Annotated in this window: 43 protein-coding genes, 7 tRNA genes and 1 pseudogene (1 of these 51 only partly in view); 42 read left to right on the forward strand and 9 right to left on the reverse strand. The window is 45.3% G+C overall.

Features of this window, described 5'->3' with window-relative positions; translation table 11 throughout:
- The 10 genes in view from V8Q34_RS07880 to V8Q34_RS07925 are tightly spaced (at most 54 nt apart) and all read left to right on the forward strand, a layout consistent with a single transcriptional unit that may run on beyond the window.
- Positions 1–599, forward strand: partial view of a carbohydrate ABC transporter permease gene (locus V8Q34_RS07880; protein ID WP_227211403.1) — the 3' portion only. Its footprint begins 235 nt before the window's first position; the window shows 599 of its 834 coding nt (coding positions 236–834); its start codon lies beyond the left edge, outside the window; the stop codon is at positions 597–599.
- A gap of 23 nt (positions 600–622) precedes the next feature.
- On the forward strand, positions 623–2,164 hold the full coding sequence (locus V8Q34_RS07885; RefSeq protein ID WP_227211401.1) for a response regulator transcription factor: 1,542 nt from the start codon (positions 623–625) through the stop codon (positions 2,162–2,164).
- A gap of 2 nt (positions 2,165–2,166) precedes the next feature.
- Positions 2,167–2,571, forward strand: coding sequence for a C-glycoside deglycosidase beta subunit domain-containing protein (locus V8Q34_RS07890; protein WP_227211399.1), 405 nt, complete (start codon positions 2,167–2,169; stop codon positions 2,569–2,571).
- 14 nt (positions 2,572–2,585) lie between these two features.
- A complete protein-coding gene (locus tag V8Q34_RS07895) occupies positions 2,586–3,554 on the forward strand; it encodes a sugar phosphate isomerase/epimerase family protein (RefSeq protein ID WP_256129918.1) in 969 nt (322 codons plus the stop codon).
- Positions 3,555–3,608: 54 nt separating this feature from the next.
- The gene (locus V8Q34_RS07900; RefSeq protein ID WP_227211395.1) at positions 3,609–4,256 is read left to right on the forward strand and encodes a YesL family protein; all 648 of its coding nucleotides are present in this window, start codon (positions 3,609–3,611) and stop codon (positions 4,254–4,256) included.
- Positions 4,237–4,653, forward strand: a complete 417-nt coding sequence (locus V8Q34_RS07905; RefSeq protein ID WP_227211393.1) for a C-glycoside deglycosidase beta subunit domain-containing protein — start codon at positions 4,237–4,239, stop codon at positions 4,651–4,653. The genes V8Q34_RS07900 and V8Q34_RS07905 overlap by 20 nt, the downstream gene beginning before the upstream one ends.
- A gap of 18 nt (positions 4,654–4,671) precedes the next feature.
- On the forward strand, positions 4,672–5,637 hold the full coding sequence (locus V8Q34_RS07910) for a sugar phosphate isomerase/epimerase family protein (RefSeq protein ID WP_335835192.1): 966 nt from the start codon (positions 4,672–4,674) through the stop codon (positions 5,635–5,637).
- Positions 5,638–5,652: 15 nt separating this feature from the next.
- Entirely contained in the window at positions 5,653–6,762 is a 1,110-nt protein-coding gene (locus tag V8Q34_RS07915; protein ID WP_227211390.1) for a Gfo/Idh/MocA family protein, read from the forward strand.
- 29 nt (positions 6,763–6,791) lie between these two features.
- Positions 6,792–7,712 (forward strand): sugar phosphate isomerase/epimerase family protein, encoded by a 921-nt coding sequence (locus tag V8Q34_RS07920; RefSeq protein WP_335835193.1) that lies wholly within the window; start codon positions 6,792–6,794, stop codon positions 7,710–7,712.
- A gap of 9 nt (positions 7,713–7,721) precedes the next feature.
- The gene (locus V8Q34_RS07925) at positions 7,722–8,891 is read left to right on the forward strand and encodes an MFS transporter (RefSeq protein WP_227211387.1); all 1,170 of its coding nucleotides are present in this window, start codon (positions 7,722–7,724) and stop codon (positions 8,889–8,891) included.
- On the opposite strand, the gene V8Q34_RS07930 is transcribed toward V8Q34_RS07925, so the two are convergent.
- Positions 8,881–10,377 carry a glycoside hydrolase family 28 protein gene (locus V8Q34_RS07930; protein ID WP_335835194.1) on the reverse strand — a complete coding sequence of 499 codons (1,497 nt, stop codon included), beginning with the start codon at positions 10,375–10,377 and terminating at the stop codon, positions 8,881–8,883. The two genes, V8Q34_RS07925 and V8Q34_RS07930, sit on opposite strands and share 11 nt — an antisense overlap.
- A gap of 276 nt (positions 10,378–10,653) precedes the next feature.
- On the opposite strand from V8Q34_RS07930, the gene V8Q34_RS07935 reads away from it, so the two are divergent.
- The 7 genes from V8Q34_RS07935 (at position 10,654) to V8Q34_RS07965 (ending at position 21,621) form a co-directional block, all read left to right on the forward strand.
- Entirely contained in the window at positions 10,654–12,732 is a 2,079-nt protein-coding gene (locus V8Q34_RS07935) for a hypothetical protein (protein WP_227211383.1), read from the forward strand.
- Between the two features lie 94 nt (positions 12,733–12,826).
- On the forward strand, positions 12,827–14,365 hold the full coding sequence (locus tag V8Q34_RS07940) for a response regulator (RefSeq protein WP_227211381.1): 1,539 nt from the start codon (positions 12,827–12,829) through the stop codon (positions 14,363–14,365).
- Positions 14,362–16,128, forward strand: a complete 1,767-nt coding sequence (locus tag V8Q34_RS07945) for a sensor histidine kinase (protein ID WP_227211380.1) — start codon at positions 14,362–14,364, stop codon at positions 16,126–16,128. Before V8Q34_RS07940 ends, V8Q34_RS07945 begins: the two co-directional genes overlap by 4 nt.
- Positions 16,129–16,332: 204 nt before the next feature.
- Positions 16,333–17,274: an ABC transporter permease gene (locus tag V8Q34_RS07950; RefSeq protein WP_227211378.1), complete on the forward strand. Its 942-nt coding sequence runs from the start codon at positions 16,333–16,335 to the stop codon at positions 17,272–17,274.
- A gap of 15 nt (positions 17,275–17,289) precedes the next feature.
- Complete coding sequence (locus V8Q34_RS07955; protein WP_227211376.1) at positions 17,290–18,207, forward strand: carbohydrate ABC transporter permease; 918 nt, start codon at positions 17,290–17,292, stop codon at positions 18,205–18,207.
- A 43-nt stretch (positions 18,208–18,250) separates the two neighbouring features.
- Complete coding sequence (locus V8Q34_RS07960; protein WP_335835195.1) at positions 18,251–20,038, forward strand: hypothetical protein; 1,788 nt, start codon at positions 18,251–18,253, stop codon at positions 20,036–20,038.
- Between the two features lie 95 nt (positions 20,039–20,133).
- On the forward strand, positions 20,134–21,621 hold the full coding sequence (locus V8Q34_RS07965; protein WP_335835196.1) for a glycoside hydrolase family 43 protein: 1,488 nt from the start codon (positions 20,134–20,136) through the stop codon (positions 21,619–21,621).
- Positions 21,622–21,859: 238 nt separating this feature from the next.
- On the opposite strand, the gene V8Q34_RS07970 is transcribed toward V8Q34_RS07965, so the two are convergent.
- Positions 21,860–22,072: a helix-turn-helix domain-containing protein gene (locus V8Q34_RS07970; protein ID WP_335835197.1), complete on the reverse strand. Its 213-nt coding sequence runs from the start codon at positions 22,070–22,072 to the stop codon at positions 21,860–21,862.
- 176 nt (positions 22,073–22,248) lie between these two features.
- Here V8Q34_RS07970 and V8Q34_RS27525 point away from each other — a divergent pair.
- The 13 genes and pseudogenes from V8Q34_RS27525 to V8Q34_RS08030 form a co-directional block, all read left to right on the forward strand.
- A pseudogene (locus V8Q34_RS27525) lies at positions 22,249–22,458 on the forward strand (tyrosine-type recombinase/integrase); the annotation flags it as partial.
- Positions 22,459–23,344: 886 nt separating this feature from the next.
- Positions 23,345–23,674, forward strand: a complete 330-nt coding sequence (locus tag V8Q34_RS07975) for a rhodanese-like domain-containing protein (protein ID WP_033141869.1) — start codon at positions 23,345–23,347, stop codon at positions 23,672–23,674.
- 38 nt (positions 23,675–23,712) lie between these two features.
- Positions 23,713–24,255 carry a phosphodiesterase gene (gene yfcE / locus V8Q34_RS07980; RefSeq protein ID WP_033141868.1) on the forward strand — a complete coding sequence of 181 codons (543 nt, stop codon included), beginning with the start codon at positions 23,713–23,715 and terminating at the stop codon, positions 24,253–24,255.
- Entirely contained in the window at positions 24,255–25,406 is a 1,152-nt protein-coding gene (locus V8Q34_RS07985) for a THUMP domain-containing protein (protein ID WP_033141867.1), read from the forward strand. Before yfcE ends, V8Q34_RS07985 begins: the two co-directional genes overlap by 1 nt.
- 6 nt (positions 25,407–25,412) lie before the next feature.
- Positions 25,413–26,012: an XTP/dITP diphosphatase gene (locus V8Q34_RS07990; RefSeq protein ID WP_033141866.1), complete on the forward strand. Its 600-nt coding sequence runs from the start codon at positions 25,413–25,415 to the stop codon at positions 26,010–26,012.
- 22 nt (positions 26,013–26,034) lie between these two features.
- Positions 26,035–26,517 carry a metallophosphoesterase gene (locus tag V8Q34_RS07995; RefSeq protein ID WP_033141865.1) on the forward strand — a complete coding sequence of 161 codons (483 nt, stop codon included), beginning with the start codon at positions 26,035–26,037 and terminating at the stop codon, positions 26,515–26,517.
- 227 nt (positions 26,518–26,744) lie between these two features.
- Positions 26,745–26,819: transfer RNA gene (locus tag V8Q34_RS08000), tRNA-Pro, on the forward strand.
- Positions 26,820–26,847: 28 nt separating this feature from the next.
- Positions 26,848–26,918 (forward strand) — tRNA-Gly (locus V8Q34_RS08005).
- 21 nt (positions 26,919–26,939) lie between these two features.
- Positions 26,940–27,013 (forward strand) — tRNA-Arg (locus tag V8Q34_RS08010).
- A 33-nt stretch (positions 27,014–27,046) separates the two neighbouring features.
- A tRNA-His gene (locus V8Q34_RS08015) sits at positions 27,047–27,120 on the forward strand.
- Between the two features lie 19 nt (positions 27,121–27,139).
- Positions 27,140–27,211, forward strand: a tRNA-Gln gene (locus V8Q34_RS08020).
- Positions 27,212–27,227: 16 nt separating this feature from the next.
- Positions 27,228–27,300 (forward strand) — tRNA-Lys (locus tag V8Q34_RS08025).
- Positions 27,301–27,341: 41 nt separating this feature from the next.
- Positions 27,342–27,422 (forward strand) — tRNA-Leu (locus V8Q34_RS08030).
- Between the two features lie 69 nt (positions 27,423–27,491).
- On the opposite strand, the gene V8Q34_RS08035 is transcribed toward V8Q34_RS08030, so the two are convergent.
- Complete coding sequence (locus V8Q34_RS08035) at positions 27,492–27,647, reverse strand: hypothetical protein (RefSeq protein ID WP_033143009.1); 156 nt, start codon at positions 27,645–27,647, stop codon at positions 27,492–27,494.
- 111 nt (positions 27,648–27,758) lie between these two features.
- Positions 27,759–28,961, reverse strand: a complete 1,203-nt coding sequence (locus tag V8Q34_RS08040) for a coenzyme F420-0:L-glutamate ligase (RefSeq protein WP_033143010.1) — start codon at positions 28,959–28,961, stop codon at positions 27,759–27,761.
- Between the two features lie 284 nt (positions 28,962–29,245).
- On the opposite strand from V8Q34_RS08040, the gene V8Q34_RS08045 reads away from it, so the two are divergent.
- Entirely contained in the window at positions 29,246–29,626 is a 381-nt protein-coding gene (locus tag V8Q34_RS08045) for a PadR family transcriptional regulator (RefSeq protein WP_052099652.1), read from the forward strand.
- Entirely contained in the window at positions 29,562–31,007 is a 1,446-nt protein-coding gene (locus V8Q34_RS08050; RefSeq protein WP_335835198.1) for a DUF2812 domain-containing protein, read from the forward strand. The genes V8Q34_RS08045 and V8Q34_RS08050 overlap by 65 nt, the downstream gene beginning before the upstream one ends.
- Positions 31,008–31,136: 129 nt before the next feature.
- Here V8Q34_RS08050 and V8Q34_RS08055 read toward each other — a convergent pair whose 3' ends face one another.
- From V8Q34_RS08055 to V8Q34_RS08075, 5 genes are all read right to left on the reverse strand, one after another.
- Positions 31,137–31,895: a polysaccharide deacetylase family protein gene (locus V8Q34_RS08055; RefSeq protein WP_335835199.1), complete on the reverse strand. Its 759-nt coding sequence runs from the start codon at positions 31,893–31,895 to the stop codon at positions 31,137–31,139.
- 120 nt (positions 31,896–32,015) lie between these two features.
- The gene (locus tag V8Q34_RS08060) at positions 32,016–33,020 is read right to left on the reverse strand and encodes a uroporphyrinogen decarboxylase family protein (RefSeq protein WP_052099651.1); all 1,005 of its coding nucleotides are present in this window, start codon (positions 33,018–33,020) and stop codon (positions 32,016–32,018) included.
- A 47-nt stretch (positions 33,021–33,067) separates the two neighbouring features.
- A complete protein-coding gene (locus V8Q34_RS08065; protein ID WP_033143014.1) occupies positions 33,068–34,258 on the reverse strand; it encodes an MFS transporter in 1,191 nt (396 codons plus the stop codon).
- A 20-nt stretch (positions 34,259–34,278) separates the two neighbouring features.
- Positions 34,279–34,725: a hypothetical protein gene (locus V8Q34_RS08070; RefSeq protein ID WP_033143015.1), complete on the reverse strand. Its 447-nt coding sequence runs from the start codon at positions 34,723–34,725 to the stop codon at positions 34,279–34,281.
- A complete protein-coding gene (locus V8Q34_RS08075) occupies positions 34,718–35,329 on the reverse strand; it encodes a GTP-binding protein (protein ID WP_227244918.1) in 612 nt (203 codons plus the stop codon). The genes V8Q34_RS08070 and V8Q34_RS08075 overlap by 8 nt, the downstream gene beginning before the upstream one ends.
- A gap of 256 nt (positions 35,330–35,585) precedes the next feature.
- Between V8Q34_RS08075 and V8Q34_RS08080 the strand changes: the two genes are divergently transcribed.
- From V8Q34_RS08080 to V8Q34_RS08125, 10 genes are all read left to right on the forward strand, one after another.
- Entirely contained in the window at positions 35,586–37,043 is a 1,458-nt protein-coding gene (locus V8Q34_RS08080) for a PucR family transcriptional regulator (RefSeq protein ID WP_227244920.1), read from the forward strand.
- Positions 37,044–37,167: 124 nt separating this feature from the next.
- Positions 37,168–38,205 carry a LacI family DNA-binding transcriptional regulator gene (locus tag V8Q34_RS08085; protein ID WP_033143018.1) on the forward strand — a complete coding sequence of 346 codons (1,038 nt, stop codon included), beginning with the start codon at positions 37,168–37,170 and terminating at the stop codon, positions 38,203–38,205.
- A 371-nt stretch (positions 38,206–38,576) separates the two neighbouring features.
- Positions 38,577–39,611 carry a 5-dehydro-2-deoxygluconokinase gene (gene iolC, locus V8Q34_RS08090; RefSeq protein WP_033143019.1) on the forward strand — a complete coding sequence of 345 codons (1,035 nt, stop codon included), beginning with the start codon at positions 38,577–38,579 and terminating at the stop codon, positions 39,609–39,611.
- Positions 39,612–39,791: 180 nt separating this feature from the next.
- A complete protein-coding gene (iolD, locus tag V8Q34_RS08095; RefSeq protein ID WP_103732583.1) occupies positions 39,792–41,723 on the forward strand; it encodes a 3D-(3,5/4)-trihydroxycyclohexane-1,2-dione acylhydrolase (decyclizing) in 1,932 nt (643 codons plus the stop codon).
- Positions 41,724–41,904: 181 nt separating this feature from the next.
- A complete protein-coding gene (locus tag V8Q34_RS08100) occupies positions 41,905–42,690 on the forward strand; it encodes a 5-deoxy-glucuronate isomerase (RefSeq protein ID WP_054353254.1) in 786 nt (261 codons plus the stop codon).
- Positions 42,691–42,742: 52 nt separating this feature from the next.
- Entirely contained in the window at positions 42,743–43,894 is a 1,152-nt protein-coding gene (locus V8Q34_RS08105; protein WP_033143022.1) for an iron-containing alcohol dehydrogenase, read from the forward strand.
- Between the two features lie 1,055 nt (positions 43,895–44,949).
- Positions 44,950–45,885, forward strand: a complete 936-nt coding sequence (locus V8Q34_RS08110; protein ID WP_118593861.1) for a substrate-binding domain-containing protein — start codon at positions 44,950–44,952, stop codon at positions 45,883–45,885.
- 199 nt (positions 45,886–46,084) lie between these two features.
- Positions 46,085–47,476: an MFS transporter gene (locus V8Q34_RS08115; protein ID WP_033144225.1), complete on the forward strand. Its 1,392-nt coding sequence runs from the start codon at positions 46,085–46,087 to the stop codon at positions 47,474–47,476.
- Between the two features lie 3 nt (positions 47,477–47,479).
- Complete coding sequence (locus V8Q34_RS08120) at positions 47,480–48,091, forward strand: cytidylate kinase-like family protein (protein WP_033144226.1); 612 nt, start codon at positions 47,480–47,482, stop codon at positions 48,089–48,091.
- Positions 48,092–48,157: 66 nt separating this feature from the next.
- Positions 48,158–49,177, forward strand: coding sequence for a Gfo/Idh/MocA family protein (locus V8Q34_RS08125; RefSeq protein WP_033144227.1), 1,020 nt, complete (start codon positions 48,158–48,160; stop codon positions 49,175–49,177).
- The last annotated feature ends 85 nt before the right edge of the window (positions 49,178–49,262 follow it).

Consider the following 49,262-nt stretch of genomic DNA (forward strand, 5'->3'; position numbering starts at 1 on the left):
TTGCGGTATGTTCGGTCTTTGGTAATATCTGTATTTCCTCAGCTGCTGCTTATGCGTTTGCGAGACTGGAATTCAAAGGAAGTAAGGGAATGTTTGCTCTGCTGATGGTTACCTTGATGATTCCATTGCAGGTACTGCTCCTTCCGAAGTTTATCATGTTTCAGAAAATAGGATTGTACGATTCCTATCTTGCTCTGATTCTGCCTGCAATGTTTTCGCCGTTTGCAATCTTTTTTTTGAGACAGACTTATATGTCGGTGCCAAAGGAGCTATCGGAAGCAGGATTGATTGACGGGGCAGGTCAATGGAGGATTTATTTACAGCTTATAATGCCGTTGGCAAAGGGGCCAATGGTAACCGTAGGGATTTTAGCCTTTATTGACAGCTGGAATGATTATATGCAGCCCTCCATTTTACTTAGGAGTGTTGAAAAGTTTACGATACCAATCGGCTTAGAGTGGTTTTCGACAAGTAATGGTTCTAACTATGCATTAATTATGGCGGCTACAGTTATTTCACTGGTGCCGATACTCCTTATTTTCATATTTACACAGCGTTTCTATATTGAGAGCATTGCAGCAGTCGGAATTAAGGGATAGATTAGTTTGAAGGGGGATTGACAGTGCTGAAAAATGTATTAATTATTGACGATGAAAAGATAATCAGACAAGGAATTCGTCTGTCAGTTCCCTGGGAAGAGCTGGGTTTTAAAGTAATAGGTGAAGCAGAAACTGCCATGGAGGCATTAGAAAAGTTGGACACCTGTGATATTGATCTTGTTTTAGTAGATGTTCAGATGCCCGGAATGGATGGGATTGAATTCATTCAGGAAATGCGGAAGAATTATCCACATCTAAAAGCGTTAATTATCAGTGGACACAGTAATTTTGAGTATATTGCATCGGCACTGAAATTACAGGTCAGTGATTATCTGCTGAAACCAATCAATATCCTGAAGCTTTTGGATACTCTGAAAAATATCAGGGCACAGATTGATAAAGAAGAACAGGAAATAAGTGTCAGCAGAGAGCAAAGAAATATAGCTGGCAAAATGCTTGCCATGCGGCTGATAGGACGTGATTTCAGGAACCGGGAAGAGATAGATTCTTACTGTAACCGCTGTGGGATTGCATATCCGTTGGAAAATTACTGTGTTGTGTCCATGAAGACAAACCAATTTATGTCGGTACTGGAAAATATATTTTCCGGTCAGGCCCAGGAATTTGAAAAAAGATTTGAAGATGCCATGAGAGCTGCTATAGATGAGGATATGCTTTTTGCATCACTAATAGGCAATTATTATGCCGTTGTAGTCAAAAAAGAGGCTGTAGAGACAGTGCAGAATACACTCTACAGAGAAGCGCAGAGGATTGGCATGCAGATAACAATAGGTACTGGCCAGGTATTTGAAAATATATATTTCATGAACATATCATATCTGCAGGCAAATGAAATGATTGACAAGAAGACCAGGGTTGTACAGAGCAAAGAGAAAGCATTGGAAAACAGAATGACGTATCTTTCGGAAGTGTTGATTCAGGAGCTGGAGGAACGGAATTTTGAAAAAGTAGAAGGAATCGTAAATGAGGTCTTTACAGATAACTTTTCAGTCGAACCGGGAAAAGTGCTGAATTGGTGTATTCGCTCACTATGTGATATCGTGGAATATTTTCAGCTTGCAAGCTATCCTGAGATGGAAGGCATTACAGTAGTAGAACTTCAGACAATATCCACTTTATACTTTTACGTGACCTTGCGTACTGTGTATATGAAGAAAATTCAAAAAATATGCAGGTTTTTGAAAGACCTTAAAGGAAACAGCAACGAGGCAATCGTGGACAAAATTTGCGGTATCGTAAAAAAAGAATACATGGATCCGGAACTGTCATTACAAGATATCGCACAGAGAATGAATATCAGTTATAACTATTTGAGTACAGTGTTTAAACAAATTAATGGAAAAAACTTTTCAGCATATCTTATCGATGTGAAAATGTCGCGGGCAAAGCAGATGGTCCTTGAGGGCAGTCTGAAAATGTATGAGATAGCGGAGAAGGTAGGCTACTCAAATGCAAAGTATTTTACGGAACAGTTCAAAAAGACAGTTGGAATGACACCCAGTGAATATAAAAGTTCACATAACAGGAGTCAAAAGGAGGTATAGCAGTGGCATCTGCATTTGATATCAACGTAATAGATGAAAATAGTATAGAAAACATTATTTATAACGGAATTGAAGCTGGGTTCCAGTTTGCGATCCGCTTTACCGCATATCGCGGTACGCAGTTATCCTGCATTGAAAGCTTCACTTTGAAGCTGGATGGTATTGAAGTTGAAAAGAAGGACATACGGTTCTGTATCAATGGAAAGGAGTTCCTGATTGACCAATTAAAAGATTTATATCAGGAATACTGGTTCATCCAGGATAGTGCAATCATAAAGGTTATGAACGGGTCTGCATTGAAAAGAGGGCAGGAGATTAAAATTAATTATTCCTACAGAATTCCATATACAGGTTATTTTGGAGATTATCTGGTACAGGAAGGCAATGGCTGCCAAGTGGCAGGTTGATAGGAGGATACATCATGATTGATATAAGTGTTAGTTTATATAGTTTTTCAGTCAAGTTCTTTGAACGCAGTTATGATTTGGAGGATTGCGTACGAAAAGCAAGTGAATTAGGTTTTAAAGGAGTAGAGATTGTTGCAGCCCAGATGATAGAGAACTATCCAAACCCCACAGATGAATGGTGTGAATGGTTCAAGGGAATTCTGAAAAAATACAACATGGAACCATTGAGCTACAGTGCATACATAGATATGGGACAGCATACAGGAAGGGATCTCACAGAAGAAGAGATATTTCAATGTACATTAAATGATATTATTTATGCAAACAGGCTTGGGTTCCATATCGTTCGGACACAGCATGCAATTTCACCTGCTATTCTTGAGAAAATGATTCCATATGCAAAAAAATGGAATGTATGGATTGGAGTAGAACTTCACGCTCCACACAATTGCAGAGTTGGTGTGTGGAAAGAGTATTTTGAGCTGTTCGATAGAGTCGGAAGCGACTATATTGGAGTGGTACCAGATATGGGCATATTCCAGGAGCATCCCCACGAATTATTTAAACATACCGCAGTGGAAAGCGGAATCGATAAAGTGCAGTTGGAAAGCATGATTGAAGACTTTGAAAATGGTATGTCAAAGGCCTCAATGGAAAAGAAATACAGTATATCAGAAGCTGAACAAATAGCTGTTTTGGATAATATGTATAGCACATTTCATCCAGCTACGCTTGAGGACTTTGAGAGAATGGTTCCACATAGTAAGTACATGCACGGTAAATTCTATTATATTAATGAAAATGAGGAAGATACCTGCATTCCTTACAGGAGTATCGTACAAAAAATCAGCGATCTTGGTTTTCATGGACATATTGCTGCTGAATATGAAGGCCATTTTTCAGATGGGACCATTGACTGCGTAGAGCAGCTCAGAAGATATTCCAATATGATGCATAGACTGGTAAAGGAAATTACGCCTTAAAAGATACAGAGATTTTTGAACTGTAAGCACTTGATGAAAGGAAGGGCAAAATATATGAAAGCTATTTTCAGTTATGACAATCGCTTTTTTAGATTCATGTCTTGTCTGTTCGACTTGATGGTATTGAATCTGTTATGGGTCATAACCAGCCTGCCCCTTATTACAATTGGAGCATCAACCTGTGCAATGTTCAGAGTGATATTAAACAGACAGCAGTGTATTGAGGGATTTTTAATAAAGGATTATTTCAGGGCATTCGCAAGAGATTTTAAAAGAGCATTCATAGCTGGAATTCTTATTTTGTTCTGTTCCGTAATTCTTTTATTTGAAATCACATTCTGGAGTTATCAGACCGGGACAACAGCGGTGTTATGCGTAATATTCTGTATTGCAGCCATAGTTTATTTCACAGCTCTTTGTATTTATTTATTTCCGGTTCTTATTCTGAGAGGGGAATCTGTTATACACAGCTGCATATCTGCATTTTTAATAGCTGTGCAGAATTTACCAAAGACGCTTCTGTTATTGAGTATGATTATATCTACCGTGTATGTTGCTGTTCATAACGAAGCGGCAGCGATGATATTTTTATGTGTCGGAGGATCGGGATTTTGCTATATAATCTGCTTGTTTGTACTGCAGATGCATAGAAAATATGAAACAGGGGAAAAGGAGCAGGAAAATGGATTTTCAAGCATATAATAAGATTTTAATTTGTAATGACAAAATAAAAAACGTCAAGATTGGCGATACAGTAATCGGATATGTGTTTCAGATTAAATATCCGTCCTATAGAGGTGCATTTTTAAGCTGCATAGAAGATTTGTGTTTTTATATAGACGGAAGTTTAGCAGAAAGAGAAGATATCCGGTTTAAATTAAATGGAAAGGATTTCTTGCTGGATGAGTTACCTGAGTGCTATAAAGAATATTGGTATGTGAGAGAAAAAGCATCTATATTTATTAGAAGACCGGGCGGTCTCACTGCAGGGAAACATGAAGTGCGGGTATATATGAAGCACCGGGTTCCATACACGGGATATTTTGGAGAATATCTGGTATTGGAAAGTGATGTAACCAAGTATCTATCAGCAGAGTAGAAAAAAAGGAGACTTAAAATGGAACAGGATATAAAGCTGGGAATTTCACTATATAGTTTTTCTACAGAGTTTATCCACGAAAAAATGGATTTGGAAGGCGTTATAAAAAAGGCGCACGATATGGGATATAAAGGGGTAGAAATTGTAGCTGCGCAGATGGTGCCGGATTATCCATATCCGACAGATGAATGGCTGGAGAACTTAAGAAATCTTTTAGAGAAATATGAACTGGAGCCGGTTTGCTGGAGTGCATATATAGATATGGGTATCCGTACAGACCGTGATCTTACTGAGGAAGAAATCATTCAGTTTACAGAAAATGATTTAGTCTATGCAAAAAAAGCTGGTTTTCCCATGGTGCGGACACAGCATGCGATTTCTCCCGCAATTTTTAAGAAGATGATACCTGCTTGTAAAAGACTGAATATGAAGCTTACTATTGAGATGCACCATCCGCATCATCCGGATATTCCTGTCTGGAAAGAATATTTCGAAATCATGAGGAAAGAAGGAAAAGGCATTTTGGGATTTGTGCCAGACTTCAGTATCTTCCAAACTATGCCTCACAGACTTTATTTAGAACAGGCAGTATCGTTTGGCTGCAGACCGGAAAAACTTGAGGAAATCATCGAGATACATAAAAATTCAAAAGATTTAGACGCTGTAATGCAAGGGGATTTCAATGATATAGAAAAACATACTGCAGAAGAAATGTTCAGTAAATTTTCGGCTCCTGCAGATATTTCACAGATTAAGGATTTTATAGACTGTGCATTCTATATTCACGGAAAATTTTATTATCTGGACAATGATGAACATGATCCCTGCATTCCATATGAAGCGATTATTGCGGAAATTAGGGCTGCCGGGTATCAGGGATATATCGCCAGTGAGTATGAAGGACATCACTTTGATGAGACTGTAGATTCAGAAGAGCAATTGAGACGTTTTGTGGCAATGAATCAGAAGCTATTAAACAAATAAAGGAGGATTATCAGAATGAGAGATGGAAAATTGCAGATAGGATTAGTTGGATGTGGAGGTATTGCTAATAACAAGCATCTGCCGGCACTTTCAAAGATGAAAGAACTGTGCGAGATAATTGGGTTCTGCGATATTATAGAAGAACGTGCAGCAAAAGCCGCAAAAGAGTACGGGACTGAAGACGCAAAAGTATACACGGATTACAAAGAAATGTATAAGGATGGGAATATTGACGTGATTCATGTTCTGACTCCTAATGTACTGCATTGTGCTGCAACAACGGCAGCATTTGAAGCGGGTAAGCATGTAATGTGTGAAAAACCCATGGCACATAATACGGAAGATGCTGAAAAAATGTTGGATGCCTGGAAAAAGTCAGGAAAGAAATTCACCATTGGTTATCAGAATCGTTTCCGCCCTGAGGTGCAGAATCTGAAAAAGGCATGCGAAGCCGGTGATCTTGGGGATATCTATTATGGAAAGGCACATGCTGTCAGACGAAGAGCTGTCCCTACATGGGGAGTTTTCCCGAATAAGGCATTGCAGGGCGGCGGACCGCTTATAGATATAGGGACACATGCCCTGGATCTTACATTATGGATGATGGATAATTATGAGCCGGTGTCAGTTTCGGGTCAGGTTTTTTATAAACTGGGTCATCTGCCACAGGCTGTTGAAGGAAATATGTTCGGGCCATGGGATCCGGAGACTTATGAAGTGGAAGACTCTGCAATGGGATTCATCAAGATGAAAAATGGTGCACTGATCAATCTGGAGGCTGCATGGGCAATCAACATGATGGAATCGAGAGAAGCGTCAACGACACTTTGCGGAACTGTTGCTGGTGCAGAGATTCATTCTGGAATGAGTTACAAAGAAGATGAATTGTATTATAATCGCGGAAGAAATGGGCAGCTAATGAATGAATTGATTGCACCGGGTGGAAATATTGCTTACTTTGAAGGCGGATCGGGAGAACCGGGTGAAATGGAGGCAAAGCAATGGCTGGAAGCAATCATAAATGACACAGAGCCATTAGTGAAACCAGAGCAGGCATTTAAAGTAACGCAGATTCTGGAGGCAATTTACAGATCGGCAGAAACTGGTGAGGAAGTCATCCTGTAAAAGCAGGATACATAACAGGGGGTAGGAAAATGAAACTGGGATTTATAACTGCAATATTAGAAAATTATACTTATGAACAGATGATGGAATTTGCGTCAGTGGAAGGCTTTGAGTGTGTAGAAGTGGCATGTTGGCCTGCAGGAGATGCAGAACGCCGATATGCAGGAGTGAGCCATATCGATATAGGAAAAGTTCTTGAAGATAATACCTATGCGGAATATATTGGGAATCTAAGCAGGGCTAAAGGTGTCGAAATCTCTTCGTTGGCATATTATCCCAATATATTGGATGCCGATCAGGCGAAGGCATTAGCATGCAGAGAACACTTGAGAAAAGTCATTATGGCCAGTGCAAAATTGGGTGTGGGCATGGTGACAACCTTTATCGGAAGGGACCAGACGAAGACAGTAGAAGAAAATCTGAAGATTGTCAGAATGGTGTGGCCGGAACTGCTGGAACTTGCCGGGGCGAACGGAGTCAAAATTGCAATTGAAAATTGTCCCATGCTTTTTGGAGCGGACCAGTGGCCGGGCGGACAAAATTTAATGACGACACCGAGCAATTGGAGAAAGATATTTGAGATTCTTCCATATGACAACCTTGGGATAAACTATGACCCATCCCATTTTGTATGGCAGATGATTGATTATATCAAACCTCTGTATGAATTTAAGGATAAGATTTTCCATGTTCATTATAAAGATATAAAAGTATACAGAGACAAGCTTGAAGACTGTGGAACCATGGCTTATCCGCTGCAATATATGCAGCCAAAGCTTCCGGGACTTGGAGACATAGACTGGGGTAAATATGTGTCTGCTTTAACTGATATTGGGTATGATGGTTATACTTGTATCGAGGTTGAGGATAAAGCTTTTGAAAACAATGAAAAGAAAGTCCTCGATTCACTTAGGTTGAGCAAACACTATTTGAAGCAGTTTGTAATTTAGTGTGTCTGTATGGAAAAGAGATTACCACCAGTTTTTTTATTATTAATGATGCTGATGTCTATGACCGCAGGAGCTATGGCGTTAAACAAGGTATCGCCAATAATATCTATTATTATCCCGGAGCTGAATTTGTCAGGCAGTGCACAGGGCGGGCTGTTGATTTCGGTTTTTGCCGTATCGGGCGTATTCCTGGCAGTGCCAATTGGGGTGATCATGCAGAAGTTTGGCTGTTATAAGGCTGGTATTTTTGCACTGTCTGCACTGGTCATTGGTCCGTTCATTGGTATGCTATATATGAATTTTGCTGTTCTTTTAATAAGCAGAGTAATTGAGGGAGTTGGCTTAATCATATTAACGACCATAGGACCGGCTGTTATAGCTCATGAATACAAAGATAGAAATCTTGGTGCTGCTATGGGGATTTTAATGTGTTTTATGATATTGGGTCAAATTATTATGCTGAATGCTGCCCCGAGGATAGCAGCTTTTAGTAGTTGGAAAATAGTATGGATGGGGACTGCTGCTTATGCTCTTATATTTTTGTTATTGTGGATATTCATGCTAAAAAAACTGGATTGGTGTATGAAGGACGAGATGATGGACGGGGAAAATAGGATTCAGATGTTTCCAAAAGAAGTATTTTTGAATTGGAAGCTTTGGTGTCTTGGGCTGACCTTTATGCTGGCACTCATTGCACAGCAGGGAGTTGTCGCTTTCCTGCCATCATACTTAACAGATGTAAAGGGTATGCCTGCATCTGCGGCAGGAAGTATGGTCAGTGCTGCGGCGTTTGTCGGAATCCCTACAGCAATATTATCTGGTATCATTTCAGATAGACTGGGTTCAAGAAAAAGACTTATTGTTATATTTATGGTGATGTCATCCATTGTGTATGCAGTAATGCCAATTTTTCCATCATCTCAATATATCCTGATTATATTATTATTTGGAATATCTGTTTATGGAATTGTGGGACTATGCATTTCCACTGCATCAGAACTTGTGGGCTCACAGAATGCAGGCATGGCTGTTGCATTTATGAATATGATGCAGTGGGGTGGTATAGTCATGAGTTCAGCAGTATTTGGCTCATTGATTGATGGGATTGGCTATACAGGTGCATTTTACTGCCTGGTTCCAATTACTATAGCGGGAGCGCTGCTGACGTTTATAGTGTAGAAATGGCACCTTGGTCCATAGAAAGAGAGCAGTATTCTATCTGTTCAGCCAGTTCCTGGCGTATTCCAAGACCGCCGGTGATATGCAGGTCACAAAACCGGACATCTCTGATGTGGTGTCCGGGCTCTGCAAAGCCGCACAATTCAATGGCATGGCAGTCAGACCAGGTTTCGTCGAGACTCCTGCCGGTGATGTGAATGCGCTCATATCGCAGATTTTCAAATATCGGAGGATACGGCGCAGGGATGCCGTCATTATTATAAGGTACAGAATGAACAAGCAGGCATGGGACCGTACAATCGAGCACTTCAACATTTCGGACATAACCGCCGCGCTTGGAGGTCCCTTTAATTTCAATACCAACCATGGAATTTTTCAAATCACAGTCCCATATCTTGACATCTTCAATTCCACCGGATATTTCACTTCCCATACAAAGTCCATGACCGAATGCACAGTGACAATCAAAAATCCGAATATGACGGCAGGGGCGGCCAATCAGATTTCCTTCCGGATTTTTCCCGGATTTTATCGCTACGGAGTCGTCACCAGTGTAGAAGAGACAGGAAAAGATTGTGCAGTCTTCCGAGGAATCGGGGTCCCAGCCGTCTCCATTCCAGATACCGGTGCTTTTAAATGTGCAGTGATCGGTGACGATGTTGCGGGAGTAGATCATATGGACATTCCAGGAGGCACCGTCAGACAGAGTGAGGCCGCTGATACGGACATCAGAGCAGTTGCTGATATTGATCAGGCGGCCCCGTACCCGGCCGGGAATGGTATTGCTGTTTTCACAGGTGGAGACTAAATCGGCGTTGGCAGCCATAAAGTCCTTCAGGCGTTCCCGCTCTGATGCAATGACTGCCTGTGCCAATTCTTTTCCTCCGCCCCGGATAGTGCCTTTTCCCTGAATGACAATGTTATGGCAGGTTGGTTCACAGGTATGGTCCAGTTCTCCCATATTCAGAAGACTCTGGTAACACTCCATTTCAATCCCTTCAAAGCGGCTGTGTATACGGGGAAGATAATGGGCAGGATTGCTGCTGCCCTGTAAAACAGCACCTTCATCCAGATACAGCTCCATATCGCTGTGCAGACGGAGTGCACCGGTAAGGTAGGTACCTGCCGGCAGATAGACGATATCTCCGGGACCACAGTCATCAATGGCCTTCTGCAGAGCACGGGTGGTCAGAGTCTTGCCGTCTGGGCAGGCATGGTAGGGAGCAGCTGTTACATCTATGCGATGTTTGCAGATCCCTGTGCAGAAGCGGCTGGTCCCAATGAAGTGACCGTCAGGTAAAAAGACGGAGACAGTGTATTTTGTTTGCGGCTGCAGTGGCCTGAGCGTGTAGTGGCTTTTATGAGAAACGGCAATCTGACAGTCATCCAGATAAATGAGATAAGTTTGGTCTGCTGCGGTTTGAGCCGTTTTTTCCCACCATATTTCGGCGGAATCAGCCTGTACATAGTATGATAGAGTTTGCATCTTAGAAAATTCCTTTTATATTTGTTGAAGTATATTTTAGTTACTGTCAAAGTCATTATATAACAAACAAGATAACCGGAACAATGATACTAATCATAGAATATAAGAAATATTACAGTAATTAGTATAACTTTCCTGGATTTTTATTATAGCCGCAGGGCTGCCTGAAATTTATAATAAAATTATAACACTGCTGTAAGACGGAGAGTCTATGGAAAATACAGGATATAAAAAAGGGCAGTGTGATGATAATACAGGAAAAATGAGGTGTAAAAGATGAAATTAATACAGAGGCTTAATCAGCCAGAGCGGGAATTTACACCGATTCCGTTTTGGTTTCTAAACGGTGATTTGAGGGATGAGGAAATCAGGCGGCAGCTGCAGGATTTTTCGGAACATGGGGTATATGGTGTTGTCCTTCATCCCCGAATGGGACTTCCAAAGCGAATCGGCTATTTATCACAAACTTTTTTTCACTATATAAAAACAGCGGTAAAAGAGGCACATCGGCTGGATATGAAGATTGTGCTGTATGACGAAGGAATGTATCCTTCCGGCTCTGCATGTGGCCTGGTAACAGAAGGACACCCGGAGCTTGCCAGTGAGGGTCTGGTGCTTACGCAGAAACTGCTTGACGGGGATGAACTTCTGGCGGACACCTCAGAAGGAAAACTTGTGGTCCGCAAAAGCGGAGGAACCATCCGAGGTATTCACTGGGGAGAAGATGACGGAGAGGAAAATGCACCAAAAAGTGCAGATATTTTGAACCAGAAGGCCGTGGACAGATTTATTTCCTTAACACATGAGCAATATTATCGGGAGTTAAAGGAATATTTCGGCAGTACCATCATCGGTTTTTTTACGGATGAACCCAGTATTCTGGGACGTAACACAAAAGATATGTTTGCATGGACACATGGATTTGCAGAAGAATTTGCAAAGGCAGGCGGAAAAGCGGAAGACCTTGCAGCATTATTTTCGGGGAAGGAAAATGCATCCGTCAGGATATATCATGAATTGCTTCTGGAACGGGAAAGCAGGGTTTATTACGGCAGTCTCAGTCTGTGGTGTGAGGCTCACGGTATTGCGCTTATGGGACATCCCCATGAGAGCGATGACATAGAGGTGGAAAAGTATTTTCATATTCCCGGTCAGGACCTGGTGCTGCGCCGGGTAGCACCGGAAAAGGATGCAGTCGCAGGCATAGATTCCACCATGGCAAAATGCAGTGCAGATGCAGCCAGACTGATGAAAAGAAGAAGAAATGCAAATGAATGTTTTGGTGCATGCAACAAAGACGATAACTTGTGGCAGCTGTCCGGTGGAGATATCAAGTGGTATCTGGACTGGCTGGCAGTCAGAGGCGTAAATATGTTCATTCCTCATGCATTTTACTATAGTATTGCAGGAAAACGAAAGGAGGAGCGGCCGCCGGATGTGGGACCAAACAGTATCTGGTGGCCATGGTATCAAAAATGGGCAGTTTATATGAGCCGTCTCTCCTGCCTGATGACAGATGCTGAACTGTATGCATCTGCCGCTGTACTCTGCCGCAACAGGGAATTGAAACCAGAGCTGACAGCAGAGCTGTACAGACGCCAGGCGGGTTTTCAGTATCTTCCCGAGAGTGTGTGGTCAGCGTGCAGCGTGGAAAATGGTATGCTGATATATCAGGGGAAAAGCTACAGTGTGGTGCTGGGGGATGAGGAAAATAGATTCCCGGGTGTGACAGATGATATAGAGAAGGTAACCTGTGACTGCAGCTGTAACCCGCCGGTACCCTGGCTTCGCTGTGCACATGTGCGCAGAGAAGATACGGAATGTTGGTTTTTGGTCAATGAAGGGGAGGAAGCGGTTGATACACTGCTCACACTTCCGACAAACAGCAGACTGGGAAGTTATGATCTGTGGACAGGCCGCAGCCATGCAGTGACAGCAAATAGGAACGGGCAGGAGGTTTCAACAGAGCTCTTTCTTCCGCGCAGGGGAAGTATTCTGCTGTTTGGCTGTTCAGAAGAGGAGTACAGGAATCTGGAACAGCCGGTAAAAGCAAGAGAAGTTGCACAGCCTGTATTCATTCTCCAAAATGAGGATACAGAGCAGATCAAAAAGGAGTATAGGGCGGAGCTCGTGTGCAGTGCAGAAGAAATATCAGAAAAGGTGCTTACGCTGACAATAGATACCCAGGAAATGACAGAGTTGAAAGTAAACGGTGTTTCTGCGGGGGTATCTTTCTGGTCACCACATTGTTTTGAAGTGCAGGAAATGGTGCATGAGGGGAAAAATCAACTGGAACTGACTGTATATGGAAGCCTGGCAAACCGATATGGAAAAAAGGTGCCTTATGGATTTTGAATTTAAGCCCTGATTATGATAAAATAAAGCTCGAGGAATCGGACGTCCGATTTTAATAGGATGCTGCAGGAAGATTATGAAGGGGGAGAATATCATGTATACCATTTTACTTGCAGATGACGAGGAGAGTGTGATTGAGGTGCTGAGGAGCAGCATAGGCTGGCAGGAGCTGGGAGTGGGTACGCTGCTGTCGGTGATGGATGGCATGGCGGCACTGGAGGAATTTGAAAAGCATAGGATCGATCTGCTGATTGCAGATATTCGTATGCCTCGGATGGACGGCATGGAACTGATTCGCAGAGTAAAGAAAATCTCTCCCTGGACCCGCTGTATTCTTTTGACAGCATATGGGGAATTTGAATACGCACAAATGGCAATCCGGCTGGGCGTTGAAAATTATCTGTTAAAGCCCATTGTCAAAAATGAGATTGAGCAGACTGTCCGCAGCGCACTTGACAATATCTACCAGAAGCGCGGCAGTACAGATAACCTTTTGAAAGAGAATACGCTGCGCCGCTGGATGGCTGGCACCATTGGGGAGGAGGAATTGGCGGAGAGGGCTTCTGTTCTGGAAATCAATCTGTACCGGCCGGCTTATTGTGTCATATGCATAGCAAAGAAACATGATGTTTCAACAGCCCTGTTTCGGGCGGCCTGTATGGAAGCTTTGGAAACACAGTATGATATCTATACCTTTTGGGATGACAAGGGACGGTTTATGATGATCTTGGGCGGCAGGGCAATCGAACTGGATATGCTGGAAAAGACAGTAATGGAGGCAGCAAAAAAGGCAGATACAACAGAAAATGTGGCAGTATCCTTCGGAGTTGTTGTAAATGAAGCAGATTCTCTGCATGTCAGCTATCAGACTGCAATGGATACCCTGGAACAGGCAGATTTGCGGACAGCAGAAATTGTTCTGCCTGTCAGAAAACCGGGGACGAGTTATCTGTCAGATCTGCTGGCAGGTGAAGTCCGTACTCTATATTATGAACAGAAACGGGAATCACGGATGAACGGATACCGGCACATAGCAGGGAAACTCTGCGGAAAGCAGCATTGGAATACAGAATACGGAATCTGGCTGGTCAGAGCATGCATCCAGGTGTTGGTGGAAGAATTCCCTCAGCGGGACGGGCTGCAGGAACAGGTTTACAGAGCGGCGCCATCGGGGATGTGGCCGGAAGAACCGGAAAAGGCAGGAAAGAAGGTCATAGATTTTCTGGACAGGGTATATCCGATTTTTGAAGAATGCCTGAACAGCTATAGTCCTATGGTACAGAGGACAATCCGCTATATACGGGATATGGTACTGGAAGGGGAATTGATCTCACTGAAAGAGTACTGCAGCAAAATCGGGATGAATTCTGCTTATCTGGGCCATGTCTTCAAGACGGAAACAGGATTATTTTTCAATGATTATCTGAACCAATGCAGAGTGGAGCGTTCCATTGTGCTTATGCGCAATCCTGACCGAAAACTGGGAGAAATTGCGGAACTCGTTGGTTTTTCCTATGCCAGTTATTATATCAAATGTTTTCGCAACTGCAAGGGTGTTTCTCCTTCTGTTTACCGGCAGGGACTTCTGCGAACGCAGGACGCTGAGAAGATGACAGGAAGAGGGGTAGGATGACACGTAAATATTTGTTTCAAAATAAAGTAATTCTGACGTTGATATGCTGTTACCTGGTGATTATTGCGGCAGTTACAGGGGTGGCAAGCCGTATTTCATACAGTCAGAAGCAGGGAGAACTGCTTTCCAGTCTGAATATGACTCTGGTACGGGCAGTGAATGAATTTGAGGATTTGACGGATGATTTTTGGAATCTTTATATTCCCATGTTTGACAGAGATACGAATGCACAGAACATTTTGAGCGATTATTTTATTGCGGACGATATGACGGATTTGACAGCCCCCCAGAAAATGGAACTTGCTGAAGCCCTTCATCAGATGTCGGCAAGGGATAATAATGTGCGCTGGATTGCACTTATCTCCAAACATCGGCCAGTCAACTATGCGTGGTTCACAGAACAGAACACCATACAGCCGCTGGGGGAAGAATTCCCTTATTGGGAGGAAGTATCCGCCAAGAAAGATGCCATGGAGATTTATGGAAAGAAAACCATTACAATATTGGGAAAGAGCACGGAGAGCATTGCAATAGCAGGAGGTCTGCCCGGCAGTGTGGGGGATGGTACACTGGTAGTAGGGTTTGATACGGGTGTGTTGGACAGTATATGTAAAAGCGAGAGCGATTTTTCCACCCTGCAGTTTGATGTGACACTTGACGGGAAGAGCCTTTTTACGACTGGGGAAGAACCATATCTTCCGGAAAATCTGCCGGATAAAGGAGAAAGTAAAATTCTCAGTTCAGAGAAAGAAGGAAAACGGTTTGTGAAGGTTTCTGCAGATACAACCCGGTGGGTGAGAATTTATTATTCAGTGGAATGGGAAGAACTCTTCAGGCTGTCGAATCAGGCAACCGGGTTTATGCTGCTGGGTGTGGCTGCATTAGTGGCTCTTTCGCTGATTCTTTATATGGTGATGCAGCATATGCTGAACCGGGAGATGAATACAATCCGTGAGGGTCTGGCCCAGATGGGGGAAAATCATCTGGAGTGCCGGATTGAAGGAGAATTTCATCAGGTGGGATTTTCTGAGATTGCGGCATCCATCAACGCAATGGCTGCCAGCCTGAAGGAGAATATAGACAGGGCTTATTACTATGAACTGAAGCAGAAAGAGGCAGAGCTGCAGGAACTGCAGGCCAAATTCAACCCTCATTTTCTGTACAATTCCCTGGAATTATTCTGTGCACGCTGTTACCAGAACGGGGATGAGGATACGGCAGAATTGATTGCACAGACATCAGCTATTTTCAGAGGATTTATCGGTTCTGCCACGTTTATTCCTATCCGGGAGGAGCTGGCCTTCAGTAAGCGTTATCTGAAGCTGTTCAGTGCCAGATATGGAGATGCCGTGCATATTCTGTATGACTTTGACAGTGAGGTCCTGGAGTACGGAATTGTACGCAATGTCTTTCAGCCGCTGGTAGAGAATTATTTTGTGCATGGTATTGATCCGTCACGAGAAGACAATCATCTTTGTTTTCATGGATATATCCTGGACGAAAATCTGATATGCATTACAGTAGAAGATAATGGCCTGGGGATGCAGAAAGAGAAGCTGGAAGAGCTGAATCAGCGTTTGCAGGAGCCTATCCAGACAGAGACAGAGAGCTATGGCCTGAAGAACCTGCACCAGAGATTAAGGCTTTTTTATGGACCACCCTGTGGTCTGGAACTTTTAGCAAATGAAGAAGGGGGAATTGTGATTCGGATTCTGATCAGGCGGATGACATGCGCAGAAAAAGATTCACATTCTCAATCATAAACTCTATAGCAGAGCAGACTCCGAATGGTTTCGGGGTCTGTTTTTTTGGCTTTTGATTCGTGAAATTAGTATAATTTTCAAAAATTATTCTTATATACGCAGAGCATTTCTTTTTTTATAATATAAATATAACAACTGCTTAACAAATTTACATAAAAAGCATTTGGAATAGCCGGCGAAAAAAATATAAGGAGAAACATGAATATGGCAAAAAATAAAAATCCTGCTGTGAGCAAAAATCGTCTGCACAGCAAAAAATGGGAAAGCTACAAATTATTTCTGTATGTACTTCCATGCCTGATATTTATATTTATTTTTAATTATCTTCCTCTTTGGGGCTGGGCTTACTCATTCTTTCAGTATAAGCCGGGACTGGCACTTTCGGACTGTAAGTTTGTAGGGCTGCAGAATTTTCAGGCATTGTTCGGAAATGCGATTATGCGTGAAAACCTGTTCAGGGTACTGCGCAATACATTTGGTATCCAGCTGCTCAACTATCTGCTGATGCCGGTGCCCATGCTGTTCGCAATTTTTTTGAGTGAAGTGGCCAACACAAAATTTCAGAAGGTTGTACAGACCCTGACTACGCTGCCGCACTTTATCAGCTGGGTCATCATGTTTTCCCTTGCCGGATGTATTTTCGGTTCACAGGGAGTCCTTAATTCCTTACTGAGCAATGCGGGATTTGGAACCATTGACATCCTTACTACTGAAAAACATGTGTGGATCATACAGGCTCTGCTGAACTTGTGGAAGAATATGGGCTGGAACGCAATCATCTACTTCGCAGCTATTGCCGGGCTGGACCAGGAGGTATACGAGGCCGCTATGGTAGATGGGGCCACACGCTGGCAGAAAATCCGTTATATCACGATTCCTCTTTTGATTCCTACTTTCTTTGTACTGCTGATTATGGGAATCGGAAACTTCCTGAATTCCGGTATTGACCAGTTCCTGACCTTTGGCAATGCCATGAATAAAGAGTTCATCGAAGTGCTTGATCTGTATGTTTACAATCTGGGTATCGGAAATGGTCAGATATCCTTCAGTGTGGCGGTAGGTATCATGAAATCCCTGGTGGCATTGGTCCTCTTTGCCGGTGCGAATTTCGCATCGAAAAAGATTCGCGGGACCAGCGTATTTTAGGAAAGGAGGACAGTTATGAGCATTTACGGAAAAAAAGCAGTTGCAAAAACAGGGAATAAGAAGCCGATGAGCCGCTCAGATAAAATATTTAATGTGGTCGCAATCCTGGTTTTTTTGGTTCTTACCTTTATCTGTGTCTATCCCTTTTACTATCTGATGATATGTACCATCAGTGACCAGAAAATGGTGGATTTAAACCAGATTATCATGATACCTCATGGAATTAATTTCCGCAATTACGTAGAGATTCTGGGCGTTCAGAATCTGGCAAACTCCGCATTGATTTCTGTGCTGCGAACAGTAGGCACCACTGCACTGAGCATGGTCTGTACCAGCTATATGGCATATTTTTTCACGAAACAGAATATGTGGGGACGGAAGTTCTGGTATCGTTTTACCATCATCACCATGTACTTTACAGCAGGATTGATTCCGGTTTATTTAAATAATCAGATGCTGGGGTTAAATAATACTTTTTGGATTTACATTATCCCGGCAGCTATTTCGGTATATAACATGGTACTCGTCAAAACCAATATTGAAAGCATGGGACCTGAACTGGAAGAATCTGCTTATCTGGACGGAGCCGGTTATATGACCTGTTTCTTTAAGATTGTGCTTCCGCTTCAGACACCTATACTGGCAACGGTCAGCCTGTTTACAGCAGTCAATCAGTGGAACGATTTCTTTACAACAAAGATGTATATAACAAACACAAAGCTTTATACTCTGCAGTTCCTGTTATACGAACTGCTGAATCAGGTAGCCGCAGCGGCGGAACAGATTGACGTGAGCGGACCGGGAGCTGCGATTACCCCTACAGGTATCCGTTTGACACTGACGGCAGTGGTAATAATCCCCATTTTATGTGTTTATCCGTTTGTACAGCGCTTTTATGTCAAGGGCTTAATGGTAGGCGCGGTCAAAGGATGAGCGGGGATATATAAAAATATAAAAGAAGAGAGAGGGAAAGAACATGAAACGAAAATCTTTGAAAAAGCAGATGGCCGCTGTTCTTGCGGGAACGATGATGCTGTCACTGACAGCCTGCGGTGGCTCTTCGGATTCTGAAGCAGCCAGTAAAACAGGCAAAGATACTGCGGACAAAGGTGCCAAGGAGGAGTACAACATTGGAGAAATTGGCACAACAACATCGGATGAGGTACCGACCATCACCTTTTATCCCAAGGATGCCAACCTGACCAGCGGTATGGTGGATGGATTCAAAGGCGAGTATTTTGCCAAGAGAGGCTTTAACGTGGAGGTCTGGGCTTACTCAGAGGAAAAGACCAATGCCATCATGGCCAGCGGTGAGCTGCCGGATATTATGGTAATCCCTACAGATAACCTGGATGCCATGATTCAGTCCGGTATGCTGCTGAACCTGGATGATTATCTGGACCAGATGCCTCATGTACAGTCCTTCGAGGGACTGGATGTAGCGCTTAATTATGTGCGGAAATTCCGGAGCAACGATACCGGAAGCGTATACTGCATGCCGTTAAATGTAGGCGGCAAGACATCCCGCTATCAGTTGGATGATTCTACAGACAGACGTGGCGTAAAACTCCAGTGGGAGGCATATGAAAAAGCCGGCTGCCCGGAAATCAAGGATATGGACGGCCTGCTGGATGCAGCACAGGCAATGATGGAAGCAATGCCTCAGGCAGATGATGGAAACAGTATGTATGGTACCGTGCTCAATTCTGGTTCTGATGAGGACTACTGGGCATGTATGAACGGCTGGTATCAGTACCAGGGCTATGAAGTGACAGAACTGCCGTATCTCCTGGAAGCCAATATGGCAGAGGGAACCGTATCCCCCATCCTCACCAAAGACAGTAAATATTATGAAGGGCTTAAATGGTATAACAAGGCATATAAACGCGGACTGATTGATCCGGAAAGTATCAGCAATGACCGCGCGACACAGAAGCCAAAAGTAGACAACGGATATGCAATGGTGCCGTCAGGTTTTCTGCCTGGCTGGGCAACGAACTATATGCCTTATCTGATTCCCGGAACCAAGATTTACTTCAATTATGAAAATACGTACGGCCTCTACGATTATGTTATCGGTGTAAATGCAAAAACAGAGAACCTGGAAGCCTGCCTGAACTTTATTGATATGATGTCAGACCCGGATGCTTATCTCTGGTTACGTTCCGGCCCGGCAGGAGAAATCTGGGATGTGGATGAAAATGGCGTGGCAACCTTTACAGAAAAAGGAATGAATTTTGCTAAAGAAAAGAAAAGCGGAGATATGACTGGCTACAAACTGGATTCAGGGGAAGAGCTTACTCTGTGGAATACTCCTTGGATTGTAAATGAAGGTGGTGTACCGACTACTTATACCGATGAAAACGGAGAAAAACGTCCGGGTATCACTACGGCATGGAAAGAAATGCAAGAACTTGTTGCTAATGATGAAGTACATACTTCCTGGAAGGAAGTTTCGGGCTATGAATCCTGGGCAGACTGGCTGAAAGCTGAGAATGCATTGGTAGAAGAGAGCGATTTGACGAATGTAGAGCTGTTTGAAAGCATGCCGGATGATGTGATGCGGCTTACCATTGACTCTATCAGTGACAAGGTCACAACAGCAAGCTGGAAAATGGTTTATGCAGAAACAGACGAAGAGTTTGATAAACTGTGGGACCAGATGGTAAGTGACTGCGAAGGCCTGGGTGCACAGGAACTGATTGAATGGAAACTGGCAGATATCGAAAACGCAAAGAAAGTACGTGATTCCCTGGAAAAATAATAGAGAAAATTTTCCAGAAACAGAAGAAGGAAGGAGGCGGGCAACAGCAAGGCGCTGTTGTCCGTCTCTTATGATTAAGATAAGGAATGTGAAAAATGATGAAATATAACAATCCCATTATTAAAGGCTTTCATCCGGACCCCAGTATATGTCGTGTGGGGAAGGATTATTATCTGGTTACAAGTACTTTTGAATATTTTCCCGGGATTCCAGTATATCACAGTGTGGATCTGATCAACTGGGAACTGATTGGACACTGTATAGACAGGCCGGAACAGCTGCCTATGGAGATTTCAAAGGCATCCGGAGGTATCTGGGCACCCACGATCCGGTACCACGATGGTACTTTTTATGTTACGGCGACATTCAGCGAAAAAGGGAATTTTATTGTCCATTCCAAATCTCCCGCAGGGGGGTATTCTGCTCCGGTGTGGACGGAGATGAATGGGATTGACCCGTCTATGTTTTTTGAAGACGGTGAAATGTACTATTGCGCAAATGACTGGGGCAGGGAAAACGAGGATCCGGAAGGGATTTCCGTTGCCAGAATGGACCCTTTGACAGGAAAGGTAAAGGGCGATATCAAGAGAATATGGACAGGAACCGGTAATGGCTGGCTGGAAGCGCCGCATATATATCATATCGGGGAATACTACTACCTGTTTGCAGCAGAGGGGGGCAGCGGATGGGGACATATGGTGACCACCGCGCGAAGCAGGAGTATATGGGGGAGATATGAGCCGTGTCCTCACAATCCGATTTTGACAAACCGAAATGATACTTCAAAGCAGGTACTGGAGAGTGGACATGCGGATTTGATTCAAGATGCAGAAGGCAATTATTACATTGTACATCTCGCTATAAGACCTTGTATTGGCAGCAAGACAAATCTGGGAAGAGAAACCTTCTTAACACCACTGAAAAAAGAAGACGGATGGTTTTATATAGAAGGAGGAAAGGCAAAGCTGCAGGAGGAAATCTGCAAAACAGTAGAACAGAGAAAGACGAATGCAGTTGAGGCGGATTTTTGTAAAAAAGAGTGGGAAAAAGAATGGCTCTTTATCGGAACACTGGTTCAGGAAAATTACAGCAGGGGGAAAGGTGAGCTGACTTTAAGACCATCTGGGGAAAAACTGCAGGACGGTCAAATGGGAGTGACCTTTGCGGCCATGCGCCAGCCAGACTTTGAGTGTGAGATACAGACAAGTCTGGAATGTCATGGGGACGGCATTGCGTCCGGCCTTGCCGCTTATCTTGCACCGGGATATCTGTACCGAATCTATCTGAGCTGTGAAGCGGGAGAGAGATACGTTGTTGTGGAAAAATTTGCAGAGGATTTTCACCAGATAGTATACAGGGAAAAAGTTGTGTGTAAAGAAATAGGATTTACAATGCGGGCAGACAAAAACAAATACATGTTTTCTTATACCATAAACGGAAATACCATAAATGCGGCGGAATGTTCTGTGCGTTTTTTGTGTACCGGAATACCGAACCGGTGCTTTACAGGCACCGTAGTCGGGGTGTTCGCAGAGGGAGATAAGAGGGAGAGTGCTAGTATTCGGAAGTTTGTGGTGCGGTAAAACACAAACTTCCGATGTTAGGGGTATGATATGCCCCTTGTCAAGTAGACAAATAAAATATCTAAAGTCAAGTACTGATGAATGGCCACACAGTTTCAAGTGTGGTCATTCTCTGGAAATCCCAAGCTGCTTACACATCCAGTTTATACTCCACGCCTTATCTTCATAAAAGTGCTTCACTGGCAGATATTTTGATTCGTAAAGTAATTTTCCAATCCTCACATCTCTTCAAATTCTTTCATTTTTTTAACAATTCGAACACCATATCTTTTTCTTCAAGCTGGCGTTTCAGACGTAGATTTTCACGCTGTAAACGCTCTAACTCATTGACTTCACCGTTTGTTTTGTGATGACCACGCTTGTCTGACAGTCCTTCTTCACCGTCAGCATCATATTTCTTTACCCAGGAATAGACCTGGCTGTATCCTTGTGCCTGTATTTGGCAATCCATTCTCTTAATTGTGTGCTGCCGATTTGATATTTAGCTGCCAAAGAGTCATATGATCCTAAACCGTCAAGATACTTGTGAGAAACCATTACTCTGAACTCTGGCGTATGCGGTGATTTGGACATGAAAACACCTCTTAAGTAGACTTTAGTTATTTACTTTGTCTACTTAAGAGGTATCATATCAAAGTAAAGGACTTTGAACATATTTATCCTCATATGCTCAGATATACCTTTGCTGCCAGAGGTCTGGAGAATGGAATCCCGCCTAAAGTTATGCAGGAACTGTTAAGACATACAAGCAAAACTATGACGCTGGATATATACAGCCATGTGATTACAAATATGAAAGCTGAAAAGATCAAGAAAATAGGGAACTTGTTTGTATAATCTTGTCTATAGGTATAAAAATTTTGTTATCACTGTTCACATTCCAAGGACGTAAATCGCAGAAATCCCCCAACCCCTTATAAATAGACAGAGAAACACCCTGTAGGGGAGCTACAGGGTGTTTCGAGGGGAGTATAAATAATTAAATAAGGGGTTATAATGTAAAAAAAATTTTTGAAGGGTAAATTCTTTTTACAATCCATATTATAATATAAAAGGAAAAAAAATGCAATCCTTTTTTGACGAGATACGCATGACAAAAAGGAATATTATTACTTTTTTACGGATATATTGACGAAAACAAGAAGAATTGAACTGCGGCGAATATTTTGAGGCAGAAAAGACATAATAAGACTGTAAATAAAAAATGTACAACCAGGAGGTAAAGTCATGGCTAAAAATTATAGCAATGAATCAGGCAGCAACAAATCCACTAATGCAAACAACTCTCAGAATTCTCAGAATTCACAGAACTCCCAGAATTCACAGAACTCCCAGAATTCACAGAACTCCCAGAATTCTCAGAACTCTCAGAACTCCCAGAACTCCCAGAATTCTCAGAACTCCCAGAATTCCCAGAACTCACAGAAGAATTCCTATTCAGGAAGTAAAAACGGAACAGAGAACTGTGGAACAAGAAACTCTCAGAATGCATCTTCTTCCAACAGCAAAAATTCACAGAACTCCAACAGCAAAAATTCTTCTAAAAACAACACATCTTCTGAGTACGGCTATTAATTAGTATAAAAGAGGATACAGCCAGGGAGATTCCGGACACCAATCCGGAATCTCCCTGATTCATGTTAGGGAAACCACGCTCTGCGTGGTTTCTGTTATTTACGTCCTGGATTTGGAATGCATATAATAGAAGAAAAAGGTATTTCTTATGACTGGTATTGAAACAATTTCAGCCCATGATTTAGACAGATATCATGGTGACAGAAATGTTATGATTATAGATCTGCGTGACAGAGAAGAATATGAAGCGGGACATTTTGACGGAGCTGTAAATATTCCCTATGAAGAGCTGGATATTTATGAGGAGCTGCCTGCTGACAAGATCCTTGTGCTCTACTGCGATAGAGGAAGCGCCAGCCTTCTGGCAGCCAGAGAACTGATGCAGAGAGGCTTCCGTGTAAAATCTGTTGTGGGTGGATTCCACGCATATAAAGGAACGAACTTGTATTTTCCTTCAGAGCATAGTAAAATAAAATAGATTAGACAGTTTAAGGAAAAACAGAGGAGAATATACTTATGAAATACATGTTTGCATCAGACATCCACGGTTCAGCTTATTACTGTAAAAAGATGTTGGAGGCATATAAGGCGGAGAAGGCAGACCGTCTGATTCTGTTAGGTGATCTGCTGTACCACGGCCCAAGAAACGATCTTCCAAAAGATTACGCACCGAAAGAAGTCATTGCCATGCTCAATGAACATAGAGATGATTTGTATGTGGTACGCGGCAACTGTGATGCGGAAGTGGACCAGATGGTGCTTCATTTTCCGATTATGGCGGATTACTGTATTATCATGGATGGTGAGCGCACTATTTATGCCAGCCATGGACACGTATATCATGAAGAGAATCTGCCGCCGCTGAAAAATGGAGATATTTTTATTCACGGCCACACACATGTGCTGCGTGCGGAAAAGAAAGAAAATTATACCATTCTGAATCCGGGTTCTGTTTCCATTCCAAAGGAAGGAAATATTCCCACCTATGCGGTACTGGAGGACGGTCTGTTCTCAATCCGCGGATTTGGCGGGGAGATTGTTAAGGAGTTAAAATTATAATGGAAAAATTTGAATTGATCGCACCATGCCATTTTGGTCTGGAGGCAGTGTTAAAAAGGGAAATACAGGATTTGGGATATGAGATCAGCGAGGTGGAGGACGGGAAAGTAACGTTTTTAGGTGATGCCGGGGCAATTGTTCGGGCAAATATGTTTCTGCGCACCACAGAACGGGTACTTTTAAAGGTGGCGAAAGTCAAAGCAGTCACTTTTGAAGAGTTATTTGAGAAGACAAAAGCCCTTCCCTGGGAAAAATATATTCCGCAGGACGGAAAATTCTGGGTTGCCAAAGCCAACTCTGTCAAAAGCAGGCTCTTCAGCCCCTCCGATATCCAGTCCATTATGAAAAAAGCTATGGTAGAGCGCCTGAAATCGGTGTATCATGTGGACTGGTTTGAGGAGGATGGTGCCAGTTTTCCTATCCGTGTCGCTTTTATGAAGGATGTTGCCACCATTGGTATTGACACGTCAGGGATTTCCCTGCACAAAAGAGGATACAGGCAGATGACAAGTAAGGCTCCCATAACAGAGACTCTGGCGGCAGCCCTGCTGATGCTGACTCCATGGAACAGGGACCGCATTTTAGTGGATCCCTTCTGCGGCAGCGGAACATTTCCTATTGAGGCAGCCATGATCGCCGCCAATATCGCACCGGGAATGAACCGGAATTTCCTCTGTGAGGACTGGAAACATCTCATATCAAGAAAGCATTGGTATGAGGTCAGGGAGGAAGCACAGGGGATGATAGATCTGTCCGTAGATACAGATATCCAGGGATACGACCTGGACCCCGAGATGGTGAAGGGAGCCAGGGAAAATGCGGAGCGGGCCGGCGTTGACAAGCTGATACATTTTCAGCAGAGGGATATCAAAGATTTGAGCCATCCTAAGAAATACGGTTTTATTGTCACGAATCCTCCTTATGGGGAGCGTCTGGAAGACAAAGAAAATCTGCCGTCTCTCTATGAAACGATTGGGGAGCGCTATCAGGCACTGGATTCCTGGTCCATGTATCTGATCACCGCTTATGAGGATGCAGAGCGATATATAGGAAGAAAAGCGGATAAAAACAGGAAGATATACAATGGTATGATCAAGACGTACTTTTATCAGTTCCTGGGTCCAAAGCCCCCGAAAAAGAAGAGGAGTTAACAAAAGATGAAAAGATTGATCTTTGCAACCGGCAATGAAAATAAAATGAAAGAGATACGGGAGATCATGGAAGGTCTGCCGGTTGAAATCCTGTCCATGAAAGAAGCCGGCATTGAGGCCGATATTGTGGAGGATGGACTGAGCTTTGAGGAGAATGCGCTGATCAAGGCGCGTGCAGTCTGCAGACTGGCGGGTGAGATGGTACTTGCTGATGATTCCGGGCTGGAGGTGGACTACCTCAACAAAGAGCCGGGAATCTATTCCGCACGCTACATGGGCGAGGATACTTCTTACAGGATCAAGAACCAAAATATCATGGACCGCCTGGAGGGTGTACCGGATGAAAAGCGTACCGCCAGGTTTGTGTGCGCCATAGCCGCCGTATTTCCGGACGGCAGGGAACTGGTGACGCGCGGTACGATAGAGGGTATCATCGGCTATGAGGAGAGAGGGGAAAATGGATTTGGATATGATCCCATCTTTTTCCTTCCTGAGAGGGGCTGCAGCACTGCAGAACTTCCGCCTGAGGAGAAAAACAACGTGAGCCACAGGGGAAATGCGCTGCGCAGTATGAAAGCTTTGCTGGAAAAGGAACATTTATTATAATAAATGGAAAGGACTTTCAAATATGAAGGTATTAATTGTCAGCGACACCCATGGTCACGAGGAGAATTTTGAAAAGGTTCTGGAAAAGGTGGGAAATATACAGCATCTGATCCATCTGGGAGATGTGGAAGGGCATGAGGATTATATAGAAGCGATCTCAGGCTGTCCGGTACATATTGTGGCGGGAAATAATGATTTCTTTTCAGACCTTCCCAGAGAGGAGGAACTGTGGCTGGAGGACTACCACGTACTGCTCACACATGGGCATTACTATGGCGTTTCCATGGGAACCAGCCGCCTTGAGGAGGAGGCGCGGGCCAGGGGCTTTGATATAGCCATGTATGGACATACCCACAGACCTGAACTGAAGATAGAAGATGACTTGACGGTATTAAATCCGGGGAGTATTTCTTATCCCAGACAGTGGGGACACGAGCCGAGTTTTATCCTCATGGAAATCGACAGGGATGGAGAAGCTCACTATACAATTAATTATCTGAAATAATGAAAAATGCTGGGATGGCAGTTTCAGTTCCGCTGAAGGATGCCATCCCGCAGTCATATATGATTTGACGGGAATTGCTAATGGATGAAGGGGAAACCGGGGCATTTTGTAAAAAAATGGAATAGAAATAAATATTCTAAAAAAAAGTGTTGACTTTTCACTTTCCCTATGGTATATTTTATCTTGCGTCAGGCAAGAGCACTTGCACAGGACGGTAAGATACCTTTCGGGGTGTGGCTCAGCTTGGCTAGAGCGCCTGGTTTGGGACCAGGAGGTCGCAGGTTCGAATCCTGTCACCCCGATGTTTCAACAAGTGCATGAAATGCCCGTGCGGGTGTAGTTCAGTGGTAGAACACCAGCCTTCCAAGCTGGATATGTGGGTTCGATTCCCATCACCCGCTTTCGGTTGCAAAACCGAGGATGTGTTTGTAGCTCAGCTGGATAGAGCAACGGCCTTCTAAGCCGTGGGTCGGGGGTTCGAATCCCTTCAAGCACGCTTGTGTGTATTTATGACGCACAATGGATTATGGTGGGTATAGCGCAGTTGGTTAGCGCGCCAGATTGTGGCTCTGGAGGCCGTGGGTTCGAATCCCACTATCCACCCTTGCCGTTACGGCGCTCTTGGGCTATCGCCAAGCGGTAAGGCACAGCACTTTGACTGCTGCATTCGCTGGTTCGAATCCAGCTAGCCCAGTTCAAAGTCTAATTATGGAGCATTAGCTCAGTTGGTAGAGCACTTGACTTTTAATCAAGTTGTCCGGGGTTCGAATCCCCGATGCTTCACTGGAACAAGCAAGTGCTTGTTCCTATTTTTTTTCTGATATGCGGATATGGCGGAATTGGCAGACGCGCCAGATTTAGGTTCTGGTGTCTACGACGTGCAGGTTCAAGTCCTGTTATCCGCAGGAATAAAATAAAAAAGGATTCCCTTCTCATTTTTACTGAGAGGAGAATCCTTTTTGTGTTCAGGCCTTTTATCTGCCTTCTGACTCTGCCACAATATCTTCCAGAACTTTGATCAAATCAGGCAGTGATTCTAATTGGACATTTCGTTCCAGAATACAGTTTTTCAGATCAATGGACAGAGTTTCAAATTTGTCCCGGATTGCCGGGGATATATAGGATGCCATAAAATCACCTCAGCAATAGGATGTGTATGCTTAGAATAAAATATGCGGGATATTGGAAAAACACCAGGATTCTGTCTGATAGAAGACTATAATCCTGGTGTTTCATTCCCGCTATTCTTTTGTATAATTGTCAAAATACCCCTGGATATAGATAATAGGCGTACCTTTATCTCCCGAACCGGAGGTCAGATCAGCCAGGGAGCCCAGCAAATCTGTCAGGCGTCTTGGTGTAGTACCCTGGGTTACCATGGTGCCTTTCAGGTTTTCTGCCTTCTCGTCCTTTTCCTGGATGTAATTCTTGATGGCAGCCTTTAACTCGTCTCCTGATAAGTCGGCGAAATCATTGTCCGCCAGGTATTTCAGCTTCACCTCATTGGGTGTTCCGTTCAGGCCGTCTGTGTAGGCCGGAGAGACTACCGGGTCAGCCAGCTCCCAGATTTTGCCCACCGGATCTTTGAATGCGCCGTCGCCGTAGATCATGACTTCCACATGTTTTCCTGTTTTTTCCAGAATGGAGCTGTGTATGGAATCAACCATTTCCTGGCAGTGGATCGGGAAAAGCTTTACCGTGTCTTCAGTGGCTTTGTTGGAGCCGAGAAGTCCGTATGTATCATTGTATCCGCTTCCGTCAATGCTCTGTGTCATGATATCATCCAGAGCGTATACTTTTTCCGCTCCGTTGGCATTCAGGATGCGCTTGGTGCGCTCTCTGCTGTGAATATCGCAGGTGAGTATGCTTTTTGTGTAGTCCAGGATCGCTTTGGGATTGTTGGCGAAAATGATCTCCACTTCTGCACCGCACTCACGGATCACATTTTTATAATAGTCCACATAGTCAACACCGGTAAATACGTGTTTTTCGTATCCGAACAATTCTCTGTATTTTTCTTCTGACAGTACGTCTGTCCATGGATTGACGCCTTTTTCGTCCATGACATCCAGATCCACAAGATGATTGCCTACTTCATCAGAAGGATAACTCAGCATGAGGACGATCTTTCTGCAGCCTTTTGCGATTCCCTTCAGACAGATGGAAAAGCGGTTACGGCTGAGAATCGGGAAGAGGACACCAACGGTGTCATCGCCGAATTTTTCATGTACATCTTTGGCAATCTGTTCCACACTGGCATAGTTGCCCTGGGCTCTGGCAACCACCGCCTCTGTGACAGCGATTACATCTTTATCGCGAATCTCAAAAGGTTCGCTCTTTGCGGCTTCCAGCACGCAGTCCACTACGATTTCGGACAGGTTGTCACCTTCACGGATGATCGGAGCGCGGACGCCGCGGGATATGGTACCTACCATTTTAGACATTATGATATTCCCCCATTTTTAAATTTGTGGACATTGCCACCATTACTATTCTACGGTTTGTTGCCGAAATAAGCAAGTAATTCCTGACATAAAGCGACAAAAAAATTGTATCTGGCCGGAATCGTTTTGAATTGACAATATTGTTATACGATATTATAATAAAAATAAGAAATATCGAGTATCGATATCAGGGGCTCAGGAATTCGGATGTAATGGAATCCAAACCAGGGAAAAGTCAGGAAAAACCATCAAAGAGAAAAACATTTAAAAAGGAGGAAACGGGTATGCCCAGAGAACAGTTTCAGAGTTTGACGGAGCCCATGTACTATATTCTGATGTCGCTTCAGGATGAGTGCTGCGGAGTGGATATTATGGAAAAAGTAAGAGGTTTATCGGGCGGGCGTGTGCAGGTTGGTCCCGGAACTCTGTATGCGCTTCTGGCAAAATTCCAGGAGGGGGATATGATCGAAGAGACAAGGCAGGAAGGACGGAAAAAGTGGTATAGGATTACGGAGAAAGGAAATGACTCCCTGAAAAAGGAGTACCGCCGCATTTTAGCCATGGCCAGGGACGGGGCCGCCGGATTGGAGGGGGATAGGGATGCTGTATTGGAGATGGAAAAACTTTGGGATTTTGGACGTTCCGGCAATGGAGTGCTTCTTTGAAAAAATGGCAGCGCGGGGATGGATGCTGAGAGACGCCCGGGGGAGTTTCTGGGGATTTGAGCGGCAGACTCCAAAGGATGTGAAATTTTCAGTTGCCATCCTGAAGGATGTTTCCATGTGGGAAGGCAGTGAGAATGAGGAATCGAGAAATTTTCAGTTCTATTGTGAGAGTGCAGGGTGGCATTTTGTGTGTGCTGAGAAGTGCAGGCAGATTTTGTGGAGCGATGACAGGGATATCGTTCCCATAGAGACAGATGAGGAAATGAAAATGGAAGCGGTGAAGACCCAGTATCGAAAACAGGCGGCATTTACGATGTTTGTGGGTGTGCTTTGGACCTTGATTTATTTTTGGCCTGTACTGGCAGGAGGTGCGGAACTGGGTGGGTATTTAATGAAGTCACTTCTGGAAAGTAATGCGGGAATTTTGGTGCTGTTCTGTATACTGTACCTGCTTTTGGGCGGTTTGGCCGGTATCGTTTCCTATCTGGTTTGGTGTCAGATGGCAAAGAGAAATTTATCACGGAAAATGCCGGTGCTGTACAGACCTTATTCTGTCTTTATGGTAAAAGACATTGCTGAGAAAGTTTTTTGCCTGCTGTTGGTTGTACTTTTCTATATCGCTGTGGTGCGTGTGACTGTTCAGGAACGTGACTGGAGGACACTGACGAACCTGTTAGTATTTTTTATTGTCTTTTGGAGTGTGAGTCTTTTTTCACAGAGCAGAAGGAAAAAGGGTTTTCGCTGGAGGTACCTTGCAGCCGGTATGGCTGCCGTAATGATTATGATGTTTGGGATGTATAAAATAGATACAATTTTCGATATGGAGCCGTCCGGGGAGGATACATGGATGACCGGAAATGGTCCGTTCCTGAAATGTTCTGAACTTTTTGCGGGGAATAAGAATGCGGAAGGTGAGGAAACGGAAAAGAAAGAAGCAGAAGATAGAGAGGAAGGGAGGTCAGTTCATACGAGAAACGCCAGTATTTTGCTGGAAAGTGAAAGCTACAACACATTCCCGAGTGAAATCTGCAGGGAGGACTTTTCCTATACTTTATACAAATCCAGATATAAAGCAGTCTTGAATTATATACGGAAATTGTCAGAGAACCGACGCGGTTATGAGGAAGACGGTGATTATTGGGACGGTTCTATCTATATCCGGCGCTACAGTGATCAGAGAGGTATTCCTACGGAACAGGAAACAGCAGACGGAGCTGCGGCAGGCGATGTGCCGGCTGAGGTGATTTACCGGATATCTGTTTTACGAAACGGTCCCTATATACTGGTGATCCGATACAAGGACCAGGGCCCGGGGTTAAGCAAGGAAATCGTTGACAGCCGTGCAGCTGATAAAATGAAGAGATTGCCGGGGATTTTATAAAGTGTCTGCATGGAGAATCGGGGACCCGGAGGACGGTGGAGCAGAGATAAAAAAACGGCGTATAGGGAATAGAATGTATTTTGGCTGTCTGCCGGGAGAACATTTCTATGACTATACGCCGTCTTTCTTTCAGTCCGGTATCTGCCGTCCTTCATGGTCCATATGGTAATTTTCTTTGTAGATAAGCTGTGAGACAGGGACAAATTCATAGCCTTTGTCCTGCAGTGTGGTGATGAGAGTATCCAGCGCGTCTTTGGTATATTTGGCACCGTTATGGCAGAGGATAATGCTGCCGTTGCTCAGGTGGGAATCTTCGGTGACCCTTTTGATGATATCATCAGCGCCGTAATCCTTCCAGTCGAGAGAATCCACATCCCACTGTATGGGGTAGTAATGATTGGCACGGGCATTTTTTACCACATCATTGTCATAGTCTCCGTAAGGAGGGCGGAACAGGAACATGTCATAGCCGGTCAGCTCTTTGACCTTGTTGTGTACGGACATGAGTTCCTGCGTCTTCTCCTCATCGCTGAGCTTTGTCATATATTTGTGGTTTTCGCTGTGGTTGCCCAGATCATGTCCTGCCTCGTAAATCTTTTTTACATCATCAGGATAACTGGAAACCCAACCGCCGGTCATGAAAAAGGTGGCCTTTACCTGGTGTTTGGCCAGGATATCCAGAAGAGCGGCTGTATCCTGATTGCCCCAGGCAGCATCAAAACTGATGGCTATCTGAGGCTTGTCAGTTTGTACACAGTAGATGGGGAGCTCACGGCTTCCCACTGTGCTGCTGACAGAGATGACACCGGGCAGATATGTGACGGCACAGAGGACGAGGGCACCGCAGAAGAGCAGTGTTATGGCTGTGTTGAGAAGTTTCTTTAACATGGCAGACCTCCGCAATAGATGTTGTTTACATCATATGCCGTCCGGGATAGAAAAAGAACGCGGCAGACAGGGAAAGGGCTGTGCGCAGCCTGAACCGCGCACAGCCCTGAAAGCAGGGGGTTATTTCCGGTAGAAGTTTCTTCCGTAGGAATCATATTCCTCAGTGATCCAGCGTGCTTTTGCTTTGATCGCCTCGTCATCCGGTGCGCCGTATGTGCTGGCCCAGAATACAAAGCCGCCTCCCGGCGCAAAGTTATCAATACATTTGCGGACTTCAGCTCTGACAACCTCCTCGGAGGTGTCCGGCCAGCCTGCAGGGCCTGAGGAATCCCAGCAGCCTTCCAGTACCAGGCTGTTTCCGTATTTTTTCTTGATACCTGCCAGGTCATTCATGGTCTGGGCGGGATTCCAGGCACATACGCCGAAGTCACGCCAGTCTTCTATGAAATCCTCACATCGGCCGCAGTCGTGCATATCAATGGGGATTCCGGCCTCCTGCGCGAATTTTGCTTCGCTTGCATGGAAGGGTTTTATCATCTCCCGGTACATCTCCACAGAGATAAACGGATTGGTTGCAGTTGCCGTATCGTCTGTGATCGCCCATACATCCGGTTTGTAATAGTCCCTGACTTTGCTGCATATCTGGAGATAGAACTGATTCATATACTCAAACAGCGCCATGACTTCATCCGGTTCCTCCAGCATGGCGCAGAGGCCTTCTGTAAATCCCATAAAATTCATGAGCTGCTGGAAGTATCCAACATGTATGGTGGCAGTCACGGATGTCTGTGTTCTGTCAACACGCTCCAGATCCTTTTTCGCCATGGTTTCCCAGTCAATATGTGAAATATCAGGAGCCTTGATGACATCACGCCAGTGGCAGATGTCGTCCAGTATGAAGCGGCCCGGTTTAGGCAGGGACATATAGCCGGTTTCCTTTGTGGCAACGTATTCCACACCCCAGATATCAAAGCCGCCCATAGGCGTCTTGCGGGCGTTCAGGAATCCGGGCCCAACCCAGGCGGTAGCCGGAGCATGTCCCGGGGACGGAATCAGAAGCCTTGGTATCCATTCTGGGGTTTCACCGCGCAGAGTCATCAGATAGTTATCTTTTTCAGTTAACATAATATTACCTCCTTCTTATAGATGAAGCACAGAGAGTATCCGTTTGTTCAGGCCCGGGAAGTCTTCTTGTTGCCGCCGGTGACTACGATATAGATGGTGGCGCCAAGCACCAGGCAAAGTGTGGAGACTGCGGTAATCCGCCATTCAGCCCTCAATACATTCAGGTTCAGCAGATTTTTCACACCGTTGATGAGATAAGGGGAGAGGAACTGTCCGAGCCCCACACAGCTTGTATACACAGCGATCGCCTGGGAACCGAATTTGGGTTTTGCTGCTGTCCCTGCAATGAGCAGGTTGTAAGTGGGGTTGTAAAAGCCAAATCCCAGGCCGAAGATTGCTCCGCACATAATAAACAGGGCGAAATTCTGGGCAAAACAAAGAATCGCCAGCGCCAGTCCCACAAGCCCTGTGGAAATGACAGCCATATACCGCTGTGTCCTTTTGTGCAGACTTCCGAAGATCAGACCGGCTATAAATGCAAATATAGTATTGGTAGATGCAACCATAGAAACCTGGCCGGCACCTCCAATGCTCTCTCCGGTTATGACAAGTGACAGTTCCACATTAAATGACATCATACATGCGTTAAAAAATATGGCAAACAGGAGAACATAGAAGGTCTTTCTGGTATACTTTTTTTCTCCGGCATTTGCCGCGGTGCGTTCCTTTTTGATCGGTTCATTGGAGGGGCAGAAAAAGAGTACCAGGAGTGCAACCGGGATTGCAAACAGATAGCCCCAGAAGGCATGCCGCCATCCAAAGGAGGTCAGCCAGCCGCCCACCATAGTGACGGCAGCACCGAACAATGCACCGAACCCCGCTCGAAACCCCAGAAGCCGGGCCTTTTCCTCGCCCTCATACAACTGCTGAATGATCGCGTTGGCCAGCGGGAAAACCGTTCCTGACCCCATGCCGTAGATAACCCTCATAACAAGGATAGCCGGCAGATTAAATACGAAATAAGTTCCGAAACCTGCAGCAAACATAATACAGGCACAGCCGATCACAATTTTCTTAATAGGAAAAATCTGTATCAGCTTACCGGACATCAGAGAGCAGACGATCATCATAAGGGACGGGATGGTGGAGAACAGCTTTACGGTAGTGACATCATACTGCGGAAATTCCTTGACCATGTAGGCCAGAGATGACGCGTTGATGGTTGCCAGATATAACAGGGTACTGACAGACAACACGGCCACAGTATTCATTAAAGTGTATTTTTTCTTTTCTGCCATAGTGATTTCCTCCCTTGTGGTCAGATGGAGAATAAGGGGCTGCTGTCAATTGCAGACTCTACGATCTGTGTCAGGATCTTTTTATCTATGCAGAGGGCAATGACTGCAGCATGTATTTTTATGGTTGGAGACAGAGCCTCCTTTTTCATTGCTTCCGTATCCGTGAGGGATATCATAATGACCTCACTGCGCTCCATGGATGCTTTGATATGGCCTATGATACCGTTTTGTTCGGTGATATTCCGGGCAATGTTTTTAAAGAGCTGTTTCAGCAGGATCTCCGTCTGTTTTACATCCTCGCAGGAGCTCCATTCCAGGGAAATAACACTGGCCTCATCCTGTGTATAGGCGTTCAGAGTGATGATCGTGTTATTCCTGCGCAGAGATTGGGAGGCGTGTTCGTGATGCTCATGGGTGTGGCTGTGGTGGTCATGTCCGTGTGTAGCTTCGTGGGATATTTCATTCATAAGAATCACCCTCCAGTATAAAATCCCAAATACAGTGGGAAACAGGCTGGTTTGCAGAAGTCCGGAAAATCTTTGGAACCCTGCCCATACCCTGTATCTGCCGTTCGACTGCTTTCAGCGTATCCGGTGTGACCAGGTCCATCTTGTTGATCAGTACGGTATCCGCGTTTATAAGCTGGCCTGTGATCAGTTCATGAAGCGGTACAAGGAGACGTTCCCAGCGTGAAGCGTCAGCCACAATACAGATTCTGGAGGAGAGGGCCATGCTGTCAGCCAGGTTTTTTTGGATCAGATGGGGATAGGCCAGGCCGGTGGTCTCCAGGATCAGCCAGTCCGGCTGAAGTTCTTTTTCAATCTTACTGACGGTCGACAGCAATTCGCCGGACAAGGTGCAGCAGGCACATCCGGAAAACAGGTTTTCAACCTGATATCCGTTTCCCCGCAGCAGCTTGTCATCAATGCCTTCCTCCCCGACTTCATTTTCCAATATCACAACTTGATATTTTTTGTCATTTAAGGCGTGTCCGGTTATGTAATAGGCAAGCTGCAGCAGGAGCGAGGTCTTTCCGGAACCAAGGAATCCTCCCAGGATCAAAACTTTCATAATGATTCACCTCTTTCTATATTAGAAGCAGATGATTCGAGAGACTGTGCACACAGATTTCTGAATTAATTGAATTATAAAATGAATTGAAAGATAAAAATAGGAGATGAGCGCACAAAAAACAGAAAAAATAGAGGACTCATTTGGTGTGATAAGCACAAATTAATTGTCTGTGTCGAATTATGTATTTTTTTGACGTTTTATGGTATGATTTACTTTAGTACTACAGCGTGTTTTATTACAAGGGGGGAACTTTATGAAGTTAAGTATGCACATGATCGCGAACAGGATATATTTTCTTGATATGGAGATAAATTTAAGTGACAGCGACCCGCCGGTCTTGAAAAGTGCCAGACTTGTGTACGCCACAGACTGTGCATATATCTATGCAGAGGGCAGTGATACCATATGCGCTGCGGAATCCGGCAGCATCAGGCTCCGGGATGTGAATCTGGCGGAGGGTTTTGATATCATCCAGAGTGTGTTTGACTTTTATGATGACTGGCAGCAGAATATTCTGGAGCTGGTGCTTCAGAGGTCATATCAGGACCTGGTGGATGCCTGTTTCCGTGTCTTCCACAATCCTATGATCATGTTTGATGCAGACTGCAAGGTTCTGGGGATGAGTTCCCAGTATGGGGAGAATGACGTGGACAGGGAGTGGGCCTATCTGTCACGCCACGGTTATTCCTCCATTCAGGCTCTGGAATATATGAAATCTTACTATCCTGACCACGATTTTGAGTATGAGAAAATACTGCCGTTTCATTTTAAAGGAACTATTTTAAACTGTGAAGGAATCACCGGTGCCCTTATATACCAAAATGAATTTTTTCTGAGGATCAACGTGATAGAAAAAGAAAGACCGCTGAATTACGGGGATTATCAGATACTGGAGATGCTTCTGCACATTATGCATCAGCATTTGGAAAAGAAGGAGGGAGAAAAGGAGAAGAACGCTGAAAATTCTGTATTCTTCAGTCTTCTGAACCGGGATGCCGTGGATGATGAAAAGCTGGCCAGGAAACTTGATTATGCCGGCTGGAAGGTTTCAGACGAATACCAGATTGTCCTGGTGTGTCCAAAGAGAACGGAAATGTCGGCAAAGGCAGCAGAGGTCCTGCGGACTACGATTATGAATATATTTCCGGAGAGCAGGATCGTAGGCGGTGAGAATGCTTTTATTCTCATATGGAATCTCAGTAAATGCGGCAGCTTTAAGAGGGAACGCGTCCGGCTTCTGTTGGAGCAGACAGAGGCTGATGTGAGCATGAGTCTTTGGATGGAAGGGATTTATAACGTATGGCATTTATACAGACAGGCAAAATCTGCGCAGAATATGAAAACATGGTTTTCCGGGGAAACAGACCGTATTTTTGATTTTTATAAGGCGGCAGCAGACCATATCCTTCTGTCAGGCGATATGGAGGATATGGTGTATGCCTGCCATCCGGATGTGAGAAGACTGTGGTTAAGGGAACAGGAGGAGAAGGACGGCCTGTTTGCTACCTTTTCCTCTTATCTGAAACATGAGCGCTCCGTACTGAATACCTCACAGGATGTCTATATTCATAGAAATACCTTATTATACAGAATCAGGAAAATAAAAGAGTTTCTGGAATCCGATCTGGATGACGCCTATACCAGGAATTATATGCAGCTTTCTGTCATGGTATTGGAATTATATGAGATGCTGCATAAAAATCAGCCTTAATTTTAAAGATACTGCTTGTAAAACAGCGTGCAAAAGGATATAATAGAAAAAACGCGTGCTATATATTGGGAAAACGTGTGTTTTGCGTGCGAAATATTCTTATAAAAATTTCCGGAGGCGGATTATGGCGGGGACAATACAACAGATTGCGGAGCTGGCAGGGGTGTCACGGGGAACTGTGGACCGGGCTTTGAACAACCGGGGGAGGATCAACCCCGAAGTGGCTAAGAAAATAGAACAGATCGCAGATGAGATCGGATATGTGCCAAAACACAGGAAAAAGGCGGACAGCACAGGAAAACAGAGCGGCAGGGGAAAGCGTGTCGGAGTCGTGACACAGCTATCCCAGTCCTCCTTTATGCTCCAGGTCAACAAGGGAATCCGGGATGCGGCGAAAAAGCTGGCGGATCAGGGCGTGGAAGTGCTCATAAAAGAGAACGCTTCTGTGGATGAGGCAGAGCAGATGCGTGCGATCACAGAGCTGGAGGAGGAAGGCATGGACGCGCTGGCTGTGATGCCGGTGGACTGCGATAAGGTGAGGGTGAAGCTGAATGAGCTGACCGAGGAGAAGAACATACCGGTGGTCACTTTTAATTCCGATATTGTGGGAACAAAACGCTGCTGCTTTGTGGGCCTTGACAACTGGAAAAGCGGACAGACCGCAGCAGGACTCATGGGGATGATGATGCGCGGCAAGGGAAAGGTTCTGGTTATCACCGGATATTTTTCCAACAGCGCCGGCAGCCGCAGGGTGGACGGTTTTGTGGAGGAACTGAAGAAGAGTTTTCCGGAAATGGATCTGGTGGGGGTGCAGAGCAGTTTTGACCACACAGATGAAGTGGAGAAGATCATCGTAAACTCCATGTCGGCATTCCCGGATCTGGAGGGCATCTTTGTGGCCTCCGGCGGGCAGGCGGGAGTCAGAAAGGCATTTGACAAGCTGAGCCTGGAAAAGCGTCCGTATGTGATCATCTATGACCTGACACCAAAGAATGAGAAGGCGCTTCTGGAAGGCACCGTGGACTTTCTCATTGACCAGGAGGGATACGACCAGGGGTACCGGGCGCTTTCCATTCTGTCTGATATGCTGAGAAGAGGAAGAATGCCGGAAAAAGAATATATGTATACAGAGATCAATATAAAGACAAAATATAATCTGTAACAGGTCCGTGCTGCGGCAGGGCCGGGAACGGGAGTCCGGGAAACCGGACTCTTTTTGCGTTACATAGGAAGATAAAACAGAGCAGCCATGGTATGCGCCTTGTCGGATATAACGCCTTATCGGATACAACGCCCTGCCGGATTTGCTGCCTAAAAAGCACACAATGAAAAGCACGCATATATTATTGTGAAAATGCTACAAAACCAACTCTTAAAATTGTGCACAAAATAGAAAGGTTGTGAAAATAAAAAAAGTGCTTGCACATTTAATGTGCGTGTGATACTATAAAAGCACAAAAGGAAAGCACGTAAAACGCACACATAAATAAAAAGCACGCAAACATGGATGAAAAAAACAGGAGGAAAGTTTTTATGAAGTATGTAGAATTTGATCAGAGCAGACCAATGGATTTGGTTTTACTGGGCCGTGTGGCAATCGACTTTAACCCGGCTTACAATGACCAGGTGAAAGAGGAGTTTAAACCTCTGAAAAAAGTGCATATGTTTGAGAAGTTCGTAGGCGGTTCACCGGCCAACATCGCTGTAGGTGTTACAAGACACGGCATGAAAGCAGGATTCCTGGGAAAGGTTTCCGATGACCAGTTTGGCGAGTATGTAGTGGATTATTTTGATGAGCAGGGTATTGATACCTCACACATCACAAAATGCACCGGCGGCGAGAAGCTGGGCCTGACATTTACCGAGATGCTGTCACCAAAGGAAAGCAGCATTCTGATGTACAGAAACTGCATCGCTGATTTACAGCTTCATGTGGATGACATTGATGAGGAATACATAAAACAGACAAAGGCAATCCTGATCTCCGGAACAGCGCTGGCTGAGAGTCCATCAAGAGAAGCAGCCATCAAAGCCGTTCTGCTGGCAAAGAAAAATAATACGAAGATTATCTTTGACATTGACTACAGAGAGTATAACTGGAAGAACAGTGATGAGATCGCAATCTACTATTCCATGGTAGCAAAAGAAGCAGACATCATCATGGGCTCAAGAGAAGAGTTTGACCTGACTGAGAAGCTGATCCAGCCGGGCATGACAGATGAAGAATCCGCAGCCCTGTGGCAGAGCTACAACGCCAAGATCGTTGTGATCAAACACGGCATGAAGGGCTCCACCGCTTACACCTGTGACGGACAGAAATACTCCATCAAACCGTTCCCGGTTGACGCAAGAAAAGGCTTCGGCGGCGGCGACGGATACGGTTCAGGCTTCTTATATGGACTGTATCAGGGATGGGAAGTGATCGACTGTCTGGAATTCGGTTCCGCAGAGGCTTCCATGATGGTCAGAAGCAACAACTGTTCCGATTCCCTTCCGGGACCGGATGCAGTGCACGCATTCATCAAAGAGGAAAAAGAAAAATTCGGCGAAATGATCGCAAGAGTATAATGGTTTTGACAGGTCTGCGCACTTACTGCGCTGACCGTACGGAAACGCAGCGTCATAGCGGTTACAGACAACCGTTGACATAGATACTAACATAAACACTGACTGCGGGGCGGGCCGGGAGTTTCCCCCCTCGCCCATGTGGCAGGCAGCGCCTGCCCGGTATATGAAAGGAGATTAATCATGGCAAAGACAACAAGAATGACGGTTGCACAGGCTATCGTTAAGTTTTTAGATAATCAGTATGTATCCATGGACGGTGTGGAGACAAAATTCGTGGAAGGTTTCTTCACCATTTTCGGACACGGCATTGCAGTAGGCCTGGGAGAGGCACTGGATACCAATCCGGGACAGTTAAGAGTTATGCAGGGAAGAAATGAGCAGGGTATGTGCCATGTGGCAACAGCATTTGCAAAACAGAACAACAGAAAGAGCATCATTCCCTGTGCTTCATCCGTAGGACCGGGAGCTGCCAATATGGTAACTGCCTGTGCCACAGCAACTGTAAATAATATTCCGCTTCTTGTATTTCCGGCAGATACATTTGCATCCAGACAGCCTGACCCGGTTCTGCAGCAGTTAGAGCAGAGCAGCAGCCTGGCTACCACAACAAACGATGCGTTCAAGCCGGTCTGCAAATACTGGGACAGGATCACCCGTCCGGAGCAGCTTATGACAGCGCTGATCAACGCAATGCGCGTGCTGACAGACCCGTCAGAGACAGGTGCATGCTGTATCGCACTTCCTCAGGATGTGGAAGGGGAATCTTATGATTACCCGGATTATTTCTTCGAGAAACGCGTACACAGGATCACCCGTCCGGTGGCTGTGGAAGAAGAGCTGGAAGATATAGCCGAAATCATTGCGAAAGCAAAGAGACCACTGCTTATCGTAGGCGGCGGTGTGAAATATTCAGAAGCCGGCGAGACCGTTGAAAAATTCTGTGAGGAGTTTCACATTCCCTTTGGCGAGAGCCAGGCAGGGAAAAGTGCGTGCCAGACCAGCAACCCTTACTGCCTGGGCGGTATCGGTGTGACAGGAACCCTGGCATCCAATGTCATTGCAAAAGACGCGGATGTGGTGATCGCAGTAGGCTCCAGACTTTCCGACTTCACAACAAGCTCCAAACATTTATTCAGAAATGAAGACGTGAAATTCGTGACCATCAACAACAACAGATACCATGCATACAAGATGGACGCTGTAAAAGCCATCGGTGACGCGAAAGTGACAGTGGAAGCTCTGGCAGAGAAGCTGCGTGCCAAGGGATATGTTTCTTCCTACAACGGAGAAATCGAAGCTGCCAAAGAAGCATGGGACAAAGAGTGGGACCGCCTGGCCGGAATCGAATACACAGGTGATGACTTTGAACCGATCATCAAGGCCAGAGACCCGAGAACCGTTCCTGAGTTCGTAAAACTCACAAATGGTAAGATCACACAGACTGCAGCACTGGCTGCTATCAATAAAACGATTGACAAGGACGCTACCATCATCACAGCAGGCGGTTCCCTGCCAAGCTGTATGCAGCGTATGTGGAAAACAGACAAGAGAGGCGGATATCATGCAGAGTACGGCTATTCCTGTATGGGCTACGAAGTGGCTGCCACTCTGGGCGTAAAATTTGCTGAGCCGGACAATGAAGTATACTGTGTGGTAGGAGACTCCAGTTTCCAGATGCTTCACAGCGAGATCATGACGATCATGCAGGAGAGAAAGAAAGTAAACATCCTGGTATTCGATAACTGCGGATTCGGCTGCATTAACAATCTGGAAATGAATCACGGTATCGGCAGTATTGCCACAGAGTTCCGTTATACAGATGGCAAGAAACCGACCGGGGACCTGATTCCTGTAGACTACGCAAAAATCGGCGAGGGCTATGGCCTGAAGACGTATACCTGCAGGACCATCGCTGAACTGGTTGCCGCTCTTGAGGATGCGAAGAAACAGGATATTGCCTGTCTCTTTGATCTGAAGGTAATTCCGAAAACCATGACAGACGGTTATGAATCCTGGTGGAATGTGGGTATTGCCACAACTTCTGATAAGGACAGTGTAAAGAAAGCATGCGAAGGCGTTATGACAGGACGTAATGAGTCCAGAGCTTATTAATTTTATATAAACACAGGATGCCGCACGGACCCATCCGCCCTTGGCACAGCCCTCCATTCCCTGACCGGAATGTCTGCGGCAGTGCAGGGAAATCGGGCCGGTGCGGCAAAACCAGATGCTGCAGCCGGTTATCCCGGCTATGGCAGGATAACAGCATATAAGACAAGGAGGATATTTAGATATGGGAAAAGTGTTCGGATACCCGGAATTTGACGCAAACGGTGAAAAGATTCTGACAACCTATGACAACGAATATAAAGACATGATGATGGACATCCGTGTTTACCGCATGAAAGCCGGTGAGACAAGATCCTTCAAAAGGGACGGGGAGGAGCTGGCTGTACTTCTGCTCTCCGGAAACATCACCTATGCATGGGATGGAAACAAGGAGACTGTCAGCAGAAAAGATGTATTTACAGAAGGCCCCTGGTGCGTTCATGTGTGTACAGGAACAGAAGTCAGCGTAACTGCAGAGGCAGATTCAGAGATTTTAGTACAGTGTACAAAGAATGATACAGAGTTTGCAGCAAAATTATACAAACCGGAGGATGCTCCCTGGGGTTATTCCTGCAAGGGCAAATTCGGAAATGTTGCCAAGAGAAGAGTCAACACCATCTTTGACCATGATATCGCTCCCTGGTCTAACATGGTTCTGGGTGAGGTTCTCAATGACAGAGGAAACTGGTCAGGATATCTGCCTCACAGACATCCGCAGCCGGAGACTTATTACTTTATGTTCGACCGTCCGGAAGGCTTTGGTGCCAGTTTTGTGGGTGACCAGGTTTTCAAGAGCACAGACGGAAGCTTTTCAGCGATCCCGGGTGGTGAACTGCATCCCCAGGCAGTGGCTCCCGGCTTTCAGATGTACACCTGCTGGATGATCCGCCACATTGAGGGTAATCCGTGGCTGCAGACAGACCGCTGTGAAGACGAGCGGTATACCTGGCTGCACGACGCAGAATTTTAGTATTCAAACAGACATTTCATAAAATATAGAAAAGAAAAAGGAGAACACGATTATGGCAAGAGAATTTATCGTACCGGGTCAGATCATTTCCGGTTCAGGCGCATTAAATATGGCAGAGGAAGTATTAAAAGGACTTGGAAAAAAGGCCCTTATTGTTACAGATAAAGTGATGATTCAGTTGGGAAACTGCGCAAAAGTTGAGGCAGCCCTGAAAAACCAGGGAGTGGAATATGCCATTTACTCTGAAATCGTAGGCGAGCCCACAGATACCATGATTGAAAACGGCCTGAAATTATACAAAGAGGAAGGCTGTGACTTTTTAGTGGCTCTGGGCGGAGGAAGCCCCATTGACTCCATGAAAGCCATCGGTTCTCTGGTTATAAACGGCGGATGTATTTCCGATTACATGGGCAAAGTGATTGATGTGGAGATGCCTCCTATGGTAGCGATTCCGACCACAGCCGGAACAGGTTCCGAGGCAACACAGTTTACGATCATCACAGATACAAAGAAAAATATCAAAATGCTGTTAAAGGGCAAAGTCCTGATGCCAAGCCTGGCGATCATTGATCCGCAGTTCACCATGACGGCACCGCCTAAAATCACAGCAGCCACAGGTCTCGATGCTTTATGCCACGCAGTGGAGGCATACACATCCAGAAAAGCACAGACACTTTCCGATACATTTGCCATGTCAGCAGTAAAACGTATCTTCAAATATCTGCCGGCTGCATTCAAGGACGGCAGCAATGAGGAAGCCAGAGTACAGATGTCCGTAGCTGCTCTGGAGGCTGGTATTGCATTTAACAATGCATCTGTCACCATCATTCACGGAATGAGCCGTCCGATTGGCGCTCTGTTCCATGTAGCTCACGGCCTTTCCAATGCCATGCTGCTGAAAGAATGCCTGACCTTTGCTCTGGAAGGGGCATATGACCGTTTTGCAGACCTGGGACGCGCAGTGGGTGTTGCAGTGGATACAGATTCCGATAAAGAGGCAAGTGAGAAGTTCCTTGCAGCAGTGGAAGCTATTACAAAAGAGCTGGAGACACCTACATTGGGTGAATTTGGTATTGATAAGGATGAGTTCTTTAAGGTGATTGATAAGATGGCGTTCGATGCCATGGACAGTGGTAGTCCGCAGAATACGATGAGAGAAGTTACGGAGGATGATGTGAAACAGATTTATAGAAATCTGTGGTAATTTGATTCCGTAAGGTGGTGAAGCTCCGGGACCGATGGATTGTCGGTTCTGGGGTTTTTTTGTGTGAGATGAAGGTGGATCAGAAGGCGGACGGAAGTGGATGGAAGCGGGCCGGGGAAGGGATATGCCTGTGAGCGAAGCGTTCCGCTGCCGGGGAGCTAACCTGCTCCCATTTACTAAATTCATCGGCAATGGCCTCTTCATTAAGTAACTGGGGCAGGTGGATCTCCCCGGCGCTCCACTGAGACATCGCTCCCAGGCATATCCCTTCCCCGGCCCGCTTCCATCCACTTCCTGTTCTTCGGCGTCCCCGTTAGTTATAGTATTTTTTAGTGCGAAAGTATTTGGAAAAGGTTGAAGTAGTTAAAACTTTGCGGTGTGAAAGAATTAATTTTGTTTTGTGAAAAGGGTTTCTCAGTGTGTCTGTCAGACTTGTATATTTACTGGGGAGTTTGCGTATAGGAGTAGCGGTGGCAGGTATTCGCACAATCATAAAGCTATTTTTGATAGGTGAATACCCGTAACTATTCCGCTTGTTCAAGGGTTATAATGTTTTTTTTCGAAAAAGAATCAGCATTGGGAAAAGAGTTTTCTTTTCTGTTCCGAGAGCAAACAATATCGGATAGAGGGATTTTTTCGCTATAGAATGTCAGGACTGGTGGAGCGGGCGGGGGTCTCCTGTGGAAGACATTGCGGTAGAGAGCCTGAAAATCCATCGCTTACTAAGACTTAGGCGCGAAGTCTTTACTGAGCGTCTTAGTCGCAGTTAGCGATTAGTTGAAGGGGAACGAAGCTGGCTTCCACAGGAGACCCCCGCCCGCTCCACCGGGCCGTCCCCATACCAGCCACCCCACCCCGCCCGCTCCACCGGGCCGTCCCCATACCAGCCACCCCACCCCGCCCGCTCCACCGGGCCGTCCCCATACCAGCCACCCCACCCCGCCCATTCCATCAGGCTGTCCCCATACCAGCCACCATACAAAAAACATTGCCATCTTGTAACTACTTGGCGAAAATGATAAACTGAAAACAAAACAATTATGAGGGAATGTGGAATGCGAAAGAGTATAACAAAGCTTTTTCTGGCAGCTCTCAGCCTTTTATGCATCAGCGGCTGTGCCGGCAGGGATGTGCGGGAACCGGAGCAGGAGATCATTATCGGGGTCGTGACAAAATCCAGGAACAGCGAATACTGGATGTCTGTCAATGCAGGTATGGAGAAGGCTGCCAAAGAGAGGAATGTGAAGACAGTCATTTTGTCCCCGGATACGGAGACCGACAAAAAAATACAGAAAAAAATGATACAGGACCTGCTGAAAATGCAGGTGGATGCCCTGGCGGTATCCCCCATTGATTCTTACGATAATCAGGATTACTATGCCCAGGCCCTGGAAATGGGGATTCCGGTGTATGCCTATGACACCCCTATCGCGGATGTGGAGGTCCCCTACATAGGCATTGACAATGAGACGGTAGGGTATGAGCTTGCCAGAGTGCTGGCTGATAAGATGGAGCACAAGGGGAACATTGCCATCATTGCGGGCAGCAGGCAGCAGACATCCCATGAGAAACGGATCGCCGGATTTGAAAAATACATGGAGCAGGAACCGGATATCCATATAGAGGTGGAGAAGAGCGGATACAGCAACCTGCGCGTATCGGAGCAGGAGATGGAGGAGATCCAGGCCAATTATCCGAATCTGGATGGGATTATGACCACCAGTGCCGTCACTGCCCTGGGACTTGCGGAAGCTACCAGGGGGAGCGGCATTGCCATAGCTACCCTGGATGACCAGGAGGACGCGATCCGGGCAGTGGAGGAAGGGCGCATCACTGTGCTGGGAGCCCAGTCCGGCTATGAGATTGGATATGAGACCGTGAAATATATAGTGAATGATAAAAAAGGAATCAAACAGGACCGTGAAAAGATTTTGGATACACAAATTTTGACCCGGGAAAACGTGGAAGATTATCAGAACCTAAAAAAATGACACAAAAATCAAAAAATAATCCCTGTCTTCCGGTTGGCTGCTGATCTGTACCCAAAAATAGCAATATTTTTAGAATGCCACAGGAAAACACGTAAAAATAAAACTATGGAATCTAAAATTTCTATTACTAGGATTTTCCCTGCAAAAAGGTAAAATAAAATCATCAAAAGGATGATTCAAAGAAAGGCAGGGAAACAAAATGGGAAAAGAATTAGCACAGAAAATAACCGGAGGAAAGCTGTCGTGGGGAACCAGACTGTCTTATGCCAGCGGTGATGTGGCGTGCAACGTTGTGTTCGGAATGATCGGCACGCTGCTTACTCTGTTCTACACAGACTATGTGGGAATCAGTCCGGCTACCGTAGGCCTGATGATGCTGCTGTCAAGGCTTTTTGACGGTGTGTCTGACCTCATCATGGGTGTTATCGTAGAGCGTACCAATTCCAAATGGGGAAAATCAAGACCGTGGATCCTCTGGATGAGCGTACCCTTCGCATTGTCAGCAGTTCTGCTGTTTACAGTGCCGCATACCACAGGAATGCTTCAGTTCCTTTATCTGTTTGTAACTTATAACTTCTGTACAACTGTATGTTATACAGCCATCAATCTTCCTTACGGAAGCCTCTCAGCCATGATGACCAGGGTTTCTTCTGAGAGAGATATGCTGAGTGTTGTGAGAATGGGACTCTCTCCCATCGGTAAGATCATTGCAGCCACCTGTACACTTCCAATCGTTAAACTTTTCGGAGATGATCAGGCAGCATGGGTTAAGACCATGTCCATCTGGGCAGTGCTGGCACTGATTCTTCTTCTGGTATGCTTCTTCAAATGCGAAGAGACCGTAAGGATCGAGGCAAAGGAAAAAGCAGAGAAAGTACCCCTTGGAAAAGGATTTGCAGCACTTTTTAAAAACCAGTATTTCTGGGCAGTTCTGGTATTATGGATGGTACAGAGCGTTTCCTTCGGTATCTCAGGAACCATTTTACCGTACTACTGCAAATACATATTCGGAAATGATACATGGATGTACAGTGCTCTTTTCCTGACAGAGACACTGACACTGGTAGCAGGCATCTTCGCCTGTACACCGCTTATTCGTAAATTCGGAAAACGTAATATTGCCCTTGTGGGTTCACTGATCGCGCTGGCAGGACAGCTTCTGTTCTTCTTAAATCCATACAGCTTCCCGTGGATGGTAATGAGCTGTGTGGCACGTGCCATCGGCCTGGCTCCGCTGAATGCGGTTGTATTCGGTATGGTAGGTGATGTAGTGGAATTCGGGCAGTGGAAAACACACATCAGACAGGAAAGCCTTATTTTTGCCGGCGGTTCTATCGGAACAAAGGTAGGCGCAGGTCTTGCATCTGCAGCTATGACAGGGCTTCTCTCCCTGGCAGGTTATGTAAGCTCTTCTGTGGGAACCGCAGCCCAGCCGGAAACAGCGCTTAACATGATCGTAAATATTTATAAATTCGGACCGATTCTTATTGCAGCAGTGGCATTTATCACACTTGCGCTGTACAAATTGGATAGGATGTACCCGGATATTATGAAAGAGTTGATCGAACGTGAGTCAAGAGGGGAGTTATAAGATATGAAAGAACGTACATTGATTACCATCAGCCGTCAGTATGGCAGCGGCGGCAAGGAAATTGCAGAGCTGCTTGCAAAGAAAATGGAGACCCGCTGCTATGACAGACAGATTCTGTACCTGGCAGCAGAGAAGTTGGGCGATTCAGACATGGATATGGATACCATTTTGGATATGTCTTATAAAATGCCGGATAACAGCATGGGTTCCTTTATGGAGGGGGTGAATTCCCTGGGATATGAATCCATTCCTTCCTATAATAAAATGTATCGGGAACAGGCAAAAGTTATCCGCAGGATCGCGGAGAAGGAGAGCGCTGTATTTTTGGGAAGATGTGCGGACGTGGTTTTAAAAGAATTTCCGGAATGCTACAATTTCTTCATCTACGCAGATGAGGAATTCCGAAGAGAGCGGGCAAAGGAATTTTACGGGAACAAATCCATAAAGGAACTGGAAAAAGAGAATAAGACACGTGAGCGTTACTATAACTATTATACAGGACAGAAGTGGGGAGACCCTTTGAACTATGACCTGATGATCAACACAAGCAGATTTTCCGTACAGAAGGCAGCAGACCTGATTTGGGATTATGTGACAAGCTGTCAGTCTGAGTGATATATGTGTTGCTGTAAATTTCAATATAAATTTCAATTATTTAATTATCAAGAAAGAGGTAAAAACATGAAAAAAGTAAAAGTAGGTATCGCAGGTTTAGGAAGATTAGGTAAAGTACACGCAAACAACATCGCATTCAAGATTCCGAATGCAGAGCTGACAGCGGCCTGCTCCATCATGCCGGCAGAGCTGGAATATGCAAAGAAGGAACTGGGTGTCCAGGATGTTTACTCTGATTACCGTGAAATGCTGGAAAAGGCAGATATTGATGCTGTGGCTATCGTAACTACAAGCGGTGAGCACTGCTGGCAGATTGCGGCAGCTCTTGACGCAGGAAAGCACGTTTTCTCCGACAAACCCCTTGGTGTTACGGTGGAGGAATGTAAGCTGGCAGAGGAAGCTGTTGAGCGTCATCCGGAGCTGGCATTTTTCCTGGGATTTATGCGCCGCTTTGACCCATCCTATGCGTATGCAAAGAAGAAAATCGAGGAGGGCGCAATCGGAACTCCTTACATGGTAAAGGCAACAGGGATTGACCCGGAAGCACTGGTGGAGGGCGCCATCAAGTTCGCGGCTACCAGCGGCGGTATCTTCATTGATATGGCGATTCATGATATTGACCTGATGAGATGGTTCTTAGGTTCCGACCCTGTTGAAGTTTACGCTGCAGGCGCGACCTTCAAACATCCGGAATTCAAAGAAGCAGGGGATGACGAGACAGGTGTAGCTATGTACCGCTGTGAAAACGGCGCACTGGGATTTGTACATGTGGGACGTACTGCAGCTCATGGTTACCATGTTGAGACAGAGATCATCGGTACCGAAGGCTCCCTGCGTATCAGTCCGGTTCCGGAGAAGAATCTGTGCATGATCTACGACAAGAACGGTGCAGTGGTTGAATGTGTAAGCGGGTTCCCGGAGCGATTCGCAGAGTCCTACCAGCTTGAGATGCAGGAGTTTATCAACTGTGTAGAATCCGGAAGAAAACCGGAAGTGACTGTATACGACGGAACAAAATCTACCCAGATTGGTTTCGCTACCACAGAAGCATGGAAAAAAGGCGGTATTGTTAAAATCGAATATTGATCCGTATTCCTATATTGTTTACAGGAAGACCTCTATAGACCGGAAGTGTGCTGCTCTTTTAGCGGCACACTTCTGTTATTCTTTT

The sequence above is a fragment of the Blautia sp. JLR.GB0024 genome, assembly GCF_037000545.1.
GTDB lineage: Bacteria > Bacillota > Clostridia > Lachnospirales > Lachnospiraceae > Blautia > Blautia celeris.

What these genes read in the sequence shown, in the direction of transcription:
- V8Q34_RS07895 (WP_256129918.1), top strand. Translation starts at nt 2,586, where the DNA reads ATGATTGATATAAGTGTTAGTTTATATAGTTTTTCAGTCAAGTTCTTT.
- V8Q34_RS07900 (WP_227211395.1), top strand. Translation starts at nt 3,609, where the DNA reads ATGAAAGCTATTTTCAGTTATGACAATCGCTTTTTTAGATTCATGTCT.
- V8Q34_RS07905 (WP_227211393.1), top strand. Translation starts at nt 4,237, where the DNA reads ATGGATTTTCAAGCATATAATAAGATTTTAATTTGTAATGACAAAATA.
- V8Q34_RS07910 (WP_335835192.1), top strand. Translation starts at nt 4,672, where the DNA reads ATGGAACAGGATATAAAGCTGGGAATTTCACTATATAGTTTTTCTACA.
- V8Q34_RS07915 (WP_227211390.1), top strand. Translation starts at nt 5,653, where the DNA reads ATGAGAGATGGAAAATTGCAGATAGGATTAGTTGGATGTGGAGGTATT.
- V8Q34_RS07920 (WP_335835193.1), top strand. Translation starts at nt 6,792, where the DNA reads ATGAAACTGGGATTTATAACTGCAATATTAGAAAATTATACTTATGAA.
- V8Q34_RS07925 (WP_227211387.1), top strand. Translation starts at nt 7,722, where the DNA reads ATGGAAAAGAGATTACCACCAGTTTTTTTATTATTAATGATGCTGATG.
- V8Q34_RS07930 (WP_335835194.1), bottom strand. Translation starts at nt 10,377, where the DNA reads ATGCAAACTCTATCATACTATGTACAGGCTGATTCCGCCGAAATATGG.
- V8Q34_RS07935 (WP_227211383.1), top strand. Translation starts at nt 10,654, where the DNA reads ATGAAATTAATACAGAGGCTTAATCAGCCAGAGCGGGAATTTACACCG.
- V8Q34_RS07940 (WP_227211381.1), top strand. Translation starts at nt 12,827, where the DNA reads ATGTATACCATTTTACTTGCAGATGACGAGGAGAGTGTGATTGAGGTG.
- V8Q34_RS07945 (WP_227211380.1), top strand. Translation starts at nt 14,362, where the DNA reads ATGACACGTAAATATTTGTTTCAAAATAAAGTAATTCTGACGTTGATA.
- V8Q34_RS07950 (WP_227211378.1), top strand. Translation starts at nt 16,333, where the DNA reads ATGGCAAAAAATAAAAATCCTGCTGTGAGCAAAAATCGTCTGCACAGC.
- V8Q34_RS07955 (WP_227211376.1), top strand. Translation starts at nt 17,290, where the DNA reads ATGAGCATTTACGGAAAAAAAGCAGTTGCAAAAACAGGGAATAAGAAG.
- V8Q34_RS07960 (WP_335835195.1), top strand. Translation starts at nt 18,251, where the DNA reads ATGAAACGAAAATCTTTGAAAAAGCAGATGGCCGCTGTTCTTGCGGGA.
- V8Q34_RS07965 (WP_335835196.1), top strand. Translation starts at nt 20,134, where the DNA reads ATGATGAAATATAACAATCCCATTATTAAAGGCTTTCATCCGGACCCC.
- V8Q34_RS07970 (WP_335835197.1), bottom strand. Translation starts at nt 22,072, where the DNA reads ATGGATTGCCAAATACAGGCACAAGGATACAGCCAGGTCTATTCCTGG.
- V8Q34_RS07975 (WP_033141869.1), top strand. Translation starts at nt 23,345, where the DNA reads ATGACTGGTATTGAAACAATTTCAGCCCATGATTTAGACAGATATCAT.
- yfcE (WP_033141868.1), top strand. Translation starts at nt 23,713, where the DNA reads ATGAAATACATGTTTGCATCAGACATCCACGGTTCAGCTTATTACTGT.
- V8Q34_RS07985 (WP_033141867.1), top strand. Translation starts at nt 24,255, where the DNA reads ATGGAAAAATTTGAATTGATCGCACCATGCCATTTTGGTCTGGAGGCA.
- V8Q34_RS07990 (WP_033141866.1), top strand. Translation starts at nt 25,413, where the DNA reads ATGAAAAGATTGATCTTTGCAACCGGCAATGAAAATAAAATGAAAGAG.
- V8Q34_RS07995 (WP_033141865.1), top strand. Translation starts at nt 26,035, where the DNA reads ATGAAGGTATTAATTGTCAGCGACACCCATGGTCACGAGGAGAATTTT.
- V8Q34_RS08035 (WP_033143009.1), bottom strand. Translation starts at nt 27,647, where the DNA reads ATGGCATCCTATATATCCCCGGCAATCCGGGACAAATTTGAAACTCTG.
- V8Q34_RS08040 (WP_033143010.1), bottom strand. Translation starts at nt 28,961, where the DNA reads ATGTCTAAAATGGTAGGTACCATATCCCGCGGCGTCCGCGCTCCGATC.
- V8Q34_RS08045 (WP_052099652.1), top strand. Translation starts at nt 29,246, where the DNA reads ATGCCCAGAGAACAGTTTCAGAGTTTGACGGAGCCCATGTACTATATT.
- V8Q34_RS08050 (WP_335835198.1), top strand. Translation starts at nt 29,562, where the DNA reads ATGCTGTATTGGAGATGGAAAAACTTTGGGATTTTGGACGTTCCGGCA.
- V8Q34_RS08055 (WP_335835199.1), bottom strand. Translation starts at nt 31,895, where the DNA reads ATGTTAAAGAAACTTCTCAACACAGCCATAACACTGCTCTTCTGCGGT.
- V8Q34_RS08060 (WP_052099651.1), bottom strand. Translation starts at nt 33,020, where the DNA reads ATGTTAACTGAAAAAGATAACTATCTGATGACTCTGCGCGGTGAAACC.
- V8Q34_RS08065 (WP_033143014.1), bottom strand. Translation starts at nt 34,258, where the DNA reads ATGGCAGAAAAGAAAAAATACACTTTAATGAATACTGTGGCCGTGTTG.
- V8Q34_RS08070 (WP_033143015.1), bottom strand. Translation starts at nt 34,725, where the DNA reads ATGAATGAAATATCCCACGAAGCTACACACGGACATGACCACCACAGC.
- V8Q34_RS08075 (WP_227244918.1), bottom strand. Translation starts at nt 35,329, where the DNA reads ATGAAAGTTTTGATCCTGGGAGGATTCCTTGGTTCCGGAAAGACCTCG.
- V8Q34_RS08080 (WP_227244920.1), top strand. Translation starts at nt 35,586, where the DNA reads ATGAAGTTAAGTATGCACATGATCGCGAACAGGATATATTTTCTTGAT.
- V8Q34_RS08085 (WP_033143018.1), top strand. Translation starts at nt 37,168, where the DNA reads ATGGCGGGGACAATACAACAGATTGCGGAGCTGGCAGGGGTGTCACGG.
- iolC (WP_033143019.1), top strand. Translation starts at nt 38,577, where the DNA reads ATGAAGTATGTAGAATTTGATCAGAGCAGACCAATGGATTTGGTTTTA.
- iolD (WP_103732583.1), top strand. Translation starts at nt 39,792, where the DNA reads ATGGCAAAGACAACAAGAATGACGGTTGCACAGGCTATCGTTAAGTTT.
- V8Q34_RS08100 (WP_054353254.1), top strand. Translation starts at nt 41,905, where the DNA reads ATGGGAAAAGTGTTCGGATACCCGGAATTTGACGCAAACGGTGAAAAG.
- V8Q34_RS08105 (WP_033143022.1), top strand. Translation starts at nt 42,743, where the DNA reads ATGGCAAGAGAATTTATCGTACCGGGTCAGATCATTTCCGGTTCAGGC.
- V8Q34_RS08110 (WP_118593861.1), top strand. Translation starts at nt 44,950, where the DNA reads ATGCGAAAGAGTATAACAAAGCTTTTTCTGGCAGCTCTCAGCCTTTTA.
- V8Q34_RS08115 (WP_033144225.1), top strand. Translation starts at nt 46,085, where the DNA reads ATGGGAAAAGAATTAGCACAGAAAATAACCGGAGGAAAGCTGTCGTGG.
- V8Q34_RS08120 (WP_033144226.1), top strand. Translation starts at nt 47,480, where the DNA reads ATGAAAGAACGTACATTGATTACCATCAGCCGTCAGTATGGCAGCGGC.
- V8Q34_RS08125 (WP_033144227.1), top strand. Translation starts at nt 48,158, where the DNA reads ATGAAAAAAGTAAAAGTAGGTATCGCAGGTTTAGGAAGATTAGGTAAA.